General features: G+C 61.1%; 55 protein-coding genes (1 of these 55 only partly in view). 23 read left to right on the top strand and 32 right to left on the bottom strand.

Annotated elements, in window-relative coordinates:
- The 4 genes in view from tauD to tauA are tightly spaced (at most 10 nt apart) and all read right to left on the bottom strand, a layout consistent with a single transcriptional unit that may run on beyond the window.
- Positions 1-276 carry the start of a taurine dioxygenase gene (gene tauD / locus B3229_RS04115; protein ID WP_286868890.1) on the bottom strand. It extends 564 nt beyond the left edge of the window, so only the first 276 of its 840 coding nucleotides appear in the window; its start codon is at positions 274-276; its stop codon lies off the left edge, out of view.
- The gene (gene tauC / locus B3229_RS04110; protein ID WP_084886155.1) at positions 273-1,100 is read right to left on the bottom strand and encodes a taurine ABC transporter permease TauC; all 828 of its coding nucleotides are present in this window, start codon (positions 1,098-1,100) and stop codon (positions 273-275) included. Before tauC ends, tauD begins: the two co-directional genes overlap by 4 nt.
- A complete protein-coding gene (gene tauB / locus B3229_RS04105) occupies positions 1,097-1,864 on the bottom strand; it encodes a taurine ABC transporter ATP-binding subunit (RefSeq protein ID WP_048784962.1) in 768 nt (255 codons plus the stop codon). The genes tauC and tauB overlap by 4 nt, the downstream gene beginning before the upstream one ends.
- A gap of 10 nt (positions 1,865-1,874) precedes the next feature.
- Complete coding sequence (tauA, locus tag B3229_RS04100) at positions 1,875-2,855, bottom strand: taurine ABC transporter substrate-binding protein (RefSeq protein WP_193390094.1); 981 nt, start codon at positions 2,853-2,855, stop codon at positions 1,875-1,877.
- 237 nt (positions 2,856-3,092) lie between these two features.
- On the opposite strand from tauA, the gene B3229_RS04095 reads away from it, so the two are divergent.
- Complete coding sequence (locus tag B3229_RS04095) at positions 3,093-4,073, top strand: LacI family DNA-binding transcriptional regulator (RefSeq protein WP_048784966.1); 981 nt, start codon at positions 3,093-3,095, stop codon at positions 4,071-4,073.
- Position 4,074: 1 nt separating this feature from the next.
- On the opposite strand, the gene B3229_RS04090 is transcribed toward B3229_RS04095, so the two are convergent.
- Entirely contained in the window at positions 4,075-4,677 is a 603-nt protein-coding gene (locus B3229_RS04090; RefSeq protein ID WP_048784967.1) for a LysE family translocator, read from the bottom strand.
- 57 nt (positions 4,678-4,734) lie between these two features.
- On the opposite strand from B3229_RS04090, the gene B3229_RS04085 reads away from it, so the two are divergent.
- From B3229_RS04085 to B3229_RS04075, 3 genes are all read left to right on the top strand, one after another.
- A complete protein-coding gene (locus B3229_RS04085; protein ID WP_376747159.1) occupies positions 4,735-5,751 on the top strand; it encodes a hydrolase in 1,017 nt (338 codons plus the stop codon).
- Positions 5,748-5,966 carry a YheU family protein gene (locus B3229_RS04080; protein ID WP_033753035.1) on the top strand — a complete coding sequence of 73 codons (219 nt, stop codon included), beginning with the start codon at positions 5,748-5,750 and terminating at the stop codon, positions 5,964-5,966. The genes B3229_RS04085 and B3229_RS04080 overlap by 4 nt, the downstream gene beginning before the upstream one ends.
- Before the next feature lie 61 nt (positions 5,967-6,027).
- Positions 6,028-6,897, top strand: a complete 870-nt coding sequence (locus B3229_RS04075; protein ID WP_048784971.1) for a phosphoribulokinase — start codon at positions 6,028-6,030, stop codon at positions 6,895-6,897.
- Positions 6,898-7,065: 168 nt separating this feature from the next.
- Here B3229_RS04075 and B3229_RS04070 read toward each other — a convergent pair whose 3' ends face one another.
- Positions 7,066-7,470 (bottom strand): OsmC family protein, encoded by a 405-nt coding sequence (locus B3229_RS04070; RefSeq protein WP_033753042.1) that lies wholly within the window; start codon positions 7,468-7,470, stop codon positions 7,066-7,068.
- 300 nt (positions 7,471-7,770) lie between these two features.
- Between B3229_RS04070 and crp the strand changes: the two genes are divergently transcribed.
- Positions 7,771-8,403, top strand: coding sequence for a cAMP-activated global transcriptional regulator CRP (crp, locus tag B3229_RS04065; protein WP_000242758.1), 633 nt, complete (start codon positions 7,771-7,773; stop codon positions 8,401-8,403).
- Between the two features lie 58 nt (positions 8,404-8,461).
- Positions 8,462-10,537 carry a YccS/YhfK family putative transporter gene (locus tag B3229_RS04060; RefSeq protein ID WP_048784774.1) on the top strand — a complete coding sequence of 692 codons (2,076 nt, stop codon included), beginning with the start codon at positions 8,462-8,464 and terminating at the stop codon, positions 10,535-10,537.
- Here B3229_RS04060 and argD read toward each other — a convergent pair whose 3' ends face one another.
- The 5 genes from argD to ppiA all read right to left on the bottom strand — a co-directional run bounded on the left by argD (position 10,538) and on the right by ppiA (position 13,913).
- Positions 10,538-11,758: a bifunctional acetylornithine/succinyldiaminopimelate transaminase gene (argD, locus tag B3229_RS04055; RefSeq protein ID WP_286868879.1), complete on the bottom strand. Its 1,221-nt coding sequence runs from the start codon at positions 11,756-11,758 to the stop codon at positions 10,538-10,540.
- Positions 11,759-11,846: 88 nt separating this feature from the next.
- On the bottom strand, positions 11,847-12,422 hold the full coding sequence (locus B3229_RS04050; RefSeq protein ID WP_286868877.1) for an aminodeoxychorismate synthase component II: 576 nt from the start codon (positions 12,420-12,422) through the stop codon (positions 11,847-11,849).
- Between the two features lie 41 nt (positions 12,423-12,463).
- A complete protein-coding gene (locus B3229_RS04045; protein ID WP_286868875.1) occupies positions 12,464-13,060 on the bottom strand; it encodes a putative adenosine monophosphate-protein transferase Fic in 597 nt (198 codons plus the stop codon).
- Positions 13,047-13,229 (bottom strand): YhfG family protein, encoded by a 183-nt coding sequence (locus tag B3229_RS04040; RefSeq protein ID WP_033753059.1) that lies wholly within the window; start codon positions 13,227-13,229, stop codon positions 13,047-13,049. The genes B3229_RS04045 and B3229_RS04040 overlap by 14 nt, the downstream gene beginning before the upstream one ends.
- A gap of 111 nt (positions 13,230-13,340) precedes the next feature.
- Positions 13,341-13,913, bottom strand: a complete 573-nt coding sequence (ppiA, locus tag B3229_RS04035) for a peptidylprolyl isomerase A (RefSeq protein WP_286868873.1) — start codon at positions 13,911-13,913, stop codon at positions 13,341-13,343.
- 262 nt (positions 13,914-14,175) lie between these two features.
- Between ppiA and tsgA the strand changes: the two genes are divergently transcribed.
- The 4 genes from tsgA to cysG all read left to right on the top strand — a co-directional run bounded on the left by tsgA (position 14,176) and on the right by cysG (position 19,880).
- Positions 14,176-15,354, top strand: a complete 1,179-nt coding sequence (tsgA, locus tag B3229_RS04030; protein ID WP_048781618.1) for an MFS transporter TsgA — start codon at positions 14,176-14,178, stop codon at positions 15,352-15,354.
- A gap of 211 nt (positions 15,355-15,565) precedes the next feature.
- A complete protein-coding gene (gene nirB, locus B3229_RS04025; RefSeq protein WP_286868871.1) occupies positions 15,566-18,106 on the top strand; it encodes a nitrite reductase large subunit NirB in 2,541 nt (846 codons plus the stop codon).
- Entirely contained in the window at positions 18,103-18,429 is a 327-nt protein-coding gene (nirD, locus tag B3229_RS04020; protein ID WP_048781623.1) for a nitrite reductase small subunit NirD, read from the top strand. Before nirB ends, nirD begins: the two co-directional genes overlap by 4 nt.
- Positions 18,430-18,515: 86 nt before the next feature.
- Entirely contained in the window at positions 18,516-19,880 is a 1,365-nt protein-coding gene (gene cysG / locus B3229_RS04015; protein WP_286868869.1) for a siroheme synthase CysG, read from the top strand.
- A 74-nt stretch (positions 19,881-19,954) separates the two neighbouring features.
- Here the strand turns inward: cysG and trpS are convergent, their stop codons facing one another.
- From trpS to pilM, 12 genes are all read right to left on the bottom strand, one after another.
- Entirely contained in the window at positions 19,955-20,959 is a 1,005-nt protein-coding gene (gene trpS / locus B3229_RS04010; RefSeq protein WP_033753076.1) for a tryptophan--tRNA ligase, read from the bottom strand.
- A 13-nt stretch (positions 20,960-20,972) separates the two neighbouring features.
- Positions 20,973-21,653 carry a phosphoglycolate phosphatase gene (locus B3229_RS04005; protein WP_048781629.1) on the bottom strand — a complete coding sequence of 227 codons (681 nt, stop codon included), beginning with the start codon at positions 21,651-21,653 and terminating at the stop codon, positions 20,973-20,975.
- A complete protein-coding gene (rpe, locus tag B3229_RS04000; RefSeq protein ID WP_286868866.1) occupies positions 21,637-22,320 on the bottom strand; it encodes a ribulose-phosphate 3-epimerase in 684 nt (227 codons plus the stop codon). The genes B3229_RS04005 and rpe overlap by 17 nt, the downstream gene beginning before the upstream one ends.
- Positions 22,321-22,386: 66 nt before the next feature.
- Positions 22,387-23,199 carry an adenine-specific DNA-methyltransferase gene (gene dam / locus B3229_RS03995; protein ID WP_033753524.1) on the bottom strand — a complete coding sequence of 271 codons (813 nt, stop codon included), beginning with the start codon at positions 23,197-23,199 and terminating at the stop codon, positions 22,387-22,389.
- A 94-nt stretch (positions 23,200-23,293) separates the two neighbouring features.
- Positions 23,294-24,337 carry an SPOR domain-containing protein gene (locus B3229_RS03990; protein WP_286868864.1) on the bottom strand — a complete coding sequence of 348 codons (1,044 nt, stop codon included), beginning with the start codon at positions 24,335-24,337 and terminating at the stop codon, positions 23,294-23,296.
- A gap of 72 nt (positions 24,338-24,409) precedes the next feature.
- A complete protein-coding gene (gene aroB, locus B3229_RS03985) occupies positions 24,410-25,498 on the bottom strand; it encodes a 3-dehydroquinate synthase (RefSeq protein ID WP_033753088.1) in 1,089 nt (362 codons plus the stop codon).
- Positions 25,499-25,536: 38 nt separating this feature from the next.
- Positions 25,537-26,058 carry a shikimate kinase AroK gene (gene aroK, locus B3229_RS03980; protein ID WP_033753090.1) on the bottom strand — a complete coding sequence of 174 codons (522 nt, stop codon included), beginning with the start codon at positions 26,056-26,058 and terminating at the stop codon, positions 25,537-25,539.
- Between the two features lie 361 nt (positions 26,059-26,419).
- The gene (gene hofQ / locus B3229_RS03975; RefSeq protein ID WP_286868862.1) at positions 26,420-27,703 is read right to left on the bottom strand and encodes a DNA uptake porin HofQ; all 1,284 of its coding nucleotides are present in this window, start codon (positions 27,701-27,703) and stop codon (positions 26,420-26,422) included.
- Positions 27,642-28,028, bottom strand: a complete 387-nt coding sequence (locus tag B3229_RS03970; protein ID WP_286868860.1) for a HofP DNA utilization family protein — start codon at positions 28,026-28,028, stop codon at positions 27,642-27,644. Before B3229_RS03970 ends, hofQ begins: the two co-directional genes overlap by 62 nt.
- The gene (locus B3229_RS03965; RefSeq protein WP_286868857.1) at positions 28,018-28,512 is read right to left on the bottom strand and encodes a hypothetical protein; all 495 of its coding nucleotides are present in this window, start codon (positions 28,510-28,512) and stop codon (positions 28,018-28,020) included. The genes B3229_RS03970 and B3229_RS03965 overlap by 11 nt, the downstream gene beginning before the upstream one ends.
- Positions 28,505-29,047, bottom strand: a complete 543-nt coding sequence (locus tag B3229_RS03960; RefSeq protein WP_286868855.1) for a PilN domain-containing protein — start codon at positions 29,045-29,047, stop codon at positions 28,505-28,507. The genes B3229_RS03965 and B3229_RS03960 overlap by 8 nt, the downstream gene beginning before the upstream one ends.
- Complete coding sequence (gene pilM / locus B3229_RS03955; protein WP_286868852.1) at positions 29,047-29,862, bottom strand: pilus assembly protein PilM; 816 nt, start codon at positions 29,860-29,862, stop codon at positions 29,047-29,049. Before pilM ends, B3229_RS03960 begins: the two co-directional genes overlap by 1 nt.
- Before the next feature lie 117 nt (positions 29,863-29,979).
- Here pilM and mrcA point away from each other — a divergent pair, with 117 nt between their 5' ends.
- Complete coding sequence (gene mrcA, locus B3229_RS03950; RefSeq protein WP_048781642.1) at positions 29,980-32,529, top strand: peptidoglycan glycosyltransferase/peptidoglycan DD-transpeptidase MrcA; 2,550 nt, start codon at positions 29,980-29,982, stop codon at positions 32,527-32,529.
- Between the two features lie 138 nt (positions 32,530-32,667).
- On the opposite strand, the gene nudE is transcribed toward mrcA, so the two are convergent.
- Positions 32,668-33,234, bottom strand: coding sequence for an ADP compounds hydrolase NudE (gene nudE, locus B3229_RS03945; RefSeq protein WP_286868849.1), 567 nt, complete (start codon positions 33,232-33,234; stop codon positions 32,668-32,670).
- A 392-nt stretch (positions 33,235-33,626) separates the two neighbouring features.
- Between nudE and B3229_RS03940 the strand changes: the two genes are divergently transcribed.
- From B3229_RS03940 to pckA, 5 genes are all read left to right on the top strand, one after another.
- Positions 33,627-35,762 (top strand): intracellular growth attenuator family protein, encoded by a 2,136-nt coding sequence (locus B3229_RS03940; protein WP_286868847.1) that lies wholly within the window; start codon positions 33,627-33,629, stop codon positions 35,760-35,762.
- A 98-nt stretch (positions 35,763-35,860) separates the two neighbouring features.
- Positions 35,861-36,523, top strand: coding sequence for a GMP/IMP nucleotidase (gene yrfG / locus B3229_RS03935; RefSeq protein WP_033792598.1), 663 nt, complete (start codon positions 35,861-35,863; stop codon positions 36,521-36,523).
- 12 nt (positions 36,524-36,535) lie between these two features.
- On the top strand, positions 36,536-36,943 hold the full coding sequence (hslR, locus tag B3229_RS03930) for a ribosome-associated heat shock protein Hsp15 (protein ID WP_048781646.1): 408 nt from the start codon (positions 36,536-36,538) through the stop codon (positions 36,941-36,943).
- 19 nt (positions 36,944-36,962) lie between these two features.
- Positions 36,963-37,835 (top strand): Hsp33 family molecular chaperone HslO, encoded by an 873-nt coding sequence (gene hslO, locus B3229_RS03925; RefSeq protein WP_286868843.1) that lies wholly within the window; start codon positions 36,963-36,965, stop codon positions 37,833-37,835.
- Between the two features lie 279 nt (positions 37,836-38,114).
- Entirely contained in the window at positions 38,115-39,734 is a 1,620-nt protein-coding gene (gene pckA / locus B3229_RS03920; protein WP_286868842.1) for a phosphoenolpyruvate carboxykinase (ATP), read from the top strand.
- 37 nt (positions 39,735-39,771) lie between these two features.
- On the opposite strand, the gene envZ is transcribed toward pckA, so the two are convergent.
- Both envZ and ompR read right to left on the bottom strand, forming a co-directional pair.
- On the bottom strand, positions 39,772-41,130 hold the full coding sequence (gene envZ / locus B3229_RS03915; protein WP_033753116.1) for a two-component system sensor histidine kinase EnvZ: 1,359 nt from the start codon (positions 41,128-41,130) through the stop codon (positions 39,772-39,774).
- Positions 41,127-41,846, bottom strand: a complete 720-nt coding sequence (gene ompR / locus B3229_RS03910; protein ID WP_001157751.1) for a two-component system response regulator OmpR — start codon at positions 41,844-41,846, stop codon at positions 41,127-41,129. The genes envZ and ompR overlap by 4 nt, the downstream gene beginning before the upstream one ends.
- 531 nt (positions 41,847-42,377) lie before the next feature.
- On the opposite strand from ompR, the gene yjbE reads away from it, so the two are divergent.
- The 4 genes from yjbE (at position 42,378) to B3229_RS03890 (ending at position 47,502) form a co-directional block, all read left to right on the top strand.
- Positions 42,378-42,617, top strand: coding sequence for an exopolysaccharide production protein YjbE (gene yjbE / locus B3229_RS03905; RefSeq protein ID WP_033753126.1), 240 nt, complete (start codon positions 42,378-42,380; stop codon positions 42,615-42,617).
- A 154-nt stretch (positions 42,618-42,771) separates the two neighbouring features.
- Complete coding sequence (greB, locus tag B3229_RS03900) at positions 42,772-43,248, top strand: transcription elongation factor GreB (RefSeq protein WP_048781651.1); 477 nt, start codon at positions 42,772-42,774, stop codon at positions 43,246-43,248.
- Positions 43,249-43,348: 100 nt separating this feature from the next.
- On the top strand, positions 43,349-45,676 hold the full coding sequence (locus B3229_RS03895; protein WP_286868835.1) for a Tex family protein: 2,328 nt from the start codon (positions 43,349-43,351) through the stop codon (positions 45,674-45,676).
- Positions 45,677-45,810: 134 nt separating this feature from the next.
- On the top strand, positions 45,811-47,502 hold the full coding sequence (locus B3229_RS03890) for an alpha-amylase family glycosyl hydrolase (protein WP_286868832.1): 1,692 nt from the start codon (positions 45,811-45,813) through the stop codon (positions 47,500-47,502).
- Here the strand turns inward: B3229_RS03890 and B3229_RS03885 are convergent, their stop codons facing one another.
- Both B3229_RS03885 and bioH read right to left on the bottom strand, forming a co-directional pair.
- Positions 47,503-47,772 (bottom strand): YdgH/BhsA/McbA-like domain containing protein, encoded by a 270-nt coding sequence (locus B3229_RS03885; protein ID WP_033753138.1) that lies wholly within the window; start codon positions 47,770-47,772, stop codon positions 47,503-47,505.
- 169 nt (positions 47,773-47,941) lie between these two features.
- A complete protein-coding gene (gene bioH / locus B3229_RS03880; protein WP_286868829.1) occupies positions 47,942-48,718 on the bottom strand; it encodes a pimeloyl-ACP methyl ester esterase BioH in 777 nt (258 codons plus the stop codon).
- Between the two features lie 36 nt (positions 48,719-48,754).
- Between bioH and gntX the strand changes: the two genes are divergently transcribed.
- Both gntX and nfuA read left to right on the top strand, forming a co-directional pair.
- Positions 48,755-49,435: a DNA utilization protein GntX gene (gntX, locus tag B3229_RS03875; RefSeq protein ID WP_286868826.1), complete on the top strand. Its 681-nt coding sequence runs from the start codon at positions 48,755-48,757 to the stop codon at positions 49,433-49,435.
- 58 nt (positions 49,436-49,493) lie between these two features.
- Positions 49,494-50,069, top strand: coding sequence for a Fe-S biogenesis protein NfuA (nfuA, locus tag B3229_RS03870; RefSeq protein ID WP_033753146.1), 576 nt, complete (start codon positions 49,494-49,496; stop codon positions 50,067-50,069).
- 42 nt (positions 50,070-50,111) lie between these two features.
- On the opposite strand, the gene malQ is transcribed toward nfuA, so the two are convergent.
- The 4 genes from malQ to glpE form a co-directional block, all read right to left on the bottom strand.
- Positions 50,112-52,184: a 4-alpha-glucanotransferase gene (gene malQ / locus B3229_RS03865; protein WP_286868823.1), complete on the bottom strand. Its 2,073-nt coding sequence runs from the start codon at positions 52,182-52,184 to the stop codon at positions 50,112-50,114.
- A gap of 211 nt (positions 52,185-52,395) precedes the next feature.
- Complete coding sequence (locus tag B3229_RS03860) at positions 52,396-53,154, bottom strand: DeoR/GlpR family transcriptional regulator (protein ID WP_033753150.1); 759 nt, start codon at positions 53,152-53,154, stop codon at positions 52,396-52,398.
- Positions 53,155-53,186: 32 nt separating this feature from the next.
- Positions 53,187-54,011 (bottom strand): rhomboid family intramembrane serine protease GlpG, encoded by an 825-nt coding sequence (gene glpG / locus B3229_RS03855; RefSeq protein WP_286868911.1) that lies wholly within the window; start codon positions 54,009-54,011, stop codon positions 53,187-53,189.
- Between the two features lie 33 nt (positions 54,012-54,044).
- Positions 54,045-54,371 carry a thiosulfate sulfurtransferase GlpE gene (glpE, locus tag B3229_RS03850; RefSeq protein WP_033753152.1) on the bottom strand — a complete coding sequence of 109 codons (327 nt, stop codon included), beginning with the start codon at positions 54,369-54,371 and terminating at the stop codon, positions 54,045-54,047.
- A 227-nt stretch (positions 54,372-54,598) separates the two neighbouring features.
- Between glpE and glpD the strand changes: the two genes are divergently transcribed.
- Entirely contained in the window at positions 54,599-56,107 is a 1,509-nt protein-coding gene (gene glpD, locus B3229_RS03845) for a glycerol-3-phosphate dehydrogenase (protein WP_048785944.1), read from the top strand.
- The last annotated feature ends 218 nt before the right edge of the window (positions 56,108-56,325 follow it).

Here is a 56,325-nt window from a genome sequence, read left to right as displayed (position 1 = left end):
CGGATTATCCTGATGGGTATCCAGCACGATAATCTCCTCTACGCCTTCGGCATGCGGATAAACCGGATGGATATGCAGGTCGCCGAAGCGCGCCGCCAGCGCGCGCTGCTGGTGCGGCGTAACCGGCTGGTCGCGCAGAAACAGCACCTGATGGCGCAGCAGCGCGTGATAGAGCTGTTCAAACTGGGCGTCGCTGAGCGGCCGGGTTAAATCGAGATTCGCCACCTGCGCGCCAATGTAAGGGCCGAGCGCGGTAATGTTTAGCTTTTCGTTCATGATTGTTCTCCATTCCAGGGCGTCAGACGACGCTGCAGGGCGCGCAGCCCGAGTTCTAAGGTAAAGGCAATCAGCGCGATAACCGCGATGCCCGCCAGCACGACGTCAGTCGCCAGAAATTCGCCGGCGGACTGCACCATAAAGCCGAGCCCGCGCGTCGCGGCGATCAGCTCCGCCGCCACCAGCGTCGACCAGCCGACGCCAAGGCCGATGCGCAGACCGGTCAGGATCTCCGGCAGCGCGCCAGGCAGGATCACCCAGCGCAGCAGCTGCCAGCGGCTGGCGCCCAGCGACTGCGCGGCGCGGATGCGCACCTGCTGCGTATTGCGCACGCCCGCCAGAGTCGAGAGCGTGACCGGCGCAAAAATTGCCAGATAGATCAACAGGATTTTGGAGGTCTCGCCGATGCCGAACCAGATCACCATCAGCGGCAGATAGGCGAGCGGCGGCACGGGACGGTAGAGCTCAATCAACGGGTCGAGCAGGCCGCGCACCGCCGGGCTCAGGCCCATCGCGATGCCGACCGGAATACCGATGGCCGCTGCGGCGAACAGGGCGACCAGCATGCGCGTCAGGCTGGCGGCGAGATGCTGCCACAGCGTGGCGTCCATAAAGCCCTGCGGGCTGGCGATCAGCAGCAGCTTGCTCAGCACCTGCTGCGGCGCTGGCAGAAACAGCGGGCTAATCAGCCCCAGCGCCGTAATGCTCCACCAGATCAGCAGCAGCAGCGCCAGGCTCAGCAGGCTCAGGCTGAACGAACGGGAAAAAGGCCAGCGCAGGCGGCGACGCGCCGCCGTGGTTTTGTCGTTGATCACCGCGCTCATGCAAAGGCCTCCCGCTGCTCGAACACCCGGCTCAGCACATATTCGCGCTGCGCAATAAAGGCGGGATCGGATTTGATGGCGCGGCAGGGTTCGCCAGCGGCGAAGCGCTGACCGAAGTTAAGCTTCAGGCGCTCCACGATGCGGCCCGGCCCTGGCGAAAGCAGCAGCAGCTCGCTGGCGAGAAACACCGCCTCTTCGATATCGTGCGTGATAAGAAAAATTTGCTTGCCGCTGTCGCGCCACAGGGTCAGCAGCAGGGTCTGCATTTGCTCGCGGGTAAAGGCGTCCAGCGCGCCGAAAGGCTCGTCGAGCAGCAGCAGCTGCGGATCCGCCGCCAGCGCGCGGGCGATGCCGACGCGCTGGCGCTGGCCGCCGGAGAGCTGCCAGATGGGACGGTTCTCCGCCCCTTCCAGCCCCACCTTCTTAATCAGCCGCCGTGCGATAGCGTTGCGCTCGCCGCGCGCCATTCCTGCAAGCTGCAAACCGAACGCGACATTGTCCAGCACGTTGCGCCACGGCAGCAGCCCTTCATGCTGAAACACCACGCCGCGTTCCGCGCCCGGCCCGCTGATGGTTTTCCCCTCCAGCGTGATGCTGCCGGACTCGACCGGCAAAAAGCCGGCGATCAGGTTCAGCAGCGTGGTTTTGCCGCAGCCCGACGGGCCGAGCGCCACCAGCAGTTCGCCTTTGTCCAGCTGCAGGTTGATATCCTGCAGCGCGGGTCGTCCGTCATAACGCGCGTTGAGATGAGCGATGCGCAGCATGGGGTTCTCCTTACTGTTTCGCCAGCGGCTCAACAAAGCGGGTGGTGACGAAGTCGCTGTAGTCGGCGTTCGCCTGCGGCACTTTGCCCTGCTCTTTCAGGAAATGCGCCGTATCGACGATGGCTTTATTTACCGGCTTGCCCAGCTGTTCTACCTGCTGCTGCGCCGTGAGATAGGTATTGCCCTTCACCAGATCCGGCACCTGCGCCTCCGGCACGCCGCTCAGGCGCGAAAGCTTGCTCAGGTTATCCGGCTGCTTGAGCCACCCGTCGGGGTTATCGATATAGGGTTTCTGCGCTTCGAGGGCGCTGCGGGCGAAGGCGGTCACTACCTCAGGATGCGCTTTCGCGAAATCTTTGCGCACCACCCAGACGTCGAGCGTCGGCGATCCCCACTGCCCAACCTGGGAAGAATCGGTCAGCACCTTGCCGTCTTTCTCCAGCTGGTTGACGGCGGGCGCCCAGACGTAGGCACCGTCGATATCTCCGCGCTGCCAGGCGGCGATAATCGCGGGCGGCTGCAGGTTCACCAGCTGCACCTCGGTCGGCTTGATGCCCCAGTGCTTCAGCGCCGCCAGCAGGCTGTAGTGGGTGGTGGAAATAAAGGGCACGGCGATGCGCTTGCCGATCAGATCTTTCGGGCCGCTAATGCTTTTCTTCACTACCAGCGCCTCGGAGTTGCCGAGCTGGGACGCCAGTAAAAAGGCCTCGATCGGCAGCTGCTGCGTGGCGGCCACCGCCAGCGGGCTGGAGCCGATATTGCCGATCTGCACGTCGCCCGACGCCAGCGCGCGCAGCACGCCCGCTCCGCTGTCGAACTTACGCCAGTCGACGGTCGCGCCGCTCTCTTTGGCGAAGGTGTTGTCCGCCTGCGCGACTTTGGCCGGTTCGGCGGAGGTCTGATACGCCACCGTCACGTTGACGGCCTGCGCCTGAAAGACCAGCAGCGAAAGCGCTGCGGCCAGAATCGTTAAGGGTCTTTTTACTGCCATGATGTCGCACTCCGCCGGGATCTGATGATGGGCGCAGTGTCGCCAGCGACGATGATTTCATAAAGGAATTAAAAATTATTCTTAATAAACAGATGTTCTTAGATCATGATCGGCAAAGCTGATGCGAAATCTGGCAATGGACACCCCACTATTCAGACAAAATGGCAGGCGCTCACATTGCCGCTGTGCTATTGATAAGGCTCTACGGTAAACCGACGAAAAAAGGGTTGCGGCAACATGTCCATCGAGAAGGTCGCGCTGCTGGCGGGCGTATCAAAAGCAACGGTATCCCGCGTGCTTAACGATCATCCAGGGGTGAAAGCAGATACGCGCGATCGGGTGCTGGCGGCGATCTCCGCCAGCGACTATCAGCCTAATCTGCTGGCGCGCCAGCTGCGCACCGCCCAGAGCCATATGCTGCTGGTGCTGATCTCTGATATCACGAATCCTTTCTGCTCGCGCGTGGTGCAGGGCATCGAAGCGGAAGCAGAGGCGCAGGGCTACCATATTCTGCTCTGCAACTCCGCCTCGCAGCTGCGGCGAGAATCCGCCTATCTCGGCCTGCTGACCGGCAAAGTGGTGGATGGCGTCATCACTATGGATGCGGCGTCGGCGTTGCAGGATATCGCCGCTCTTATCGGCGACGCGCCCTGGGTGCAGTGCGCGGAATACGATCCCGCTATACCGGCCTCTTCCGTCGCTATCGACAATCGCGACGCGGCGCAGGAGACGGTGCGCTATCTGGCGGGCAAAGGCCGCCGCCGTATCGGGCTGGTGAACAGCGATATGCGCTACCTCTATTCACACCAGCGGGAGGCGGGCTATCGCGCAGGGCTGGATCAGCTGGCGCTGTCGTGGCGTGGCGTGGCTTATGCAGAGGAGATTTCATGCGAGGCGGGCAGCCAGGCGCTGCGCCAGCTTTTGCAGCAGCCCGAACCGCCGGATGCGGTGCTCGCGGTATCGGACGTGCTGGCGGTGGGCGTGGTGCACGCCGCGCGTGAGGCGGGCCTGCGCGTGCCGGAGGATCTCGCCGTCGTCGGCTTTGACGGCATTCCCTTCACCAGCAGCCTCAACCCGCCGCTCACCACCGTCGAGCAGCCGATGTATCAGCTGGGCGCGCGCAGCGTGCAGCTTTTACTGCAGCGCATTCGCCGTCCGGCGTCGCCCGTCGTGCGCGAAGTGCTGCCGTGGAGGCGCGTTGAGCGCGCCTCCAGCTAGCTCAGCGCCAAATCAGCAGCACGCAGGCGGCGGTCAGCAGGCCCATCGCCAGGTTAAAAATCGTCCAGGCGCGGCGGCTGCGTAGAATGCGGCCGATCATCGCGCCGAAGCCGATCCAGATAATGCCCGCCACCAGGTTAACCAGGAACATGCCGAAGCTAATGGCCGTCACCGAGTGCAGATAGGCGGAGCCGGCAAGGCTGAAGCTGGCGATCGCGCCCAGCGCCATCAGCCAGGCTTTCGGATTGATCAGCTGCAGCAGTCCGCCCTGCCAGAACGGCATCGGTTTCGGCGGCGCGTCGCCGGTTTCCAGCTCTTCATAGGCGGCGGTGGCGATTTTCCACGCCAGCCAGAGCAGATAGAGACTACCGGCAATCTTCAGAAAGAGGTGCAGCGCGGGATAGAGCAGGATCAGGCTGCCGACGCCGAACGCCACCATTAGCAGCATCAGCTGCATACCGATCATAATGCCGATCATAAGCGGCACAGTACGCCAGAAGCCGAAATTGGCGCCGGACGCGGTGAGTAACATATTATTAGGGCCTGGCGTGATAGCAGCGACCCAGAGAAAACCTAACATTGAGAAAAACAGGCTCAGTTCCATGAACGGGTGCTCCTCACCCCAGACTCACAACAAACCTAACGAAGCTAACAGTGTGATATGGATCCGACAAGTGCTGGCGACATGAATTTTACTCCTGACGCAGCGGCGAGCTTTATGCCGCCGCGCGCCCTGCGCAATCCGCATCTGCAGACGGTGCTGCCGCGTCTGGTGCGCCGTCGTCTGCTGCTGCGTCCGCACTGGCAGCGCCTCGACCTGCCGGACGGCGACTTCGTCGATCTCGCCTGGAGCGAAGATCCGCAGCTGGCGAGCCATAAGCCGCGCGTGGTGCTGTTTCACGGTCTGGAGGGCAACTTCCACAGCCCTTACGCTCACGGGCTGATGCACGCCTGCCAGCGTCAGGGCTGGCTTGGCGTGGTGATGCACTTTCGCGGCTGCGGCGGCGAGCCGAATCGCCTGCATCGCATCTATCACTCCGGCGAAACCGAAGACGCCGCCTTTTTTCTGCGCTGGCTGAAAACGCGCTGGGGCGATGTGCCGACCGCTGCGGTCGGCGTCTCGCTGGGCGGCAATATGCTGGGCTGCCTGCTCGGCAGGCTGGGCGACGCCGCGCCGCTCGACGCCGGCGTCATCGTCTCGGCGCCGCTGCTGCTGGAGCCGTGCAGCCTGAAGCTGGAACAGGGCTTTTCGCGCTTTTATCAGCGCTATCTGCTCGACCAGCTAAAAAAGAACGCCGAGCGCAAGCTCCTCGCCTGGCCGGGAACGCTGCCGGTGGATCTGCCGCAGCTCAGGGCGCTGCGTCGCCTGCGCGACTTCGACGACGCCATTACCGCCCGCGCCCACGGCTTTCTTGACGCGGGCGACTACTACCGTCGCGCCAGCGCCATGCCGCTGCTGAAAAATGTGCGTAAGCCCTTGCTGATCATTCACGCGAAAGACGATCCTTTTATGACTGACGAGGTGATCCCGCAGCCGGATCGGCTCTCAGCCAGTACCACCTATCAACTCACGCCGCATGGCGGACACGTTGGCTTTGTCGGCGGCACGCTGCGTCAACCGCAGATGTGGCTCGAGCAGCGTGTGCCGCAGTGGCTTACACAGTGGCTATCATCATGATTATTCCCTGGCAACAGCTCGATCCCGATACCCTTACCAACCTGATCGAAGCCTTTGTGCTGCGTGAAGGCACCGACTATGGCGAGCAGGAGCGCAGCCTGGCGCAAAAGGTGGCCGACGTGCGCCGCCAGCTGGAGCGCGGCGACGTGGTGCTGGTCTGGTCGGAACTGCATGAAACCATCAATATCATGCCGCGCAGCGAATTCCGCGGCTGATGCGTCGAGGCGCTTTTCGTGTTAACAATGCTCATCGCCCGACTTCACAGGGAGCTTTTCCATGTCAGCACGACACCCGATTATTGCGGTAACCGGCTCCAGCGGCGCCGGCACCACCACCACCAGCCTGGCGTTTCGGAAAATTTTCCAGCAGCTCAGTCTGCACGCCGCCGAGCTGGAAGGCGACAGCTTCCACCGCTATACGCGGCCGGAAATGGATATGGCTATCCGCAAGGCGCGCGATTTAGGGCGCCACGTCAGCTATTTCGGCCCGGAAGCCAACGACTTCGGCCTGCTGGAGCAGACCTTTATCGACTACGGCAATGCGGGCAAAGGCCAGTCGCGCAAATATCTGCACACCTACGACGAAGCGGTGCCCTGGAACCAGGTGCCGGGCACCTTTACGCCGTGGCAGCCGCTGCCGGAAAATACCGACGTGCTGTTTTACGAGGGGCTGCATGGCGGCGTCGTCACGCAGCAGCATAACGTGGCGGAGAAGGTCGATCTGCTGGTGGGCGTGGTGCCGATCGTCAACCTGGAGTGGATCCAGAAGCTGGTGCGCGACACCGGCGAGCGCGGCCACTCGCGCGAGGCGGTGATGGACTCGGTGGTGCGCTCGATGGAGGATTACATCAACTTCATCACGCCGCAGTTCTCGCGCACCCACATTAACTTCCAGCGCGTTCCGACCGTCGATACCTCGAACCCGTTCGCCGCGCGCGAAATTCCGTCGCTGGACGAGAGCTTCGTGGTCATTCACTTTCGCGGGCTGGAGAATATCGACTTTCCCTATCTGCTGGCGATGCTGCAGGGCTCATTTATTTCGCACATCAATACGCTGGTGGTGCCGGGCGGCAAGATGGGGCTGGCGATGGAGCTGATTATGGCGCCGCTGGTGCAGCGGCTGATGGAAGGCAAACAGATCGCCTGACCAAACAATGAGTAGACGGCTCATAAGCGTAAAACGCGGGCGAGATGGGCAGAAGAGCAAAGCGTCCCGCGACAGGGATGTCGCGGGCCGAGCGAGCATGGATGCCTTGAGCGACTTTGCGATCGGCCCCTCTCACCCGCGTGAGCACCTTGCCAAAAAGTTTATGTTTTACAGCGCGACCACTTCATAGCTATGGGTCATCTCTACGCCTTTGCCCAGCATTAACGCCACCGAACAGTACTTCTCCGCCGAGAGATCCACCGCGCGCGCGACCGCTTTATCGCTCAGCGCCTTGCCGGTGACCACGAAATGCAGATTAATATGGGTAAACAGGCGCGGCGCCTCTTCGCGACGCTCCGAGGTCAGCTTCACCTCGCAGTCCACCACATCGTTGCGGCCTTTTTGCAAAATAGAGACCACGTCGATGGCGCTACAGCCGCCCGCAGCCATCAGCACCATCTCCATCGGACTGGGCGCTTTATCGCCGGAGTTGCCGTCCATCAGGATCTGATGTCCCGACGCCGACTCGCCGAGAAAGGTTAATCCTTCGACCCACTTCACTCTTGCCTGCATGTTTCCACCTCGAGAATAGCCCGTTTGCCGCCAGAGTACGCGTTCACCTGGCAAACAGCAATCCAGAGTAATCCCCCCTTTGCTGAAGCGAGACAACAGAAGACAGTCGGCAAAAGCTGTGCTACAAACAGTGCTGAAAATAGTTCGTTCTGTTAGGGACGAAGACGGGACACATCAAGCGCCTGGCGCAAAATAAGGCCCGAATAATCTCCTTTAGGGGAAACGCTTGAAGCTTTCATCGCCTGGCAGGGACTAATTCCCCCGCGTTTTGGGCACGATTACAACAGAGGATAATAGCGAATGGTTCTCGGCAAACCGCAAACAGACCCTACACTCGAATGGTTCCTGTCCCATTGCCATATTCACAAATATCCATCCAAAAGTACGCTGATTCATCAGGGTGAGAAGGCTGAAACCCTCTACTACATCGTGAAAGGTTCCGTTGCGGTGCTGATCAAAGATGAAGAGGGCAAAGAGATGATCCTCTCTTACCTGAATCAGGGTGATTTTATCGGCGAGCTTGGCCTGTTTGAAGAAGGTCAGGAGCGTAGCGCCTGGGTACGCGCGAAAACCGCGTGCGAAGTAGCGGAAATTTCCTATAAGAAATTCCGTCAGCTCATCCAGGTGAATCCGGATATTTTAATGCGTCTCTCTTCGCAGATGGCGCGCCGTCTGCAGGTTACATCGGAAAAAGTGGGCAATTTAGCTTTCCTCGACGTGACCGGACGTATTGCACAAACCCTGCTTAACCTGGCGAAGCAGCCAGACGCCATGACGCATCCCGACGGCATGCAAATCAAAATTACTCGTCAGGAAATTGGCCAAATCGTTGGTTGCTCGCGCGAAACCGTGGGCCGCATTTTGAAAATGTTGGAAGACCAGAATCTGATTTCCGCACACGGCAAAACCATTGTCGTTTACGGCACCCGCTGATTTCCTCTCACTCACGGCGTGATGTCACCGTCACGCCGTTACTGCTTTTAGTGAAGTGATGTGGCGCCGAATCATCTATCACCCCGAAGTTAACTATGCCCTGCGGCAGACGCTGGTGCTCTGCATTCCGGTAGCGCTCGGCTGGCTGTTCGGCGATCTGCAAAAAGGCCTGCTCTTCTCTCTGGTTCCCGCCTGCTGCAACGTCGCGGGTCTGGATACGCCCCATAAGCGCTTCTTCAAACGTCTCATCGTCGGCGGCTCGCTGTTTGCGCTCGGCAGCTTTCTGATCCAGCTATTAACCCTGAAAGGGGTGCCGCTGCCTGCCGTGCTCTTTGTCCTGCCGCTGCTGCTGGGCGTCACCGGCGAAATCAGCCCGCTGCACGGCCGCCTGCTCTCCGGCACGCTGGTGGCGGCCATCTTCACGCTGAGCCTGATCGGCCGCATGCCGATCTACGTGCCGCCGCTGCTCTATATCGGCGGCACGCTCTGGTACGGACTCTTTAACTGGTTCTGGTTCTGGCTGTGGAAAGAGCAGCCGATGCGCGAAACCCTGAGCCTGATCTACCGCGAGCTGGCGGACTACTGCGACGCGAAATATACCCTGCTGACCCAGCTTACCGACCCGGAAAAAGCGCTGCCGCCGCTGCTGGCGCGCCAGCAGAAAGCGGTCGATCTGATCAACACCTGCTATCAGCAGATGCATATGCTCTCTGCCAGCCGCGACAACAGCCACAAGCGGCTGACGCGCGCGTTTCAGGTGGCGCTCGACCTGCAGGAGCATATCTCCGTCAGCCTGCATCAGCCGGAAGAGGTGCAGAAGCTGGTGGAGCGCAGCCATGCGGAAGCGGTGATCCGCTGGAACGCCAAAATCATCTCGGCGCGGCTGCGCGCGCTGGCCGACGCCATTCTCTACCATCAGTTGCCGAGTCGTTTCGATATGGAGAAGCCGCTCGGCGCGCTGGAGAAAATCGCCCGTCAGCATCCCGATAATCCGGTGGGCCACTTCTGCTACTACCACTTCAGCCGCATCGCGCGCGTGCTGCGCACGCAAAAACCGCTCTACCAGCGCGACCTGATGACCGATCGCCAGCGCCGACTGCCGCTGCTGCCCGCGCTGCGCAGCTATCTGTCGCTAAAGTCCGCCGCGCTGCGCACCGCGGCGCGCTTCGCCGTGATGCTGATGTTCGGCAGCGCGCTGGCGATGCTGTTCGATATTCCCAAGCCCTACTGGATCCTGATGACCATTATGTTCGTCAGCCAGAACGGTTACAGCGCCACGCGAGTGCGCATCCAGCACCGGGCGCTGGGCACCTTCGCCGGTCTGGTGATCGCCGCCGCCTCGCTGCGCTTCGCGGTGCCGGAATCGCTGGTGCTGCTGTTTATGCTGGTGGTGACGCTGGTGAGCTATCTGGTGACGCGTAAATATTACGGCTGGTCGATGATTGGCTTTACCGTGACGGCGGTCTACTCGCTGCAGCTGCTGTCGCTGAACGGCGCGCAGTTTTTACTGCCGCGCCTGATGGACACGCTGATGGGCTGCCTGATCGCCTTCGGCGGCATGCTGTGGCTGTGGCCGCAGTGGCAGAGCGGGCTGCTGCGTCAAAACGCCCACGACGCGCTGGAAACCTATCAGGACGCGCTGCGGCTGCTGCTGGGGCCGGAGCAGGAGGCGAAGAAGCTGGCCTGGCAGCGTATGCAGGTCAATCAGGCGCACAACGCGCTCTTCAACTCGCTCAATCAGGCGATGCAGGAGCCGGGCTTCAACGCCCAGTACCTGAAAGATATGCGCCTGTGGGTGACGCACAGCCAGTTTATCGTCGAGCATATCAACGCCATGACTATCCTCGCCCGCGAGCACACCATGCTGACGCCGGACCTGGCGCAGCGCTATCTGCAGTCGTGCGAAGTTGCGCTGCAGCGCTGCCAGCAGCGGCTGGAGTATGACGGACCGGGATCGCAGACTAACGTGATGGCGGGCGTAGAGAACCTGGATGAAGGGCCGACGACGATTCTGGAGCAGCATGTGAAACGTATTCTGGAGCATCTTAACGTGATGCATACCATCTCGTCGCTGGCGTGGAGCCAGCGGCCGCACCATGGTCGCTGGCTAATCAGACATTTGCGGAAAGGATAGTCAGGCGGTCAGCGCGCGTTCTACCGCACGGGCGAAGCGCGCCATGCCCTCTTCGATATCGGCGGGCTCAATCACCAGCGACGGCGCAAAGCGGATCACGTCGGTGCCCGCCACCAGCACCATCACCCCTTCCGCCGCTGCGGCGTTAAGAATGTCGCGCGCCTTACCGGCGTGCTGCGGCTTCAGCGCCGCGCCGATCAGCAGCCCTTTGCCGCGGATCTCTGAGAAGAGATCGCGCTTCGCGTCGAGCGCCTTCAGTGCCGCGACGAACTGCTCGCGACGCGCCTGAACGCCTTCCAGCACCTCCGGCGTATTGATCACGTCCAGCGCCGCTTCCGCGACCGCGCAGGCGAGCGGGTTGCCGCCATAGGTGGTGCCGTGTACGCCCGGCGACATAGTTGAGGCGATATCCTCAGTCGTCAGCATGGCGCTGACCGGGAAGCCGCCGCCCAGCGCTTTGGCGGTGGTGAGGATATCCGGCGTCACGCCGTAGTGCTCATAGGCGAACAGCTTACCGCTGCGTCCCATGCCGCTCTGCACCTCGTCCAGCACCAGCAGCGCCTGATGCTTATCGCACAGCGCGCGCAGACCCTGCATAAACTCTGCCGTCGCGGGCATCACGCCGCCCTCGCCCTGAATCGGCTCGACCACGATGGCGCAGGTATGGTCGTCGATAACCGCTTTTACCGCCTCGAGATCGTTAAAGGGAACGTGCACGATATCCGCCGGTTTCGGCCCGAAGCCGTCGGAGTATTTCGGCTGGCCGCCGACGGAAACGGTAAACAGCGTGCGCCCGTGAAACGCGTTGTGGAAGGCGATGATTTTACTTTTGAACGGGCTGTGGCGCTGGCAGGCGTAGTAGCGCGCCAGCTTGAAAGCGGCCTCGTTCGCTTCCGCGCCGGAGTTGGCGAAGAAGACGCGATCGGCGAAGGTGGCGTCGATAAGCTTGCTCGCAAGGCGCAGCGCCGGCTCGTTGGTAAAGACGTTGCTCAGATGCCACAGGGTTTCGCCCTGGGTTTTCAGCGCCTCGACCAGCGCCGGATGACAGTGGCCCAGCGCCGTGACGGCGATGCCGCCGGAGAAGTCGATATACTCTTTGCCCTGCTGATCCCAGACGCGGCTGCCCTTGCCTTTGACCGGCACGAACTGCGCAGGTGCATAAACAGGCAAAATGACGTTATCGAACGTTTCCCGCGTTACCGCAATTTTCTCCGCTGCCATCGACGACCACCTTTGATTATTTATTGAGCCACAGTGAAATAATAGTCATAAAATATGCATAATAAATCAACCGAAGGCAAACATAACTTCAGGTTTCAAGAAAATTACGCAGCAGCTGGTGCCCCTGCTCGCTCAGAATGCTTTCCGGATGAAACTGCACCCCTTCCAGCGCCATTTCCCGGTGGCGAAAGCCCATCATCTCATCCGGTTCGCCCTCTTTCAGGCTCCAGGCGGTGATCTCGAACGCGTCGGGCAGTGAGTCCCATGCCACGATCAGAGAGTGGTAGCGCGTAACGGTCAGGGGATGGTTGAGGTTGCGGAACACGCCGCGCTGGTTATGGGCGATAGCGGAGGTTTTGCCGTGCATCGCCTGGCGGGCGCGCACTATTTTTGCGCCGTAAGCCTGGGCGATTGCCTGGTGGCCCAGGCAGACGCCGAGCACCGGAATGCGCCCGGCAAAGTGGCGGATCGCCGCCATCGAAATACCTGACTCGTCGGGCGTACAGGGCCCTGGCGAAATCACCAGATGCGACAGCGGCAGCGCCGCCATCTCTTCCAGCGTGATAGCGTCGTTGCGTACTACGCGTACCTGCGCGCCAAGCTCGCAGAAGTACTGATAAAGATTCCAGGTAAAGGAATCATAGTTGTCGATTAGCAGCAGCATAGTCCGTCCTGACTGAGAAAACCGCCGCTATTCTACGCGTTTTACAAGCTGGCGCGACTCACGACGCGAGCAAAGACCGCCTCCAGCGGCGCCAGATCGCCGTCCGCGCCCGCCTGGCAGGCCTCGCGCCACTGCGCTGGCTCGACCTTCTGCCAGTCGAGAAAATAGCCGGCGTGCAGCGCCAACTGCTCGAAGAAGATGCGCTGGGCGCGCCCGTTGCCTGCGCGGAACGGATGCAGCATCGCGATTTCGCAGTAGTAGTGCGCGATGCGCGCCGCGAAATCCGCCTCTTCCAGATTGCGCAGTCCCTCTTCCTCTTCCAGCGCGTCCATCAGCGTATTGCCCTCTTTTTCGATGTACTCGAAGTGGCAAAACGGCGTGTCGTCGCGCCAGATATCAATGGTGCGCAGCTCGCCCGCCCAGACGTAGAGATCCTGGAACAGCGTGCGGTGAATATGGCGCAGGAAAGGCAGGCCGATGGTGGCTGGCCCCAGCTCCAGGGTGGCGAGGCGCGCGGCGCTGAACGCCAGTTCCGCCTTGCGCAATTGAGCGGCGTCGTGGATATCCAGACGGTTTTTCAGCACATCGTCGTTCTGCCACAGATAGGGATCGCGGGCAACGCTGCTATTCGGCGCCATACTGCCTCCTCAGCGAATCGAGTCGCGCTTCGGCCGCGTCAGCCTGTTCGTAAGCGCTGGCAGGCTCCGCCAGGGTTAAGCCGTCCAGCCGACAGCTGGCCTGATAGCTGGCGACGCGTCGCTGCTGCCAGAGCGTATTTTTCTGTTTCTCGGTGAGTTTGTTTGCCATGCCGCCTCCTGCTCAGGGTTGTCCACACTCTCGAAGCTGAGTATAGGAGCAAATTTTCCCTTTGCCGGAGACGGGCAAGGCGAGGCCGCCAGAGGATGGCGGCGCTGAAGGTCAGGGCAGGACTTTGGCGGAAAGGATAACTACCGGTTTTACCGGCACATTTTGATAAGGGCCGACATCCTTGGTTGGGACCTGGGCGATTTTATCGGCCACGTCCATTCCTTTCACAATTTTACCAAATACCGCGTAGCCGAAGTCGCGCTGGCCGTGGTCAAGGAAGGCGTTATCGGCGACATTCAGAAAGAACTGGCTGGTGGCGCTGTCTTTATCGGCGGTGCGCGCCATAGAGATGGTGCCGCGCAGGTTGCGCAGACCGTTGTCCGCTTCGTTCTTGATCGGCGCGTTGGTCTGTTTCTGCTGCATGTCAGCGGTAAAGCCGCCGCCCTGCACCATAAAGCCCGGGATCACGCGATGAAAAATGGTGTTGTTGTAAAAACCGCTGTTAACGTAGTCGACGAAGTTTTTCACCGAAACCGGCGCTTTTTGATTATTCAGTTCAAGTTCGATATTACCGGCGGACGTGGTGAACAGGACGTGCGTATCGCCTTTGGCAGCCAGCGCCGAGACGGAAACGGAGGAGAGCGCAAACAGGGCGACCGCCGCTGTAAGAGTACGTTTAAGCATGAATGAGTCCTTACCTTGGAGAGCAGCTTTTAACGACACTGATTGTAAAGAGCATAAAATACAAGAGCCAGCGTTTTACCGTTATTTACGCACGGGTTGCTCAAGCCAGCAGAATCGCCCGCGCAAACGTTTTCGTGATATAAATCACATTATGAATGAAATATGAAAACTGATTTTCAGTCTTTATTTATTAAGATCACAGTTCCGTTTACACTTTCTGACAGTTTTACGCCGCCCTCTCTGGTTTCCACAGGTTCAAAACATGACAAATCGTAATCGTATCGGGCTTACCTGGATAAGCTTTTTCTCGTACGCGCTGACCGGCGCGCTGGTGATCGTCACCGGCATGGTCATGGGCGACATCGCGAAGGATTTCCAGCTGCCGATTGAAAGCATGGGAAATACCTTTACCTTCCTGAACGCCGGCATTCTGGTCTCGGTGTTCCTGAACGCCTGGCTGATGGTTATCGTGCCGCTGAAGCGCCAGCTGATTTTCGGCTTTATTCTGATGGTGCTGGCGGTGCTGGGCCTGATGACCAGCCGCGATCTCTCTGTCTTCTCGCTGTGCATGTTCGTGCTGGGCGTGGTCAGCGGCATCACCATGTCGATCGGCACTTTCCTGATCACCCATCTGTATGAAGGCCGTCAGCGCGGTTCGCGCTTGCTGTTTACCGACTCCTTCTTCAGCATGGCCGGCACGCTGTTTCCGGTGCTGGCCGGCATCCTGCTGGCGCGCGCGCTGCCGTGGTACTGGGTCTACGTCTGCATCGGGATTATCTACGTCGCCATTTTCGTTCTGACGCTGTGCGTCGAGTTTCCGGTGCTGCGCAAGCCGGAAAACAGCCCGACGGTGGAGAAAGAGAAATGGGGCGTCGGCGTGCTGTTTCTCGCCGTGGCCGCACTCTGCTACATCCTCGGCCAGCTCGGCTTTATCTCCTGGGTGCCGGAGTACGCCACCAAAACCATGGGCATGGATATCGCCAGCGCGGGCCAGCTGGTCGGCAACTTCTGGACCGCCTATATGGTCGGCATGTGGGTCTTTAGCTTCCTGCTGCGCTTCTTCGATCTGCAACGCATCCTGATGGTGCTGGCCGGTCTGGCGACGCTGCTGATGTACTGGTTCGTCAGCACCACAGACGCCAGCATGCTGCGCTGGGTGATTATGATTCTGGGCTTCAGCTCCAGCGCCATCTACACCACCATCATTACGCTCGGCTCGCTGCAGACCAAAGTCTCCTCGCCGAAGCTGGTGAACTTTATTCTCACCTGCGGCACGGTCGGCACCATGCTGACCTTCGTGGTGACCAGCCCGATCGTGAAGCAAGGCGGCGTCCATGCCGCGCTGCTGACGGCGAACGGTCTCTACGCCGTGGTGTTCGTGATGTGCGTGCTGCTGGGCTTTGTCACCCGACACCGCCAGCACGGCCACGTGATGCACTGATGAAACAGGGCGGCGCAGGCCGCCCTCTTCTTTCCCTGCCCTGAAATGTGATCCAGCTCTTTTTTTCAGTAAATCGAACAACTTACAAAAAGTACTTCATAAACAGCGATATACCTCAAAATAGGTATACAGAAAGGCGCTTGATGTATATCAATATGAGCTAAAAACGGCGCGCTATTGTAGCCTCAATTCCCGCAATTTTGAGGCAAGCATGAGCAAGCACAATGTCGTCGTTATCGGTAACGGCATGGTTGGGCATCGCTTTATTGAGGAGCTGATCGACAAAGCCGAACCCGGCCAGTTTTCATTAACCGTCTTCTGTGAAGAGCCCCGCGTCGCCTATGACCGCGTTCACCTTTCCGCCTACTTCTCTCACCATACCGCCGAAGAACTCTCTCTGGTTCGCGAAGGCTACTATGAAAAACATCAGGTTAATCTGCTGCTGGGCGAGCGCGCCATCACCATCAACCGCGAAGAGAAGCTGATCCACTCCAATACCGGCCGCGCGGTGAGTTACGACACGCTGATTTTCGCCACTGGCTCTTACCCCTGGATCCCGCCGATCAAAGGCGCGGAAGGCGCCGACTGCTTCGTCTATCGCACCATCGAAGATCTCAACGCCATTGAAGCCTGCGCGCGCCGTAGCAAACGCGGCGCGGTAATCGGCGGCGGCCTGCTCGGCCTGGAAGCCGCTGGCGCGCTGAAAAACCTGGGCGTGGAAACCCACGTGATCGAGTTCGCGCCGGTATTGATGGCGGAGCAGCTCGACGTCCAGGGCGGCGAGCAGCTGCGTCGTAAAATCGAAGAGATGGGCGTGCAGGTGCACACCAGCAAAAATACCCGTCAGATCGTGCACCACGCCGCGGGCGGCAAAACGCTGGAGTTCGCCGACGGCAGCGCGCTCGACGTGGACTTTATCGTCTTCTCCACCGGCATTCGTCCGCAGGACAAGCTGGCGAAGCAGTGCGGTCTGGCGCTCGGTCAGCGTGGCGGCATCGCCGTGGACGACCGCTGCCGTACCAGCGATCCGGCGATTTACGCCATCGGCGAGTGCGCCGCCTGGCAGGACCGCGTCTTCGGCCTGGTGGCGCCGGGCTATAAAATGGCGCAGGTGGCGAGCGACGCCTTAACCGGCCGCGACAGCGCCTTCCAGGGCGCCGACATGAGCGCCAAACTCAAGCTGCTCGGCGTCGACGTCGGCGGCATCGGCGACGCGCGCGGCCGTACGCCGCGCGCGCGCAGCTACGTCTGGCTGGATGAGAGCCGCTCGGTCTACAAACGCCTGATCGTCAGCGAAGATGGCAAAACTCTGCTCGGCGCGGTGCTGGTGGGCGATACCAGCGACTACGGCAATCTGCTGCAGCTGGTGCTCAACGCCATTCCGCTGCCCGAAAATCCAGAAGGGCTGATCCTGCCCGCCGGCAGCGGCGAAAAACCGGTAATGGGCGTCGATTCGCTGCCGGATAGCGCGCAGATCTGCTCCTGCTTCGACGTCAGCAAAGGCGACATCATCAAGGCGGTCCAGGGCGGCTGCCATACCGTCGCCGCGCTGAAGAGCGAAACCCGCGCCGGTACCGGCTGCGGCGGCTGCATTCCGCTGGTGACGCAGGTGCTGAACGCCGAGCTGAGCCGTCAGGGCATCGAGGTCAACAATCATCTCTGCGCTCACTTCCCCTACTCGCGTCAGGAGCTCTATCACCTGATCCGCGTCGAGGAGATTAAAACCTTCGACGCGCTGCTGGCGAAATACGGCACCGGCTACGGCTGCGAAGTCTGCAAACCCACGGTGGCGTCGCTGCTGGCGTCGTGCTGGAACGATTTCGTGCTGGCGCCGCAGCATACGCCGCTGCAGGACAGCAACGATCTCTTCCTCGGCAATATTCAGAAAGACGGCACCTACTCCGTAATCCCGCGCTCGCCCGGCGGCGAAATCACGCCGCAGGGACTGAAGGTGATTGGCGAGATTGCCGAACGCTACAATCTCTACACCAAAATCACCGGCTCGCAGCGCATCGGCCTGTTCGGCGCGCAGAAAGACGACCTGCCCGCTATCTGGTCACAGCTTATCGCCGCGGGCTTTGAAACCGGCCAGGCCTACGCCAAAGCGCTGCGCATGGCGAAAACCTGCGTCGGCAGCGCCTGGTGTCGCTACGGCGTCGGCGACAGCCTCGGCTTCGGCATTGCGCTGGAGAATCGCTACAAAGGCATCCGCACGCCGCACAAAATGAAGTTTGGCGTCTCGGGCTGCACGCGCGAATGCGCCGAGGCGCAAGGCAAAGACGTCGGTATTATCGCCACGGAAAAAGGCTGGAACCTCTACGTCTGCGGCAACGGCGGCATGAAGCCGCGCCACGCCGATCTGCTGGCGGCCGACCTCGATAGCGATACGCTGATCGCCTACCTTGACCGCTTTATGATGTTCTACATCCGCACCGGCGATCGGCTGCAGCGTACCTCGCTGTGGCTGGAGAGTCTGGAAGGCGGCATCGACTACCTGCGCAGCGTGATCGTCGACGACAAGCTGGGCATCAACAGCAAGCTGGAGGCGGAGCTAGGCGAGCTGCGCGCCCGCGTGCGCTGCGAGTGGAAAGAGGCGGTGGACGATCCCGCGCAGCAGGCGCGCTTCGCCCACTTTATCAACGCGCCGCTGCGCGATCCCAACGTGCAGATGGTGGCCGAACGCAGTCAGCATCGTCCCGCACGGCCGGAAGAGCGCATCGCCGTCACCCTGATCGAGGAGAGCGAAGTATGAGCCAGTGGACGCCCGTCTGCGATCTGCAGCAAATCCTGCCCGCTACCGGCGTATGCGCGCTGGTGAATAACCAGCAGATCGCTATTTTCCGGCCGCGCGACGATAGCGAGCTGTTTGCCATCAGCAATATCGATCCCTTCGCCCAGGCCAGCGTGCTGTCGCGCGGCATTATCGCCGAGCATGAAGGCTGCCTCTGGGTGGCCAGTCCGCTGAAGAAACAGCGTTTCCGCCTCAGCGACGGCCACTGTATGGAGGATGCGTCGCGCTCTGTCGCCGCTTATCCCGTTCGCGTCAACGCGGGCAAGGTCGAGGTTTGCGCCTGATCTCCTCCTCGCCCTGATGCTATGCTACGCCGCCGACGCCCCGCGCGTCGGCGGCCTGCCCTCTCTTCTCGCTTTCAGGATGCGCTATGGACTATTTTCCCCTTTTTTGTCGCCTGCAGGGCAAGCGCTGTTTGCTGGTAGGCGGCGGCGATGTCGCCGAGCGCAAAGCGCGGCTGCTGCTGGCCGCCGGCGCCGATCTGCATGTCGGCGCGCTGCGCTTTTCCCCTGCGTTCCAGCAGTGGGCCGATCGCGGCGAGCTGGCGTTGATTTCGGGCGCGTTCGAGGACGCCTGGCTGGATGAGTGCTGGCTGGTGGTCGCCGCCACCGATGACGACGCGGTGAATCAGCAGGTCGCGCAGGCCGCCGAAGCGCGCCGTATCTTCTGTAATCTGGTGGACGCGCCGGAGCAGGCCAGCGCCATTATGCCGTCGATTATCGATCGTTCGCCGCTGATGGTCGCGGTCTCTTCCGGCGGCCGCGCGCCGGTGCTGGCCCGCCTGCTGCGCGAAAAAATCGAGGCGATGCTGCCGCAGCATCTCGGCCAGCTGGCGTCGCTGGCGGGCACGCTGCGCGCGCGCGTTAAACAGCGTTTCGCCTCAATGGCGCAGCGACGCTTTTTCTGGGAGCGCTTTTTCACCAGCGATCGGCTGGCGCAGACGCTGGCCAACGGCGACGGCGCGCGCGCGGCGCAGCTGGTCGACGAACTGTTCAGCGAGGCGCTGCCCGCTCAGGGCGAGGTGACGCTGGTGGGCGCTGGACCGGGCGATGCCGGGCTGCTGACGCTGAAAGGGCTGCAGCAGATCCAGCAGGCGGACGTGATTGTCTATGACCGGCTGGTCTCTGAGGAGATACTTAGCCTGGTGCGCCGCGACGCGGAGCGCATTTTCGTCGGCAAGCGCGCCGGACACCACTGTGTGCCGCAGGAGCAGATTAATCAGCTGCTGCTGGAGCAGGCGCAGCGCGGCAGGCGCGTCGTGCGGCTGAAAGGCGGCGATCCCTTTATTTTTGGCCGCGGCGGCGAGGAGCTGGAGGCGCTAGCAGCACATCATATTCCGTTCAGCGTGGTACCAGGCGTCACGGCGGCGTCGGGCTGTTCGGCCTACAGCGGCATTCCGCTGACGCATCGCGATCATGCCCAGAGCGTGCGGCTGGTGACCGGCCATCTGCAGCAGAAGAATAAACTGGAGTGGGAGAAGCTGGCCGCCGAACAGCAGACGCTGGTGTTCTATATGGGGCTGTCGCAGGCGCCGCATATTCAGCAGCAGCTGATGCGTCACGGCATGCGCGGGGATATGCCGGCGGCGCTGATTGAGAACGGCACCAGCACGCGACAGCGCGTGGTGACCGGCACGCTGGATCGGCTCAGCGAGCTGGCGCAGCAGGTAGAGAGCCCGTCGCTGATAATTATCGGCAGCGTGGTGTCGCTGCGCGATCGCCTGCGCTGGTTTTAGGCCGGCTGCGGAAATCAGAAATAAAAACGGCGGGTGCAAACCCGCCGTTCATGCCAGTCACTTAAGCTCCCGTTTCAGGGCGCGGCGACAAAGCCGATCGCTTCGTACACCTTCTTCAGCGTCTCCTGCGCGCGCTCACGCGCTTTCTGCGCGCCGTCGCGCATCACCTGCTCCAGAAAAGCTTCGTCGTTGCGATAGCGGTTATAGCGCTCCTGCAGCTCGGTGAGCATGCCCGATACCGCATCCGCCACCGCCCCTTTCAGGTGGCCATACATCTTGCCTTCGAACTCCGCTTCCAGCTCGGCGATGGTTTTGCCGGTAACGCCAGAAAGAATATCCAGCAGGTTCGAGACGCCCGCTTTCTCTTTGACGTCGTAACGCACTACCGGCGGCTCTTCGGAGTCGGTCACGGCGCGTTTGATCTTCTTCACCACCGACTTCGGATCTTCCAGCAGGCCGATAACGTTATTGCGGTTATCGTCTGATTTTGACATCTTGCGCGTCGGCTCCAGCAGCGACATCACGCGCGCGCCTGATTTCGGAATAAACGGCTCAGGCACGCGGAAAATATCGCCGTAGAGCGCGTTGAAGCGCTGCGCGATATCGCGGCTTAGCTCAAGGTGCTGCTTCTGATCTTCGCCTACCGGCACCTGATTGGTCTGGTAGAGCAGAATATCCGCCGCCATCAGCACCGGATAATCGAACAGGCCCGCGTTGATGTTCTCTTCGTAGCGCGCCGACTTATCCTTGAACTGCGTCATGCGGCTCAGCTCGCCGAAATAGGCGTAACAGTTCAGCACCCAGCTCAGCTGAGCGTGTTCCGGCACGTGCGACTGCACGAAGATAGTGCTCTTGCTGGGATCGATGCCGCAGGCGAGATAGAGCGCCAGCGTATCCAGCGTCGCCTTGCGCAGCGCCGCCGGATCCTGACGAACGGTGATAGCGTGCAGATCGACGATGCAGTAAATGCAGTGGAAATCATCCTGCATCTGCACCCACTGACGCAGCGCACCCATATAGTTGCCAATGGTAAGTTCGCCGGACGGCTGTGCGCCGCTGAAAACAATGGGTTTGCTCATACTTGTGTCCTGATTAGTGCAGCCCGAGAAGGGGCAAAAGTTCATCAAAAGAGTCGAGAGTCAGGTCAGGCTTGCTGTCGGCGATCGGCTCGCCGTAGTTGTAGCCATAGGTCATGGCGACGTTCGGCACGCCAGCGGCCTGCGCCGCCTGAATATCGTTGCGTGAATCGCCGACGAACAGCAGCTGGCTCGGCAGCACGCCAAAGCGGCCCAGCACCAGAAAAATCGCGGCCGGATGCGGTTTTTTTACGATAACGTCATCACCGCCGATGATCAGCGTAAACGCCTCGGCGATACCGAGGGAGGCCAGCAGCGGCGCGACGAACGGCGTCGGCTTATTGGTGACGATCGCCAGCGGCAGCCCTTTGGCATGCAGCGCCAGCAGCGTCTCTTTCACCTGCGGAAACAGCGTGCTGCCGGCGTCGACCGTCGCGGCGTAGTGTTTGTCGAACAGGGCGCGCGCGTCGCGCTGCTCGTCGGGCTGCGGCTCGCGGCCCAGCGCCCAGGTCAGCGCGCGCGACATCATCACGTCCGCGCCGTTGCCGATCCAGGTTGAGGCGCGCTCCACGCCCGCCGGCGGCAGCTGCAAATCAGCCAGCGCCAGGTCGATCGCCTGCGACAGGCCGGGTGCGCTGTGCACCAGCGTTCCGTCGAGGTCGAACGCCAGCGCGCGAATATCAGTGAAATGAGCCATTAACCTTCTCCAGTTCGTGACGCATTTCATCAATCACTTTCTTGTAGTCGGGATGGCCGAAAATCGCCGAACCGGCGACGAACATATCGGCACCGGCGGCGGCGATCTGCGCGATATTGTCGATTTTGACGCCGCCGTCCACTTCCAGACGAATGTTGTAGCCGCCGTGATCGATGCGCCTGCGCGCTTCGCGCAGCTTATCGAGCGTGCCGGGAATAAAGGACTGGCCGCCGAAGCCCGGATTGACCGACATGATCAGGATCACGTCGAGCTTATCCATCACATAATCGAGATAGCTCAGCGGCGTCGCCGGGTTAAACACCAGGCCCGCTTTGCAGCCGTGCTCTTTGATCAGCTGCAGCGTACGGTCGACGTGCTCGCTCGCTTCGGGATGAAAAGTGATATAGCTGGCGCCTGCTTTGGCGAAGTCCGGGATCAGCGCATCGACCGGCTTAACCATCAGATGCACGTCAATCGGCGCGGTAATGCCGTAGTCGCGCAGCGCTTTCAGCACCATCGGCCCCATCGTCAGATTGGGAACATAGTGATTGTCCATCACGTCGAAATGCACCACGTCGCCGCCGGCGGCTAACGCTTTTGCGGTATCTTCACCCAGGCGGGCAAAGTCCGCCGACAGGATTGAAGCGGCCAGCAAATATTGTTTCATCCGATTCTCCCAATGTTGTGCGCCAGCCTTGCGGCTGACGTAATGCCTGGTCGCGGACGAAACAGACTAGCAGTAAAGTGCCAGCAGTTCGTCGACCTGTGTGCGACCCGTTATGCTTCGGCTGATAGAACGCCGCGCTTTCACCACATGTAATACTGCATCCTGATACCAGAGACGCGTCAGAGCGGTATCGTGATTAGAGATCAGAACCGGTATGCGGCTCTCGAGCGCCAGCCGCGACGCCAGCTCCGCCAGATGCTGCTGCTCACGCATACTAAAGCTGTTGGTGTGGTAGGCCGTAAAATTGGCCGTCGCCGACAGCGGCGCGTAGGGCGGATCGCAATAGACCACTGAACCCGCCTGCGCATTGGTCAGGGTAACATCGTACGATTCGCAGACAAAGGTCGCCTTTTGCGCGCGCTCGGCGAACCACAGCAGTTCCGCTTCTGGAAAATAGGGTTTGCGGTAGCGGCCGAAGGGCACGTTGAACTCGCCGCGCAGATTGTAGCGGCACAGGCCGTTATAGCCGTGACGGTTAAGATAGAGAAACAGCAGCGCGCGCTCGTAGGCGTCGCGGCTGGCGTTAAAGGCGATGCGGCGCTGGTAGTAGCACTCCGACGTATTGCCTTCCGGCGAGAAAAGTCGACGCGCATCCTCGATAAATGCCGCGCTGCGGTGCTTAACGATGTTGTAGAGATTGATCAGGTCGCTGTTGATATCCGCCAGATGGTAGCGCTCATAGTCGGTGTTGAGAAACACCGAACCCGCGCCGACAAAAGGCTCAATCAGGCAGTCGCCTTGCGGCAGATGGCGACGGATATCCTCCATCAGGGGATATTTGCCTCCTGCCCATTTCAGGAAAGCGCGATTTTTCTTCATGCTGTCGTGGTTATACATCTTATTGTGGAGCTGTGGCGGACCGACAGCAGAACGGCGCTTATCAACGGGGCCGGCTTAACCGGCCCCACATAGTTTACTGGCTGGCTTCTTTCTTAACCTGACTTACGGGCTTCACCCAGGGATTCTGCGCGCGAACTTCTGCAGGCAGCGAGGCGACGGCGCGTCGGGCATCCGCCGAGGTGGCGTAAGAGCCGCTCACCAGCACGTACCACGGCTGGCCGTTACGGGTGGTTTTATAGACATGATAGCCGCTGAGATTCTGTTTCTTCGCCCAGGCGTTCAGGCTCTCTGCGCGTGAGGCGCCGCTCAGCTGCAGCGTGTAGTTGCCGCCTGGCACCGATTTCGCTGCCGCGCCGTTGCCGGTCGCGCTGCTGGCTGCCGTGCTGCTGCCGCCTGTCGCGCCGTTAAGAGCAGGACGCGCTGGCGTGGTATGGGTACGGCTTTCGCTGGCCGTCGGACGGCTGGCGGTCGAAGATTTATGTGCCGGTTCGCGTGACGCATGCGTCTGCGCAGCGGGACGCTGCGTAGTCGGACGCGTCGCCGCAGGCGCGCTAATGCTGCCGTTGCCGGCACTGCCGCTGACGGTTGCCGGCGCGGTCGGCAGCGAACTGCCGCCCTGTGCGGCGCTATCGACCTGCTGCTGCTGATTGGTCAGCGCGCTGTTGAGATCGCCTGGCAGGGTAACGCGCTGCTGGCTGGCTGGCGCTTCTACCGGCGCCGCCTGGGTCGGCGTAGAGGAGACCGGCGGCATAGAGACGTCGCGCGTCGTAGAGCCGTCAGCCGGCGCGCTATTCGCGGCCGCGCCTTCCGTCGGTGCCGTCTGGCCGCCGCTCATCGGCGTCGAGCCGGAAAGATCGATGCTTTTCTCGCCGCCGTTGCCGCCGGATGCCGGCGCGTTAGCCACGTCTTTGCCTGCCGCCGGCTTGCTCTCGTCCGGGCCTTTCAGCGCCGATCCAATGCCGAGCACCAACAGCAGCAGCACCAGAATGCCGATACCCATCATCATATGCTGGCGCGAAACCGGCACTTTAGGGGCGGAAGCCGTCTTACGCGGGCGCGAGGGACGGCGGTCGCTGGCGTCAGGTTTTAACTCGTCTTCCGGTTTAAACTCATCCATTTTGCCTCCTCCGTAAAGCGGCATTCGGCCATGCGCACCCCGCGCGCCGCGTCACCACTTAACTGCTTATATTCAGGGTTTCTGACAGTCGTTAATTGCAGCCAGCACCATATCATGCGCTACGCCGCCGCGCACTTCGGAGCGGCCTAACGCCAGCGGCAGCACCAGCCGCAGCTCGCCCGCCAGCACCTTTTTGTCGCGCAGCATATGCGGCAGATATGCTTCCGCCTTCATGCTTTCCGGGCCGTGCACGGGCAGACCCGCGCGCTGCAGCAGCGCGATAATCCGCTGCGTGTCGGCCTCGCTGAACTGGCCCAGACGCTGCGCCGTGCGCGCCGCCATGACCATGCCCGCCGCGACGGCTTCGCCGTGCAGCCAGTTGCCGTAGCCCATATGCGCTTCAATAGCGTGGCCGAAGGTGTGGCCCAGATTCAGCAGCGCGCGCTGGCCGTGTTCATGTTCGTCGGCCGCCACCACGTCCGCCTTAAGCTCGCAGCAGCGTCGAATGCACCAGGCGGTCGCCTGTTCATCCAGCGCCAGCAGCGCATCGAGATTTTGCTCCAGCCAGCTAAAGAACTCGCCGTCCAGAATAATGCCGTATTTGATCACTTCCGCCAGGCCTGAAGCGAGCTCGCGCGGCGGCAGCGTGCGCAAACAGTCGGTATCGATCACCACCGAGGCAGGCTGGTAAAAGGCGCCGATCATGTTTTTGCCTAACGGATGGTTCACGGCCGTTTTGCCGCCGACCGAAGAGTCGACCTGCGACAGCAGCGTGGTGGGCACCTGAATAAAGCGCACGCCGCGCTGATAGCTGGCGGCCGCAAAGCCGGTAAGATCGCCGATCACGCCGCCGCCCAGCGCAATAAGCGTGGTGTCGCGGCCGTGCGGCTTTTGTAGCAACGCGGTAAAGACGTCATCCATCACGGCCAGCGTTTTGTACTGCTCGCCGTCGGGTAGAATCACCTGGTCCACTTTAACGCCAGCGGCCGTCAGCAGCGCCGAGAGCTTATCAAGATAGAGCGGCTCCAGCGTCTGATTGGTGACCAGCATTGCATTATCGCCCGCTTTCAGCGGCCAAAAAGAAGCCGGATCCTTGAACAGTCCGGCGGCAATGGTGATGGGATAGCTACGCTCTCCCAGTGAGACGGTGATCTTCTCCATGATGCTCGATACCTGTTACTGAGCCTTTCGGCATTAGATCAGTTTTTTTCCAACATGTGGATAATCTGGTTGGCCACCACTTTCGCACTTTGATCGTCAGTACGAATGGTGACATCCGCGATCTCTTCATAGAGCGGGTTGCGCTCGCCCGCCAGCGCTTCAAGCACTTCACGCGGCGGCGAATCAACCTGCAGCAGCGGACGCTTTTTATCGCGTTGCGTGCGTGCCAGCTGTTTCTCGATGGTGGTTTCAAGATACACCACGACACCACGGGCGGAGAGACGATTGCGTGTTTCCCGAGATTTGACGGAACCGCCGCCGGTCGCCAGGACAATGCCCTGCTTTTCGGTCAGCTCGTTAATGATTTTTTCTTCGCGGTCACGAAATCCAGCTTCGCCCTCGACGTCAAATACCCAGCCCACATCCGCTCCGGTACGTCGCTCAATTTCCTGATCGGAATCGAAAAATTCCATATTGAGTTGCTGAGCTAACTGACGACCAATAGTGCTTTTGCCGGCACCCATCGGCCCAACCAGAAAGATATTGCGTTTCTCTGCCATTTTGTCGGTATTACTAAGAATTCGTTGATGATACCCCGCGTTCAGCGATATCGCTGGCGGGACAGGAACTGAGACCTCATGAGCGTTAGCAAGAGTCAGACGAAAAATTATCTCAACACTCAAGGGCGTTTGGCAACCGAATAAATCGCCCTCCGGCATTCCCCTTGCGGGGCCGGTGTGCGATATGCGAAACGATGCGCATTAGCGCTGCGCTTTTTACGCGCCGCCTACAGAAGAGATATCTGACCCTGACGGATACGCGCCGTCGGGACGGTTACAGCGTTCTAAAAATCGCTAAACCTTGTAAGCTAATTCCTGTCCTGCGTCAACGCAGTTGGCACTGGGGAGCGCATTTTCCGGTTTATCCGGCGGTAAGCGCTGCTTCCCTGACCAATCGCGGCGTAATGAAGATGACCAGCTCGCGTTTTTTATTTTCCGCGGTCTGATGGCGAAACAGCGATCCCAGCAGCGGAATATGGCCCAGCACCGGCACGCGACTTTCGCCCTGGCTGCGCTGCTGCTGAAAAATGCCGCCCAGCGCCAGGGTTTCGCCATCTTTCAGCGTAACCTGGGTTTCAATCTCCTGCTTATCAATGGAGAGAACGCTGCCGTCGCCGCTCTGCACCGCGCGGCCCGGCACGTTCTGGCTGATGCGAATTTTCAGCTGGATGCGCCCGTTGCTCAGCACGTTGGGCGTGACCTCCATGCCCAGCACCGCCTCTTTAAATTCGATAGTGGTCGCGCCGCTGTTGCCCGCCGACACCTCGTAGGGTATCTCGCTGCCCTGTTTAATCATCGCCTTCTGCTGATGCGAGGTGAAAAGACGCGGGCTGGCGATAATCTCGACCTGGTTTTCCTGCTCCAGCGCGCTGAGCTCCAGATCGAGCAGCCGACCGCCGACCCGCGCCAGCGTCACACCTGCGGTGATCCCCGGCGAACTCGCCGCCAGCGGGATCGCCAGCCGGGGATTGCGCAGCGCGTCGGTCACCGCCTCCGCGCCAGCCGACAGGTTCCAGCTCACGCCGAGCTCCCGCAGCCTCTCCTCGCTGATGGTGACGATATGCGCCGCCAGCTCTACCTGTTCGAGCGGCACATCAAGCGCCCGCAGCCAGCGTTCGGCAGCGCTGAGCGCCGTCGGCGTATCGCGCAGCAGCAGCGCGTTAGCGCGCGCGTCGAGGGTTACGCTGCCGCGCGGCGTCATCAGCGCCTGGCGCTCGCCCTGAAAGCTGCGGTAGACCTCTGTCGCGCTGGCGTAGCGCAGCGTGACGGTGCGCAGCGCCAGCGGCTCCTGCTGCGCGCTGACCGCCTGCGCCTGCTGCTCTTTTAGCTGGCGCCAGCTGTCGGGGTAAACCAGCAGCACGTTCTCCTCTTCCACGACGGTAAGCTCAGCCAGCCGCGTCACCAGCGACAGCGCCTGCCGCCAGGGCACGTCGTCGAGACGCAGCGACAGCCTGCCCTCCACGCCTGGCGCGATTAACAGGTTCACCTGCTGATAATCCGCCAGCGCCTGCAGAATGCGCTCGACCGGCGCGTCGTCGAAGTTGAGGCTGAGCCGCTGGCCGTGTTCGCCGTCGCTGAAATCGTCAGTGGCCTGGACGGGCGTGAGCCAAAGACTCGTCAGCAGTAAAAGTGTCATCCTGAACATAGGCGCTTCCTTTGAGAGAAAGAGTGACGAATTGCGGCGCACAGCCGCAGCCTGCGGTGAGCGTCAGGCTGCGAGGCGTCATAGCGCTCAGCCGCCAGCCCGGCAGCGGAAGGCGATCTGCCGCCGCGATTTTAACGACACCCCCCTGTGGCGACGTCAGCCAGGCGCGCAGGCGCGGCGCACGTCCCAGCATGCCCTGCAGCCGCCAGCCGGTTAGCGCGGCTGGCGGCTCGCACCAGCTCTCCGACGGCGGCTGAAACGGATCGCGCGGCGCGGCATAAAGCGTGGCCGCCGTCAGCCAGAGAAGCAGCCATTTAGCGCGCATCGTCGCTCTCCAGCCAGAGTTTCACCTGCACCTTTCCCTGCCGCGCCTCCAGCAGAAAACGCGTTGGAAAGGGCGTGGTAGTGCGCGCCAGCTCGGCGAACAGCGGCAGAAACTGCTCCCACGCCAGCAGCAGCGTCAGGGCGCGCGGCTCTGTTTCGGGCTGCCACGCCTGCAGCTGGCTGCCGCGCGCCGTCAGAATAGCGTCGAGCGGCGCGGCGCGGGACGACGCCTCAGACTGGCGCGCACTATCGGCCAGCTGCGCGCGCAGCAACGCCTCGACAGGGAGCGCATTGAGCTGCGCCAGCTGCTGCCGGTACGCCTGCTCAAGCCGGGCGATATCGGCGCGTAGCGCCTGCTGCGCTAACTGTTGCGGCCGCAAAAACAGCAGCCAGAGCGCCAGCGCCGCCGTGGCGAAGCACGCCGCTACTATGCCGATCTGTCGGCGCAGCGGCAGATGCAGCCCGCGCTCCAGCGCGCTATTCATCCGCGATCTCCTCAAGATGCGCGCGCAGCGTAAAGCGGTAGACGCCGTCCGGCTGAAGCTCGACGTTGCCCTGCCGCACCGCAGCGAAGAGCGCGGCCTCGTCGAGACGGCGCCGCAGTTCGCCTATCGCCCGCATCTCCTGCGCGCGTCCCTCGATACGCAGCTGCGTCGGCATCTTCTCTACGCGCTCCAGCCAGACCCGCTGCGGCATAAGCGCTGGCAGCGCCTGCCAGAATCGGTGCCAGCGCATCAGATCGTCGGCGTGACGCCGCGCGCGCCGCCACGTCGCCTGCTGCGCCGCCAGCTGCTGCTGCAGCTCGCGCCGCTGGCTAATCCGCTGAGCGATTGCCGTCAGCGCGTGGCGCGCCTCGCTCTGGGCGCTGAGCAGATGCTGGCTGACGCGGTCGAGACGCCATAGCGCCAGGGCCGCCGTCAGCACCAGCGCTAGCAGCAGCGTCGCCGTCAGCCCCAGCACGGCGCGCCGCTGTCGGCGCAGACGCGCGTGCCGCCACGGCAGCATATTCACCGCGATCATCAGCTATCCTCTGGACGCAGCGCCAGTCCGGCGGCGATGCAAAACGCCGCTTCCTGCTGGGGCAGCGGCGGCTGGCGATAAGCGAACAGGCTGAACGGCGAAAAAGAGAAGAAGGCGTCGGGCAGCAGATCGGGCGACGGCGCGCAGCCGTACAGCGTGCTGGCCTGAGGGAAACAGCGCTGCCTCACTTCCTCGGGCGCGGTCTCCAGGCTGGCGCTGCCGACCACGCTCTCGCTGGCGCGGCTATACCAGAGCCAATGCGCGTCGTGACCGATCAGCAGCGCGGCGTCGTCTTTCAGGCCTGCGGCGCGCGCCGCCAGCGCCAGCGCATGGGTCGTGAGTTCAAAAACCGCCGGCCGCAGCGCGCTCTGCCGCAGCGGCGTCAGCCACTGGGCAATGACTTCCTGTCGAGCGGCGGTAACGTAAAGCTGGCGGCCCGCCTCGCTGGCGCGATAGTCGAGCGCCAGCGCTTCCGGCTCGACCGGGAAAAGCCGCTGCGCCGCCGCCGTCACGTAACGTCCCAGCGCAGGCTCCTGCAGACGCTGGCTCGGCAGCGCCAGCGGCCGCTGCAGCACCAGCTGCGCAGGCAGTCCGACGCGAAGGGAATAGCGCTGCGGCAGCTGCTGTTGCAGCATGCGCAGCGCCGCCTGTAATTCAGGCGAAGATTGCAGCACGCCGTTTCTTAACGTATCTTGCGGCAGCCCTTGCTGCCACCAGCGGCACAGCTGCCAGCCGCCGCGCCGGCGCTGTATAGCGAGAGCGCAGAGCTGCGTATTCTGAATATCCAGTCCGACTTGCCATGTCTGAAAAGCCATGCGCGCGATCTCCTTATCTACAGGGGTAAAAGGACATATCAAAGCGTCTGGCTTGCCTTTATACTACCGCGCGGTTGTTTATAAACTGCTCAAACGACAACAGATGGGAAACTCCAGGTGAAGTTCGTAAAGTATTTATTAATCCTTGCAGTGTGTTGCATCTTGCTGGGAGCTGGCTCGATTTATGGTTTGTACAAATATATAGAGCCGCAGCTGCCCGACGTTAACACGCTGAAAGATGTGCGCCTGCAGACGCCCATGCAGGTGTACAGCGCGGATGGCGAACTGATCGCCCAGTACGGCGAGAAGCGCCGTATTCCGCTGACGCTGCAGCAGATGCCGCCAGAGCTGATCAAAGCCTTTATCGCCACGGAAGACAGCCGCTTCTACGAGCATCACGGCGTCGATCCGGTGGGTATTTTCCGCGCCGCCAGCATCGCGCTGATGTCCGGCCATGCTTCACAGGGCGCGAGCACCATTACGCAGCAGCTGGCGCGTAACTTCTTCCTGAGCCCTGAGCGTACGCTGATGCGCAAAATCAAGGAGGCGTTTCTCGCCATTCGCATTGAGCAGCTGCTGAATAAAGATGAGATCCTCGAGCTCTATCTGAACAAGATCTATCTCGGCTATCGCGCCTATGGCGTCGGCGCCGCCGCGCAGGTGTACTTCGGCAAGCCGGTAGACCAGCTTTCGTTGAGCGAAATGGCGATGATCGCCGGTCTGCCCAAAGCGCCCTCTACCTTTAACCCGCTCTACTCCCACAGCCGCGCGCTGGCGCGTCGCAATGTGGTGCTGTCGCGCATGCTGGATCAGGGCTACATCACGCAGCAGCAGTATGATGAAGCGCGCAGCGCGCCGCTGGAAGCGAGCTATCACGGCCCGGAAATCGCCTTCTCGTCGCCTTATCTGAGCGAAATGGCGCGCCAGGAGATGGTGAAGCGCTACGGCGACGGCGCCTATAACGACGGCTACAAGGTCTATACCACCGTGACGCGTCGCCTGCAGCAGGCGGCGCAGGAGGCGGTGCGCAATAATGTGCTGGCCTATGATATGCGTCACGGCTACCGCGGGCCGACCAGCGTGCTGTGGAAAGTGGGCGAACCCGCCTGGAGCCAGGAGCAGATCCTGAAAGCGCTGAAGCCGCTGCCGGCTTACGGGCCCCTGTTGCCTGCCGTTGTCACGCAGGCCAGCAGCGACGAGGCGACCGCGATGCTGAAAGACGGCACCAGCGTTTCGCTGGGCCTTGCTGGCGTGCGCTGGGCGCGCGCGTTCAAGTCGGATACCGTGCAGGGCCCAACGCCGAGAAGCGTGACGCAGGTGGTGCAGACGGGTCAGCAGATTTGGGTGCGTAAGGTCGATAACAGCTGGTGGCTGGCGCAGGTGCCGGACGTCAACTCCGCGCTGGTGTCGCTCGATCCGCAAACCGGCGCGGTGCGCGCGCTGGTCGGCGGCTTCGACTTTAATCAAAGCATGTTCAACCGCGCCACCCAGGCGCTGCGTCAGGTCGGCTCCAACATTAAGCCGTTCCTCTATACCGCAGCGATGGATCGCGGTCTGACGCTGGCCTCTATCCTGAATGACGTGCCAATTTCGCGCTGGGATGCGGGCGCGGGCGCCGACTGGCGGCCGAAAAACTCGCCGCCTACCTATGACGGTCCGATTCGTCTGCGTCAGGGATTAGGTCAGTCGAAAAACGTCGTGATGGTGCGCGCCATGCGTGCCATGGGCGTCGATTACGCGGCGGAATATCTGCAGCGCTTCGGCTTCCCGGCGCAGAATATCGTGCATACCGAATCGCTGGCGCTCGGCGCCGCGTCGTTTACGCCGATGCAGGTAGCGCGCGGCTACTCGGTGATGGCGAACGGCGGCTTCCTGGTCGACCCGTACTTCATCAGCAAGATCGAGAACGAGCAAGGCGGCGTTATTTTCGAAGCGAAACCGCGCATCGCCTGCCCGCAATGCAATCTGCCGGTGATCTATGGCGAAACCCGCAAGGCGCTGGCGCTGAATGAGGAGAGCGTAGAAAACGTCGCGACCTCCGATCAGAACCAGAACCAGCCAGCGCCGCAGCCGGCGCTGGAGCAGGTTCCCGCTCAGCCGCAGCCGGATGGTCAGCAGTATGCGCCGCATGTGATCAACACGCCGCTGTCGTTCCTGATCAAAAGCGCGCTCAACTCCAATATCTTTGGCGAACCGGGCTGGATGGGCACAGGCTGGCGCGCATCACGCGATCTGAAGCGCAACGATATCGGCGGTAAAACCGGCACCACCAACAGTTCGAAGGACGCCTGGTTCTCTGGTTACGGTCCTGGCGTAGTGACCTCGGTGTGGATCGGCTTTGACGACGCGCGCCGCGCTTTAGGCCGCAGCACGCTGTCGGGCGCGATTCCAGACCAGATTTCCGGTTATGAAGGCGGCGCGAAAAGCGCGCAGCCGGCGTGGGATGACTATATGAAGAGCGCGCTGGACGGCGTGCCGGAGCAGCCGCTGACGCCGCCGGACGGCATCGTCACAGTGACCATCGACCGCAGCACCGGCAAGCTGGCCAACGGCGGCGGCAATACGCGCCAGGAGTATTTCATCAACGGCACGCAGCCGACGGAATACTCGGTGCATGACGTCGGCACCACCATTATGGATAACGGCGAGAGCCACGAGCTGTTTTAAGCCCTGCCGTAAGTAGCAAAAAAGGCCGACATCGCTGTCGGCCTTTTTATTTTGGAATGTGCTAACGCGGGTGAGATGGCCCGATCGCAAAGACGCAAAAAGCGGCATCCCTGCCAGTTTCAGGCAATGTCGTACCCGTTAGTAACTCAGTCGCCCCTGCTGCACCAGCCACTCGCGCACCAGGAAGAGCGCGCTGACGTTGCGCGCCTCGCGGAAATCGGGCTCCTGCAGCAGCGCCAGCAGATCCTCCAGCGGCCAGCGATGCTCGATGAGCGGCTCCGGCTCGTCGCCCTCCAGCCGTTCAGGATAAAGCCCTTCCGCCACCACGATATTCATCTTGCTGGAGAAATAGGAAGGCGCCATCGTCAGCTTGCTGAGAAACTCCAGCTTCTCCGCGCCGAAGCCGACCTCTTCTTTCAGTTCGCGGTTCGCCGCCTCGAAGACGGTCTCGCCGGGATCGATCAATCCCTTAGGGAAGCCCAGCTCATAGCTCTCCAGCCCAACCGCGTACTCCTGAATCAGCACCACCTCATTGTCGATAATCGGGACAATCATCACCGCTTCACGCTCGGAGGGCTTCATGCGCTCGTAAACGCGGCGCGCGCCGTTGCTAAAAGCGAGATCGACTGATTCAACGGTGAACAGCCGCGAGCGCGCCACGGTTTCCACTTTGAGGATGTCGGGTTTCTTTAACGGGTTCTTCATATCAGCCTCAGACGTTCAACGCCGCGCGGTGCGGTAAAAAAATTAGCTTACCTGACCACAGGCATTTGTGCGACAGCGAGTTTAGCCTCGGCCCCAGACGCCGCGCCCAGTTGGGCGTTCTCGAACGCGGCTGCGCCAGTTAACGCTTTTGCAATAAGTCAACGTCACGCGGTAAAATTCAGAAAAGACCGATGTTTAATTCAGATTCTGCCGGTTAACATTCGGACAAGGCATGCTGCATTAACTTCTAATTTAATGATTTTGCGCGTTATTTCCTCTGGCATTTAGCTTGTCAGAATAGTTTATTCCCGCCAAAATTGTCTTAAATAACAGTTCTATCTGGGAGCATTAGTCCAAAGTGAAGGCAGGATTTTGGCTGCATTGAACAACGCATGAGCACAATCCTTATTGTATTGGTCATAGTGCTGGTCTGCTCAGGTCTGGCAGGTATCGGCTTTTGGTACGCTATGCGGCATCGTCCGCCATTGGCGAAACCGCTGCCCTTTATCAGCCCGCCCTGCCGCAAACTCACCGACGACGAACGTCGCGCGGTGGAAAAATACGTCGCCTCGCTTGCGAAGCAGTCGCGTCCCGCCGTACCCGGTGAAAAACATCCCCTTTTCGACAATCTGACGCTCACCGCGCAGAGCAACAACGTTTACCCCGTCACACGCGCCATTACCCGCTATGGCCTGTCGACCGACGATGCCCACAAGTGGCGCTACTACCTTGACGAAGTGGAAGTGCATCTGCCGCCGCACTGGGAACAGTATATAACCGATGAGAACTACGTTGAGCTGATCCGCACCCAGACGATTCCGCTGGTGATCTCGCTTAATGGCCACTCGCTGGTCAACTACGGCACCGATCAGCCGTCGCTGCCGGCGCTGGTGCGTCCCGGCTCGACCAACGCCTCGATACGCAAAGAAGAGAGCGAAAACGTCGAGCTGCTGCAGGTGCGCAAAGAGACGCTGGAAGAGTATCAGCTGACGCGGCCGGACGGCACGCGCGAGGCGGTGACCATCACCTTCGCCTTTCTGCTCTTTTTTATCAGCCTGCTGGTGCCCGCCGCGCTGATGGGCTGGCTGGCGCTGCTGGGCTGCGCCATGATCGGCGCCAGCGTCTGGTCGCTGTTTCACATTCCCGCGCAAAAGCGCATGCGCGACATACACTGCCTGCGCGGCGCGCCCAAGCGCTGGGGCCTGTTCGGCGAGTCGAATCAGGAGCAGAGCAACATCACGCTGGGCATTATCGACCTCGCCTACCCGCCGCACTGGCTGCCCTATGTGGCGCACGATCTCGGCCAGACCACCGATGTCGAGATCTACCTGAACCGTCAGGTAGTGCGTCAGGGCCGCTTTTTATCGCTGCAGGACGAAGTGCGCAACTTCCCTATCCAGCGCTGGCGCAAAAACGTGGTACTGGCCTGCGGCTCGCTGCTGGTGATGGCGCTGCTGATTAGCTGGATCCCGCTCAGTATGCCGATCAAGCTCAGCCTGGCCTGGATCAAGGGCACCGAAAGCCTGGAAGTGAACGACGTAGATAAGCTGGCGGCGCAGTCGCTGCACGTCGGCGATATTTTAAAAGTTAACGGCACCGGCATGTGCTCCGTTCCCGATAACTATCAGAGCAACCGCAGCTACGCCTATATGCCGTTCGACTGTTCGGCCGTCTACTGGAATAACGCCTCGCCGCTGCCCCAGCCGCAGTCCGATATCATCGATAAAGCCTCGGCGCTGCTGGAGGCGACCACGCGCCAGCTGCATCCGGAAACCAATACCGATCCCAAGCTCAACCCGCAGCTCGCCTCGGCGATTCAGAAATCGGGCATGATTCTGCTGGACGATTTCGCCGACCTGGTGCTGAAAACGCAGGATCTCTGTAGCCAGCAGCAGGACTGCGTGCGGCTGAAGAACGCGCTGGTGAATCTCGGCAACGCCAAAGACTGGGATACGCTGGTGCGCCGCGCTGATTCCGGGCAGCTGAACGGTATGAACGTGCTGCTGCGGCCGGTAAGCGCCGAAGCGCTGGAAAACCTGGTCAATACCGCCACCTCCAGCTTCTTCTTCCGCGAGACGCGCCGCGCCGCCGAAAACCTTAACAGCCCGCCGCCAGGCGGATTCCTTATCGTCAGCGACGAAGGCCGCCAGCTGGTGAATCAGCCGCAGCCGACGGTCTCGCTGTTCGATCTCGATGCGCCGTCGCAGTGGCGCGAGCTGCAGCGCCTCTCCGGCATGCTGCTGCATACGCCGTTCAGCGCCAGCGGCATTATCACCAGCCTGTCGGTGGACGCCAACGGCACGCGCCATATCGCGCTGCACAACGAGCCAGATGCGATGGCGATGTGGCGCTACCTCGGCACCACGCTGCTGCTGGCGGTTCTGCTGGCCTGCGCGCTGGTTAACGCCCTGCTGGCGCTGCGCCGCATTCATCGCAACCGTCAGCGCATGGCAAATATCCAGCAGTACTACGACAAGTGCTTCAACCATAATCTCAGCACCATGCAGAGCGTGCGCTCGATGTTCTGACGCCGCGGCGCCGCCCGGCCAGTTCCGCCGGCGCCCTGCCCTTTCCCGCCTCTTTCTGTGCTACCCTGTCGCCCGCTTTTTATCGGAGAACCTGCCTGATGACGCTGAACTGGGCGCAAATCGATACCGTGCTGCTCGATATGGACGGCACGCTGCTGGACCTGGCGTTCGACCGCCATTTTTGGCTGGAGCATGTGCCGCTAACGCTGAGCGAAACGCGCGGCATTACACTGGCGGAAGCCGAGGCGCTGATCGCCGGAAAGTACCAGGCAGTGGCGCATACGCTAAACTGGTATTGTCTGGACTACTGGGCGGCGGAGCTGGCGCTGGATATTCGCGCCATGACCTATGCGAAGCGGAGCCTGGCGGCGATGCGCGAAGATACGGTGCCCTTTTTGCAGGCGCTGCGTCGGGCAGGAAAACGCACCATTCTGCTGACCAACGCTCATCCTTATAACCTGGATATCAAACTGGCGCAGACCGGCCTTGCGCCGCACCTTGATTTATTACTTTCCACCCATACCTTTGGGTATCCGAAAGAGGACCCGCGCTTGTGGCAGGCGGTGGAGCAGCATACCGGATTTGATCGTCCGCGAACGCTGTTTATTGATGACAACGAGACCATTCTCGACGCAGCCAAAAGCTGGGGCATCGGCTGGTGTTTAGGCGTCAGCAACCCCGACTCCGGGCGTCCCGATCAGGTCTTCCAGCGTCACGCGGCGGTCCGCGACTATCGCACCCTGTGCAGCGCGCTGGCGTAAACGGGAGCAGCAATGAAAGAGAAAAGCAGCGAAGGCGTGCGCCTCGATAAATGGCTCTGGGCGGCGCGCTTCTACAAAACGCGCTCGCTGGCGCGCGACATGATTGAAGGCGGCAAAGTGCACTATAACGGCCAGCGCAGCAAGCCGAGCAAGCTGGTCGAGCTGGAGGCGGAGCTGACGCTGCGCCAGGGCAACGACGAGCGCACCGTGATCGTCACCGCGCTGAGCGATAAGCGCGGTCCGGCCGAAGCGGCGCAGCAGCTCTACAGCGAAACCGCCGCCAGTATTGAAAAACGGGAAAAGGTGGCGCTGGCGCGTAAAATGAACGCGCTCACCATGCCGCATCCCGATCGCCGCCCCGATAAAAAAGAGCGCCGCGATTTGATGAAATTTAAATTAACGGGCGACGACCAGGCCTAGCCCCAACGAGAGAAAATTTATGTCCGTACAAGATCAACTGCATCGTTACCTGTTTGAGAATGTGGCCGTGCGCGGCGAGCTGGTGAATGTCAGCCACACCTGGCAGGAAATCATCAAAAACCATGACTATCCGGCCCCGGTGCAGACGCTGCTCGGCGAGCTGCTGGTCGCGACCAGCCTGCTGACCGCCACGCTGAAATTCGACGGCGACATCACGGTGCAGCTGCAGAGCGACGGCCCGCTCTCGCTGGCGGTCATCAACGGCAATAACCGCCAGGAGCTGCGCGGCGTAGCGCGCGTGAAGGGCGAAATTCCAGCGGACGCCACCCTGAAAAGCATGGTCGGCACCGGCTATCTGGCGATCACCATTTCGCCGGAAAAAGGCGAGCGCTATCAGGGTGTGGTAGGCCTGGAAGGCGAGACGCTGGCCGCCTGTCTGGAAGACTATTTTATGCGCTCCGAGCAGCTGCCGACCCGCCTGTTTATTCGCACCAATGAAAAAGGCGCCGCAGGTATTCTGCTGCAGGTGCTGCCGGCGCAGGATACCCAGACCGAAGACTTTAACCACCTGGCGACGCTGACCGAAACCGTGAAGAGCGAAGAGCTGATCGACCTGCCGGCGACCGACGTCCTGTGGCGCCTCTATCATCAGGAAGAGGCGACGGTATTCGATCCGCAGCCGGTGAGCTTTAAGTGCACCTGCTCGCGCGAACGCTGCGGCGAAGTGCTGAAAACCCTGCCTCAGCACGAAGTCGACGAGATTATCGAAGAGGATGGCCAGGTCGACATGCACTGCGACTATTGCGGCACGCACTACGTCTACGACGCGGTCGACATTGCGGCGATCCGCAAAGGCGGCGCGGAAGGCGAAAACAGCGACAGCATCCACTGATTTATCCCCGGGCGGCTTTGCCGCCCTTTCCCCTCCCCGCTATATCCCCTTAATTTACAAAGTAAAATAACCCAATTGCGCGAACTTTAGTTTCAAAAGCGGCTCTTTTTGCTGCTTAACGCGCCCTGGTTCGCATTTCTGACGGACAACGCTTTTCCCACAGGCTCAGAAGAGTACACTGCGCGCGATCGTGCATCCGCCCAGCAGCAGGGGAGCGGCGTGCGCGGCACTTATAACTATTCGCCTGTGCAGTACCAAAACGATTTAAGGAGCAGTCACATGCGCGTTACCGGCCTGACCTCGCAAGATCTTGCCGCTTTGGGCATCGAGGGCACCACCGAAGTGGTCCACAACCCCGATTTCGATACGCTGTTTACCGAAGAACTCCGTCCCGAGCTGGAAGGTTATGCGCGCGGCACCCTGACGCAAAGCGGCGCAGTGGCGGTCGATACCGGCATTTTTACCGGTCGCTCGCCTAAGGATAAATATATCGTCCGTGACGACACCACCCGCGACACGCTGTGGTGGAACGATCAAGGAACAGGCAAAAACGACAACCAGCCGCTGTCGCAGGAGACCTGGCAGCAGCTGAAGGCCTGCGTGACCGAACAGCTTTCCGGCAAGCGTCTGTTTGTGGTCGACGCGTTCTGCGGCGCCAATGCCGATTCACGCCTCAGCGTGCGCTTCGTCACCGAAGTGGCCTGGCAGGCGCATTTCGTCAAAAACATGTTTATTCAGCCGAGCGAAAGCGAGCTGGCCGCCTTTAAACCTGACTTTGTGGTGCTGAACGGGGCGAAATGCACCAACCCCAACTGGCAGGCGCAGGGGCTACACTCGGAAAACTTCGTGGCGTTCAACCTGACCGAAGGGATGCAGCTGATCGGCGGCACCTGGTACGGCGGCGAGATGAAGAAAGGGCTGTTCGCGGTGATGAACTATCTGCTGCCGCTGCGCGGCATCGCCTCGATGCACTGCTCGGCCAACGTCGGCAAAGCGGGCGACGTCGCGGTATTCTTCGGTCTGTCCGGCACCGGCAAAACCACGCTTTCCACCGATCCGGAACGCCAGCTGATTGGCGACGACGAGCACGGCTGGGACGACGACGGCGTTTTCAACTTTGAAGGCGGCTGCTACGCCAAGACCATCAAACTCTCTGAGCAGGCGGAGCCGGAAATCTATCGCGCTATCCGCCGCAATGCGCTGCTGGAGAACGTCGTGGTGCGCGAAGATGGCAGCGTCGATTATGACGACGACAGCAAGACCGAGAACACCCGCGTCTCCTACCCGATCGATCATATCGACAATATCGTGCGTCCGGTGTCGAAAGCGGGCCACGCGAAGAAAGTGATTTTCCTGACCGCCGACGCTTTCGGCGTGCTGCCGCCGGTGTCGCGCCTGACGCCTGAGCAGACGCAGTATCACTTCCTCTCCGGCTTTACCGCCAAGCTGGCGGGCACCGAGCGCGGCGTGACCGCGCCGACGCCTACCTTCTCAGCCTGCTTCGGCGCCGCGTTCCTGACGCTGCATCCGACCCAGTATGCCGAGGTGCTGGTGAAGCGCATGCAGGCCGCGGGCGCGCAGGCGTACCTGGTCAATACCGGCTGGAACGGCAGCGGCAAACGCATTTCGCTGAAGGATACGCGCGCCATTATCAACGCGATTCTGGCTGGCGAACTGGACGACGCCGAAACCGAGACGCTGCCGGTGTTCAACCTGCAGGTGCCGAAAGCGCTGGGTCAGCTCGACGCCGCCACGCTCGATCCGCGCAGCAGCTGGGATAGCGAGGAGAAGTGGCTGGAAGCGGCGCGCGATCTGGCGCAGCGCTTCATCACCAACTTCGAGAAGTATACCGACAACGCGGCGGGCGCCGCGCTGGTTAAAGCCGGTCCGGTACTGTAAGCCTTCGGGCGCGGCGATCGCCGCGCCCGCTTGCTGCTCAGCTCTGCGCCGCGCCGTTGCTGCTCGGCGCACTCTGCTCCGTTAGCGGCAGCCAGGCGCGAATGCGCAACCCGCCGCGCTCGCTCTCGCCAATTTCCAGCGATCCCTGATGCGCATCGATAATGCGCTGCACAATCGCCAGCCCAAGGCCGGTGCCGCTGGTGCTGCGCGCGCTGTCGCCGCGTACAAAGGGCTGTAGCAGGTGCGTCAGCTGTTCCGGCTTGATGCCTGGACCGTCATCCTCAACCTGAAACCACGCGCGATGCAGTTCACGACCGCTGCTTACTTTGATCCAGCCGTTGCCGTAGCGCGCCGCGTTCACCACCAGGTTCGCCACCGCGCGCTTGATCGACAGCGGGTTGATATCCAGCATCAGCTCTTCCGGCATCACGGCGTTCTCAATCTCGCGCTCGTAGCCGCTTTCCGCCGCCACCACTTCGCCCAGCACGCTGTTGAGATCGGCGCGCTCGGTCTGGATCTCCTGGCCGGTGCGCAGATAGTCGATGAACTGCTCGATAATGGCGTTGCACTCTTCGATATCTTTATTGATCGACTCGGCGAGATAGCCATCCTCCTCGCCCATCATCTCGGTAGCGAGACGAATGCGCGTCAGCGGCGTGCGCAGATCGTGGCTGACGCCCGCCATCAACAGCGTGCGGTCGTCCGCCAGCTGCTTAACGCCGGAGGCCATCTGGTTAAAGGCGCGCGTCACCGAACGCACCTCCGAGGCGCCATACTCGCGCAGCGGCGGCGGAATAATGCCCTTACCGACCTGCAGCGCCGCGTGCTCCAGATCCACCAGCGGCCGGTTCTGAATGCGGATAAACAGCCAGGCGCCGCCAATCGCCAGCAGCATAATCGCCAGCGTGTAGCGGAACAGCGGTGAGAAGTCGCCCTGATGAATTTCGGTTAGCGGCACGCGCACCCAGATGTCAGGCGACAGCCAGGTTTTCAGCCACACCACCGGCGAGTTTTTATTGACCTCGACGCGCACGTCGGTCGGCCCACCAAGCTGCTGGCCCATCTGCTCGCTCAGGAATTCATAGTGCTGCGCCCAGCGCAACCCGCTCTCTTCAGCTGCCGCGTTGGTATACAGCGAAATCCCCAGCTCGCGGTAGATCTCGCGGCGAAACGCGGGCGGCACTTCCAGCTGCGTGCCGTCTTCCAGCTGCAGCCGGTCGGTCATCAACATGCGCACTTCATACGCCAGCACCTTGTTGAACTGCTGCAGGCTGGGAAGAATGGCGAAGTTGAGCACCACCAGATAGGTCGTCACCAGGCTGACGAACAGCAGGGTCACGATCAACAGCAGGGTGCGGGCAAACGAGCTGCGAGGCGAGAAGCGCAGTCGCCTCATGCTTTAGAACCGTCCGGCACGAATACGTAGCCCAGGCCCCAGACCGTCTGGATATAGCGCGGATGCGCCGGATCTTCTTCCACCATGCGGCGCAGGCGCGAGATCTGCACGTCGATGGAACGCTCCATCGCGCTGTATTCGCGTCCGCGCGCCAGGTTCATCAGCTTGTCGCGCGACAGCGGTTCGCGCGGATGGCTGACCAGCGCCTTCAGCACCGCGAACTCGCCGCTGGTGAGCGGCATCGGCTCATCTTCGCGGAACATTTCGCGCGTGCCGAGATTCAGCTTGAACTTGCCGAATGCGATTACCGCCTCTTCCTGCGAAGGGGCGCCCGGTAGCTCGTTGGCCTGACGACGCAGCACGGCGCGAATGCGCGCCAGCAGCTCGCGCGGGTTGAACGGCTTCGGAATATAGTCGTCGGCGCCGATCTCCAGCCCAACGATACGATCGACCTCTTCGCCTTTCGCCGTCACCATAATGATCGGCATCGGGTTGCTCTGGCTGCGCAGACGACGGCAAATCGACAGGCCGTCTTCGCCCGGCAGCATCAGATCCAGCACCATCAGATGAAAGGATTCACGGGTCAGCAGACGATCCATCTGCTCGGCGTTGGCGACGCTGCGCACCTGAAAGCCCTGCTCGGTGAGATAGCGTTCCAGCAGCGCACGCAAACGCATATCGTCATCAACGACCAGAATTTTGTAGTTCTCTTGCATTTTCTACTCCCAAAGGCGCCATTGCCTGAGCCGATATTGTTAAAAAAAGTTGTCTGTCTGTGACAGTCATTAATGGTTTATATTCTAGCCGAAATTGTTACAAAGCATATTAAACAGGAGCTTATCTTTAATTTTATCGCTGCCTTCCGGGCAAAATCACATTCTTAAGCGGCGTTTGTCACCGTTACGGCAAATCTGAAAGTCGGGCGTTTTTTCTCGCCATCGGCGGCCGCAAAATCGCGCCCTGGATTAATCAAACTTGCAGATCAACCAGTTAACGCGCAATTTGACTTTAGCGCCATTCGTCGCCTGACGTAGCGGCCGCGATTCCAGTCAACTCAGCTGGCCGACAGCATAAAATATCAGCCTTTACGCGCCGTGCCGCAGGCTTCTCTCGGATTTGCGCCATTTTTACCGTGATTCAGACCACTCAAAAATAAAGCCCGATAAATCAATTAGTAAAGCTATCTTTCCGCCTTATGTGAATTGCACCACACTGCTTCCACTCGCTTCACTACAGGGAAAGCAATAATGAAAAAAACGTTGTTAGTGCTGGGTGCGCTGGCCACCCTCGTTCTGAATCCGGCTTTAGCGGCGACCGCAACCGGCGAGGCCGCCGGCGCGCAGGCGTCGACCACCGCGCAGGGCAACTCTAACGCTATCGGCGTCGGCGCCGTAGCTGCGCTGCTCGGCGTGGCGCTGGCGACCGCTGGCGGCGGCGACAAAGGCACCTCCTCTTCAACCACCACCTCAACCGTGGCGGGAAAATAACGATTTAAGCCGTTTTCTCTTTTTGAACCTGCCCCTTTCGCCACCGGGGAACGACACAAAGGGTTTTCACCGTTGAAAACCTGTTCCCCGACTCTTTTTTGCCGCGCCTGCTTTGCTTTACACTGCCTGCTTTTCCGCTTCTGAGTCGCTACGCATGAAAACCCGACTGATCACCCGTGAAGGCTTTGACAAGCTGAAGGCCGAGCTCGACTATCTCTGGCGCGAAGAGCGTCCCGAGGTGACGAAGAAAGTGACCTGGGCCGCCAGCCTCGGCGATCGCAGCGAAAACGCCGACTACCAGTACAACAAAAAACGCCTGCGCGAAATCGATCGCCGCGTACGTTATCTGACAAAAAGCCTCGAGTCGCTGCGCATCGTCGACTATTCGCCGCAGCAGGACGGCAAAGTCTTCTTCGGCGCCTGGGTAGAGGTAGAGAATGACGAGGGCGAGGTCAAACGTTTCCGCATCGTCGGCTACGACGAGATTTTCGGCCGCAAAGACTACATCTCTATCGACTCGCCGATGGCGCGCGCGCTGCTGAAAAAAGAGCCGGGCGACGCCGTGACGGTAGAGACGCCGCTGGGTCCCGCGCTCTGGTACGTCAACGAGATCTCCTATCCGGACGCCTGATTCAGAATATCGCTGAAAGCCGGCCCCATCGCTGGCAATTTCACTTTTCAGTCCGTATAACTGTCCCCTGTTTTTTAACCCTGTAAGCAAGACAGAATCGATGATGAAAGATCTCAGCCACATTATTGCCAGTGAGCTGCAGGCGCGTGCGGAGCAAGTTGAAGCCGCCGTGCGTCTGCTGGACGAAGGGAACACCGTGCCGTTTATCGCACGCTATCGTAAAGAGGTGACCGGCGGTCTGGACGACACCCAACTGCGCCAGCTGGAGACGCGTCTCGGCTACCTGCGCGAACTGGAAGATCGCCGCCAGTCGATTCTGAAGTCCATTAACGATCAGGGCAAACTCACCGACGAACTCGCCAGCGCCATTAACGCCACGCTGAACAAAACCGAACTCGAAGACCTCTACCTGCCCTATAAAGTCAAGCGCCGCACCCGCGGCCAGATCGCCATTGAAGCCGGTCTGGAGCCGCTGGCCGAGAGCCTGTGGCAGGACGCGTCGCAGGATCCCGAACAGCTGGCCGCGCAGTATGTCGATGCCGATAAAGGCGTCGCCGACGTGCGCGCCGCGCTGGACGGCGCACGCTATATCCTGATGGAGCGCTTCGCCGAAGACGCCGCGCTGCTGGCGAAGGTGCGCGACTACCTGTGGAAAAACGCACATCTGGTGTCGCGCGTGGTGGAAGGCAAAGAGCAGGAAGGGGCTAAATTCCGCGACTACTTCGATCATCACGAAGCGCTGCACAGCGTGCCGTCGCACCGCGCGCTGGCGATGCTGCGCGGCCGTAACGAAGGCGTGCTGCAGCTCTCCCTGAACGCCGATCCACAGTTCGACGAGCCGCCGCGCGAAAGCTACGGCGAAACGCTGATCGCCGAGCATCTTAACCTGCGCCTCAACGGCGCGCCCGCCGACGCCTGGCGCAAGGCGGTGGTGAGCTGGACCTGGCGCATCAAGGTGATGCTGCATCTGGAGACGGAGCTGATGGGCACGGTGCGCGAGCGCGCCGAAGACGAAGCGATCAACGTGTTCGCCCGCAACCTGCACGATCTGCTGATGGCGGCGCCGGCGGGCATGCGCGCTACGATGGGCCTCGATCCCGGCCTGCGTACCGGCGTGAAGGTCGCGGTAGTGGACGCCACCGGCAAGCTGGTCGCGACCGATACCATCTATCCGCATACCGGCCAGGCGGCCAAAGCCGCTACCGTGGTCGCCGCGCTCTGCGCGAAACATCAGGTTGAGCTGGTGGCGATCGGCAACGGCACCGCCTCGCGCGAGACAGAGCGCTTCTTCCTGGAAGTACAGAAACAGTATCCGCACGTTACCGCACAGAAAGTGATCGTCAGCGAAGCGGGCGCTTCGGTCTATTCCGCCTCGGAGCTGGCGGCGCTGGAGTTTCCGAACCTCGACGTCTCGCTGCGCGGCGCGGTCTCTATCGCGCGACGCCTGCAGGATCCGCTGGCGGAGCTGGTGAAAATCGATCCGAAATCGATCGGCGTCGGCCAGTATCAGCATGACGTCAGTCAGAGCCAGCTGGCGAAGAAGCTGGACGCGGTGGTGGAAGACTGCGTCAACGCGGTCGGCGTCGATCTCAATACCGCCTCGGTGCCGCTGCTGACGCGCGTCGCCGGTCTGACGCGCATGATGGCGCAGAATATCGTGAGCTGGCGTGACGAAAACGGCCGCTTCCAGAATCGCCAGCAGCTGCTCAAGGTGAGCCGTCTCGGCCCCAAAGCCTTTGAACAGTGCGCGGGCTTCCTGCGCATCAACCACGGCGACAACCCGCTCGACGCCTCGACGGTGCACCCGGAAGCCTACCCGGTGGTGGAGCGTATCCTGGCGGCGACCGAGCAGGCGTTACAGGATCTGATGGGCAACCCTACCAGCCTGCGCAACGTTAAGGCGGTCGACTTTACCGACGAGCGCTTCGGTCTGCCGACCGTCACCGACATTATCAAAGAGCTGGAAAAACCGGGCCGCGACCCGCGCCCTGAGTTTAAAACCGCGCAGTTCGCCGAAGGGGTCGAAACCCTTAACGATCTGCTGCCGGGCATGGTGCTGGAAGGCGCGGTGACCAACGTCACCAACTTCGGCGCCTTTGTCGATATCGGCGTGCATCAGGATGGCCTGGTGCATATCTCCTCGCTCTCGGACAAATTTGTCGAGGATCCGCATCAGGTGGTGAAAGCGGGCGATATCGTGAAGGTGAAAGTGCTGGAGGTCGATCTGCCGCGCAAACGTATCGCGCTCACCATGCGTCTGGATGAGCAGCCAGGCGACAGCAGCGCGCGCAGCAGCGCCCGCAGCGCGCCGCGCGACGGTACGCGTCCGGCCGGCGGCGCGAAGCCGCGCGCGCGTCAGAACAGCCAGCCCGCAGGCAACAGCGCGATGGGCGATGCGCTGGCGGCGGCGTTCGGCAAAAAACGCTAAACCCTGCACGCGCCCGACTTATTCTGGGTCGGGCGCGCGTAACCTCCTCTGTAAAGTTGAAAATCCCTCTCTTAACGCTACGCTGAAAACACGCCTGCATAAAAAACAACCCGGGACGTGGCACCCAATTCGCGATGGAAACGATCACAGCGCTGCTCGATAAAATCTATGCCGATACCTTTCCTCAGGCGGCGCGTGAGCGCCTGCTGAGCCATATCGCCGCCGCGCGCGACGCGACTAAGCTGCCGCGCAAGGCGCACTGGGACGAACAGGACGTGGTGCTGATCACCTACGCCGATCAGTTCCGCGAAGCGGAGGTGCCGACGCTGCAAAGCTTCTCCCGCTTTTACCAGCAGCATCTGCAGTCCACCTTTCCGCTGGTGCATCTGCTGCCCTTTTTCCCCTACTCCTCCGACGACGGCTTTTCCGTCATCGATTACCATCAGGTCAACCCGCTGTGCGGCGACTGGCCGGATGTCGGCAGGCTGCATCAGGAAACGCGCCTGATGTTCGACTTCGTCTGCAACCACATGTCGGCGCACAGCGCCTGGTTTAAACACTATCTGGCGCTCGATCCCGGCTGGGACGACTTCTTTATCAGCATGCCGCCCGCCACCGATCTCAGCGGCGTAACGCGGCCGCGCACCTCGCCGCTGCTGACGCCGTTCGAGATGGCGAACGGCGAAATGCGCTTTATCTGGACCACCTTCAGCGCCGATCAGATCGATCTTAACTTCGGCAATCCCGAGGTGCTGATCCGCATGGTGGAGGTGCTGCTCGACTACCTGCAAAAAGGGGCGGACTATGTGCGCCTCGACGCCGTCGGCTATATGTGGAAAACGCCCGGCACGCGCTGCATCCATCTGGAAAAAACCCATTTGCTGGTGAAGTTGTTCCGCGCCATTGCCGACCTGGTCGCGCCCGGCACGGTGATCATCACGGAAACCAACGTGCCGCATAAAGACAACGTCAGCTACTTCGGCGACGGGCATGACGAAGCGCAGATGGTCTATCAGTTTTCCCTGCCGCCGCTGGTGCTGCACGCCATCCATTCCGGCTCCGGACGCGCGCTGCGCCAGTGGGCGGGCGCGCTGGAGCCCGGCAAAGGCGGCACCACCTTCTTTAACTTTCTCGCGTCGCACGACGGCATCGGGCTTAATCCGGCGCGCGGCATTCTCTCCGAGGTGGAGATTGTGGCGTTGGTGCGCGACCTGGCGCTGGAGGGCGCGTTGGTCTCCTATAAAAACAATCCCGACGGCACCACCAGCCCCTATGAGATCAACGTCACCTATCTCGACGCCCTGAATCATCAGAACGACGACGACGATACGCGCCTGCGCCGTTTCCTGCTGGCGCACGCGATTCTGCTGGCCTTCCCCGGCGTGCCCGCTATCTATATTCAGAGCATCCTCGGCTCGCGCAACGACTACGAGGGCGTAAAAGCCGCAGGTCACAATCGCGCCATCAACCGCCAGAAGTTCGACCTGAAGATGATTGAAGCGGCGCTGGCGGACGGCGACAGCCTGCGCCATGCCATCTATACCCGTCTCAGTCGGCTCATCCAGCTGCGCACGCGCCAGCCCGCTTTTCATCCCGATAATCCGATGAGGCTCTACGACAGCGACAACGCGCTACTGGTGCTGAGGCGTCACGATCCGCAGCAGGAAGATGGCGGCCTGCTGTGCGTGTTTAATCTGAGCGCAAAAACGGTGGAGGCGAAGCTGCCAGAGGCGCGGCTTTTTCAGGATGTGATCACAGAGAGGAAAATTGATGGCACCCAGCCACTTACGCTGGATGCCTGGCAGTTTGTCTGGCTGCGTAGCTGATTACTTGTAGACTTCCGCGGTGGCGCTGAATTTACCGTGTTCACGGCCCGCGATCACCAGGAAGTATTTTCCTCCTTTTTCATCAGCCTGTTTAGAAAGTTCGCGTTTGGCGTCCATTGGCGAGGTGGTTTCCGCCGTGGTGTTCACCGTACCGATCTTCTGAAGATTCATTTTTTTCACTTCTTCTTTGGTCACTTCCTTGGCCGCAACCGCCGAAAACGACACTGCGCCCATTACCATTGAAGCTACAACCCATTTCATCACCTTCATTACAGTACCCCTCATTCATTTCCGTTATGTGAGATGTAAGCAGACGCCGGATGCGTCAGGCGAGATGGAACGGCATCATCCTCTCCCTGGATAATTCACATCATTAAGCGGCCATGCCTACCCGAAAAGTATTGTCGCTGATGAGAAAATTGCCAGCTTAGCGGCCGGTTTAACGGCAAAACTCCTGTCTGAAATCAAGAATATGCTGGCAGAAGGCGTCCGGGTGCGAAATAAAGGGCGCGTGCGCGGCTTTTTCCATCACTATGGAAGGCGAAGCGGGCAGCGCGGCGTCGAGCAATGAGGCGATACGACGCGGTACCAGACCGTCCAGCGCGCCATAGAGACGTAAAAACGGCATTTCGATGCGCGGCAGCCGATCGCGCAGATCGACCTCGCGCAGGATTGCCAGCCCACTATCCAGCACCACCACCGGCGGTATCGGCTGCGCCAGCACCACCTCTTTTAAGCGGCGCGCATCCTGCCGCGCGCTGTCGGTGCCCAGCGTCTGCAGCGCCAGGAAGCGCTCGACGGTGCGCTGGAAATCGCTGTTAAGCTGCGCGCGAAAGGTCGCCAGGGTCTCCGGCTTGATGCCTGGCCACTCCTCGCCAGCGGTAAAACAGGGCGAAGAGGCGACGCTGATCACTCCCGCTATCTGCTGCGGCGCGCGCAGCGCCAGTTCGGTCGCCACCAGCCCGCCCAGCGACCAGCCCAGCAGCAGCGCGCGCGGCGGTAAATGCGGCAGCAGCCGCTGCGCCATCTCCGCCAGCGAAAGCGCGCCGAACGCCTGACTGCGGCCATAGCCCGGCAGATCGACCAGGTGCAGGCGAAAATGGGGGCTGAGTCGCGGCACGATGCTTTGCCACACCTCGGCGTTCAGGCCCCATCCGTGCAGCAGCACAAGATCCACATTCCCTTCTCCGCAGGTGCGCCAGTAAAGCGAGGTCATCAGTTACTATCCCGTAAAAAGGTTAAGGAGGCCGCTATGCTACCAATGCCCACCCTCTGTTGGCTATGCCAGCTGCCGCTGCGCGTCGCGGCGCATGGATTATGCAGCGTCTGCCTGCGCGCCCTGCCGCCGCTGCCGATCCTCTGTCCGCGCTGCGGCCTGCCGGCCGGATCTCCCCGCGTCGCCTGCGGCCGCTGTCTGCGTTCGCCGCCCGCCTGGCAGGCGCTGGTCTGCGTCAGCGGCTATCAGCCGCCGCTGCGCCGCTGGGTGCATCAGCTGAAGTTTTGCCGCATAACCGCACTCAGGGTGATGCTGGCGCGTCTGCTTTTGCTAAGCTGGCTAAACGCTCACCGCACACGCGGGCTGATGCGCCCGGATTTGCTGCTGTGCGTGCCGCTGCATAAAAGCCGCGCCTGCCGACGCGGCTACAATCAGGCGGCGCTGCTGGCGCAGCCGCTGGCGCGCTGGCTGGGCTGCGAATTTCGCGACGGCGTCCGCCGCAGGCGGCGCGGCGCGCTGCAGCACCGACTGCGCGCCTCACAGCGTCGCGGCAACGTGCGCGGCGCCTTCCGCCTTGAAATCGCCGTGCGCGGGCGCCATATCGCGCTAATAGATGATGTGGTGACAACGGGTCATACCGTGGGAGAGATCAGCCGCATTTTGCTGGCGCATGGCGCGGCCAGCGTACAAATCTGGTGCCTGTGCCGTACCTTGTAGAGCGTCGGTGATGGGCGTATTATAACCAACTAAATTAGTCAACTATTGAGCAATTGCCATGATCCGAATTACAGACTCTGCCCAGGAGCACTTCTCTAAACTGCTATCAAAACAGGAAGATGGCACCCAGATTCGCGTATTCGTCATTAACCCGGGTACGCCAACCGCCGAGTGCGGCGTCTCTTACTGCCCGCCAGACGCGGTAGAAGCGACCGACACGGAGCTGAAGTTCGAGAAGCTTTCAGCCTACGTTGACGAACTGAGCGCGCCCTACCTCGAAGACGCTGAAATCGACTTCGTCACCGACAATCTCGGTTCGCAGCTGACGCTGAAAGCGCCGAACGCCAAAATGCGTAAAGTCTCTGACGACGCGCCGCTGGCGGAGCGCGTCGAGTATCTGCTGCAGGCGCAGATCAACCCGCAGCTGGCCGGTCACGGCGGTCGCGTGTCGCTGATGGAGATTACCGACGACGGTTTCGCCATCCTGCAGTTCGGCGGCGGCTGTAACGGCTGCTCGATGATCGACGTCACCCTGAAAGACGGCATCGAGAAAGAGCTGCTGGCCGCTTTCCCGGACCTGAAAGGCGTGCGCGATCTCACCGAGCACCAGCGCGGCGAACACTCCTACTACTAATCGCCCTGCGCGCGACAGTCAGCGACTGTCGCGCGCCGTTCGCTACTCCCCTTTGCGCGTCTGACTCACCGCCTTCAATAGCTTCGTCACCGCTTTATCCGTAAAGATCGTCTCCAGCGGCTGCGCCAGCTTGCGTCGCCAGTTGGGATATTGATCGACGGTGCCGGGCACGTTCACCGGCGTAGTCATCCCTATCCAGTCTTCAGGCTGCAGCCCCAGCAGCGCGCTGCCGGTCGCGGCGAGAAACTTATGCATCGCCAGATTAAGCGCGGGCGTCATCGCCAGCTTGTCCGCCTGACGCGCGCTGCGCGCCGGCATCGCGCCCGCCTGATGCAGCGCATCCAGCAGCGCCTGTTTCTGTTTCGCTCGCTGTTCATGCAGCGACTGCAGCACCTCTTTGCCGGGATAGAGCTTGAGCTTTTCTCCCAGCGCGAAATCGCCCGCGTTCCAGAAGCCGGTTAGCGTCGGCAGATCGTGCGTGCTGGCGCTGGCGATCGACTGACGCGGATAGTCGCCGGGCAGGCGATAGCTGCCGTCGCGCTGCTGCTCGAACCACATCACCTTCCATGAGAAAACGCCGCTGGCGCGCAGCAGGCCGACGATTTCCGGCGGTACCGTGCCGAGATCTTCGCCGATAACCATGCAGCGATGCCGCTGGCTCTCCAGCGCCAGAATGCCCAGCAGATCATGCACCGGATAGCTGACGTAGGCGCCTTTATCGGCGGTCTCCCCTTTCGGCACCCACCATAGCCGCAGCAGCGCCATCACGTGATCGATGCGCAGCGCGCCGCAGTCACGCATATTGGCGCGCAGCATGTCGATAAAAGGCTGATAGCCACGCGCGCGCATCACGTGCGGATCCATCGGCGGCAGGCCCCAGTTCTGTCCCAGCGGTCCGAGGCGATCCGGCGGCGCGCCGACCGACGCTTCCAGCCGATAGAGCTCAGGATCGTGCCAGGTCTCCGCGCTGCCCTCCGCCACGCCTACCGCCAGATCGCGATAGAGCCCCACCGTCATCTTCAGCGCCTGGCTGCGCGCCCAGCACTCGGCGAACTGGTTTTGCGCCAGCCACTGCAGCCACTGCCAGAAGGCGATCTCCTCTTCGTGGGTTTCGCACCAGCGCTGTACCTCAGGCGACTGGCTGTTGCGCCAGCTTTCCGGCCAGGCCGGCCAACCCCAGGCGTCCGCATCTTCGGCGCGGCGCTCCGCCTGCAGGCCATCGTAGGCCGCCTGATAGCGCAGGCTGTCACCGCCGTCGCTTACAAACGCGGCGAACGCCTGCCGCTGCGCGTCATCTTCCGCGCGCAGGCTGAACTGCGCCCAGGCGTGACGCAGCGCGGCAAGCTTCAGCGCCATCACCGTGGCGTAATCGACAAATTCGCTCTCGCGCGCTTTTGCCAGCGCGCGCTGGGTTTTCGCCGCTTTCCACCACTTTTGCGCCGCCGCGCTCTGCTGGAAATCCTCCAGCTGCGCCACGCTGATATAGATAATGTTCAGCCAACGGCGCGACGAGGGGCTGTAAGGGCTGGCAAAATCGGGCGTCGCGGGGTAGAGCGCGTGCAGCGGATTAAGCCCGACAAAGTCGCCGCCCTGCTGCGACACCTGCTCCAGAAGCTGCTGCAGATCGCCGAAATCGCCGATGCCCCAGTTATCGGCGGAGCGCACGGTATAGAGCTGCACCAGCGCCCCCCAGCGCTTCTCGCCATTGCGCAGCGGTGCCGGCAGCCAGCAGCGGCGCGGCGTCAGGATAATGCGCGTCTGCCACTCTTTCTTGCCCTTGCTCAGCGTCAGCTGGTGATAGCCATGTCCGAGCGGCGAAGGCAGCATAAAAGGCTGGCCTGCCTCCAGTTCGCCGCTAAACTCGCGGCCCTTTTCGCTGTGCAGCCGCCACTGATAGCGGCCGCGCCCTTCCGGATTAAGCTGGCGCGCCGCGCCGCCGCTAAAAACCTGCACCGGCGGCAGCGGCGCGCCCTTCTCTTTTTGAGCATCGCCCATTACCGCGAGCAGCGCCGTTTTGGTTTCGTCGCCGATCGCTTCCGGTTCGCCTTTGGCGTTGGTATAGGTCAGGGAGATTCCGGCGGCGACTGCCGCGCGATCCAGTGCGCTCTCTTTCATGCTGTCCCCTTAGCGTCTTGATCCAAAGCCGTTGAGTTGCGGTGTGATGAACGTCTGCGCACAGGCAAACTGAGCATTAAGTAAAGACGGCAGTGGGGAAAAAATCGACAGGAAACAAAGAAAAAGGCTGGCTGGCAAGGAAAGAGGCGAGCGATACAGCCCAGGTTAAGGCGATAACGCTCGCGACAGCTCAGGGACTAAAGCTGCTTAATCAGCAGAGTTCGAGTTGCACCTCATGCTGCTCGATCACCTTCATAATGCTGGCGGGCGGCTGCTTGTCGGTATAAAGCTGGTCGATCAGCCCCATATTGCCGAGATTCACCATCGCGTTGCGGCCGAATTTCGAATGGTCGACCACCAGCATCACGCAGCGTGAGTTTTCGATAATGGCGCGCTTGGTGCGCACCTCGTGGTAGTCGAACTCCAGCAGCGACCCGTCCATATCGATGCCGCTAATGCCGAGAATGCCGTAATCGAGGCGGAACTGAGAGATAAAGTCGAGCGTCGCTTCGCCCATAATGCCGCCGTCGCGCGTGCGCACCTCGCCGCCTGCAATAATCAGCCGAAAATCGGGCTTGCACATCAGCAGCGTCGCCACGTTGATATTGTTGGTCACCACGCGCAGATTTTTATGATTCAGCAGCGCATAGGCCACCGCTTCTGGCGTGGTGCCGATATCGATAAATAAGGTCGCGCCGTCTGGAATTTCGCTGGCGACGCGTTCGGCGATGCGCGCTTTCTCCGCCGACCACATCATCTTACGTTCCTGCCAGGCGGTATTTTCAGAGCTGGAAGGCAGCGCCGCGCCGCCGTGATGACGCTGAATTTTATTCTGATCGGCGAGGTCGTTGAGATCGCGGCGGATGGTTTGCGGGCTTACCTCAAAATGTTCTACCAGCTCTTCGGTACTGACATATCCCTGACGCCGGACCAGATCGATAATGGCGTCATGACGTTGCGTCTGCTTCACATTACTCTCCTGTTTTCTTTTCTTATCCGGCGCTAACGGCGCCGCACTGCACGGGTATCGACAAACGCCATCGCCAGCCCGACCAGCAGACCGGCGACGTGAGCGCCGTTGGCGATAGCGAGCCCGAACGCGCCATACCAGCCGATTACCAGCCACACGATAGCAAAACCAATCAGTCCGCGTTCCAGATAGACGCCGCTCTCAGGGTCGCGCTCGCCGCGCAGCCAGCAGTAGCCCATCAGCGCATAGACCACGCCCGACATACCGCCGAACCAGATGCCGCTAAATTTCGCCTGTACGAAGCCGCTGAGCAGCGCCGAGATCAGCATAATCACAAACAGCTTGCCGCTGCCGAGACGCTTCTCCACCGCGCCGCCGAGATACCACCACCACATCAGGTTAAACAGGATATGCAGCAGCGAAAAGTGCAGCAGCGCATGGCTGAACCAGCGCCATACCTGGAGATACTGGCCTGGGCCGTCCGGCCAGCTTAGCCACAGCAGCACCGTCTGATCGCCAAAAATCTGCATCAGGATAAACACCGCGATACAGGCAAAAAGCACGGTCATGGTGAGCGGACCGGCGCGATCGCGAATATTGCCCCACAGGTTGCTGCGCTCGTAGCGCAGGCCGCTTTTGGTGTCGCCGGTATGCCAGCTTGCGGCCTGATAGCGAGGATGGTCCGGCTGGCGCACGAACTGCTGAAGTTCGTTTTCGACCATTTCAAGTCGGCTCTCGTCATCGAGCAGAATAACGTAATGACCATCCTGTTCGATGCGCAGCGCGACGCCGCGCGTCGCCATATAGTCGACGAACGCCTGCGCCATGCGCGGGTTATTAAACTGGGTAATGCGCACCATTAATCACTCTCCTTGTTCATCGGGCGCGGCTCACTCGCCGCCGGCGACAACCTGGGTCGGAAACGCGGCGCGCCAGGCGTCGAAGCCGCCGTCGATACTGTAGGCGGCGCTAAAGCCCTGGCTCAGCAGATATTGCGCGGCGCCTTTGCTGCTGTTGCCGTGGTAGCACATCACCAGCACCGGCAGCTCGCGGCTGGCGCTGGCCAGAAAGGCGTTAAGGTTGCCGTTGCTGAGGTGCAGCGCGTTTTCCGCATGGCCGAGCGCGAAGCTCTGCGGATCGCGAATATCGACCAGCTGCGCGCCTTGCGCCAGATGCTCGCTGGCCTGCTGAACGTTAATGCATTCGAAGGTTTCCATGATTCTCTCGTTAAGACGACACAATTACCGCCTAGTGTAACCCGATAAGCAGCCCCAATAACCTGACAAAGCGTCCGGGTTTGTATTTATTTCTCAACAAGAATGTTAGCTATATCACGCAAAAATGTTTTTACCGCGTTAAACACTGGCATCAATGTTGGTTTGCGATTATGATTATGCTCGAAAACGAACATTAATGAACTATTCCGAACATCGGAGGAGATGACGTGGAAACCAAAGACCTGATCGTGATCGGCGGCGGCATCAACGGTGCCGGCATTGCAGCAGACGCTGCAGGACGCGGCCTGTCAGTGCTGATGCTGGAGGCGCGGGACCTGGCTTGCGCGACCTCTTCCGCCAGTTCAAAGCTGATTCACGGCGGCCTGCGCTACCTCGAACACTATGAATTCCGTCTGGTCAGCGAAGCGCTGGCCGAGCGCGAGGTGCTGCTGAAGATGGCGCCGCATATCGCTTTCCCGATGCGCTTCCGCCTGCCGCACCGTCCGCATCTGCGCCCGGCATGGATGATTCGCGCTGGCCTGTTTTTATACGATCACCTGGGCAAGCGCACCAGCCTGCCGGGCAGTAAGAGCCTGCGTTTTGGCGCGGATTCGGCCCTCAAGCCGGAAATCACGCGCGGATTCGAATATTCCGACTGCTGGGTAGACGATGCCCGTCTGGTGGTACTGAACGCGCAGGAAGTAGTGAAGCGCGGCGGCGACGTCCGCACCCGCACCCGCGTGACGCGCGCCTGGCGCGAAAGCGGCCTGTGGATGGTGGAAGCGGAAGATGTCGACAGCGGCAAAACTTATACCTGGCGCGCCAAAGCGCTGGTGAACGCGGCAGGTCCGTGGGTAAAACAGCTGTTTGACGACGGCCTGAAGCTGAAATCCCCGTACGGCATCCGCCTGATTAAAGGCAGCCATATCGTGGTGCCGCGCGTGCATAACGAGAAGCAGTCCTACATCCTGCAGAACGAAGACAACCGTATCGTGTTCGTTATTCCCTGGATGGATGACTTCTCGATTATCGGCACCACCGACGTCGAGTACAAAGGCGATCCGAAGAACGTCAAAATCGACGACAGCGAAATCGACTACCTGCTTAAAATTTACAACAGCCAATTTAAAAAGCCGCTGGTGCGTGACGATGTGGTCTGGAGCTACTCTGGCGTGCGTCCACTATGCGACGACGAGTCCGATTCGCCGCAGGCGATTACCCGCGACTATACGCTGGACGTGCGCGACGACAACGGCCAGGCGCCGCTGCTGTCGGTGTTTGGCGGCAAGCTGACCACCTACCGTAAGCTGGCGGAGCATGCGCTGGAGAAGCTGACGAAGTATTTCCCCAATGCTGGTCCGGCATGGACGAAAAACTGCGTGCTGCCGGGCGGCGATATCGCCGGTACGCGTGAAGATTACGCCGCCAGCCTGCGTCGTCGTTATCCGTTTATCACCGAAGGTATGGCGCGTCACTTCGCCCGCACCTACGGCAGCAGCACCGAGACGCTGCTCGACGGCGCGACGCGCCTTGAGGATCTGGGCGAAAACTTCGGTCACGACTTTTATGAAGCCGAGCTGCGCTATCTGGTGCAGAACGAGTGGGTGCGCGAGCTGGATGACGCGATCTGGCGCCGCACCAAGCAAGGGATGTGGCTGAACGAAGCGCAGCAGGCGCGCGTGGCGGAGTGGCTGGCGACGCACAGCCAGAAGCCTAGCCTGTCGCTGGCGAGCTAAATAAGATCAACGGGGCTTCGGCCCCGTTTTTTTTGCCTGGTGCGCAGGCGGGCGCTGAGCGGGTTCTGCCCGCCAGGCGGCTTAAGTCTGCTACGCGAACAGGCTCTGAGCGGGTTTCGCCCGCCAGCGAGTTGGCCTGCTGTGCAGGCGGGACTGAGCGGGTTCCGCCCGCCAGGCGGCAGGGAGTTTCAGCCGCTCCGCTGCTGGCGTGCGTGTTA

The sequence above is a fragment of the Pantoea sp. UBA5035 genome, assembly GCF_002415245.1.
GTDB classification, from domain to species: domain Bacteria; phylum Pseudomonadota; class Gammaproteobacteria; order Enterobacterales; family Enterobacteriaceae; genus Pantoea; species Pantoea septica.
This window is presented reverse-complemented; position numbering and strand designations above follow the sequence as displayed.

Bases quoted from the DNA above. Each gene is read 5' to 3' on its own strand.
- yjbE (WP_033753126.1), top strand. From the start codon at position 42,378: ATGAAAAAAACGTTGTTAGTGCTGGGTGCGCTGGCCACCCTCGTTCTG.
- aroK (WP_033753090.1), bottom strand. From the start codon at position 26,058: ATGGCAGAGAAACGCAATATCTTTCTGGTTGGGCCGATGGGTGCCGGC.
- B3229_RS04070 (WP_033753042.1), bottom strand. From the start codon at position 7,470: ATGCAGGCAAGAGTGAAGTGGGTCGAAGGATTAACCTTTCTCGGCGAG.
- nirB (WP_286868871.1), top strand. From the start codon at position 15,566: ATGAGCAAGCACAATGTCGTCGTTATCGGTAACGGCATGGTTGGGCAT.
- nirD (WP_048781623.1), top strand. From the start codon at position 18,103: ATGAGCCAGTGGACGCCCGTCTGCGATCTGCAGCAAATCCTGCCCGCT.
- tsgA (WP_048781618.1), top strand. From the start codon at position 14,176: ATGACAAATCGTAATCGTATCGGGCTTACCTGGATAAGCTTTTTCTCG.
- pckA (WP_286868842.1), top strand. From the start codon at position 38,115: ATGCGCGTTACCGGCCTGACCTCGCAAGATCTTGCCGCTTTGGGCATC.
- B3229_RS04095 (WP_048784966.1), top strand. From the start codon at position 3,093: ATGTCCATCGAGAAGGTCGCGCTGCTGGCGGGCGTATCAAAAGCAACG.
- dam (WP_033753524.1), bottom strand. From the start codon at position 23,199: ATGAAGAAAAATCGCGCTTTCCTGAAATGGGCAGGAGGCAAATATCCC.
- hslO (WP_286868843.1), top strand. From the start codon at position 36,963: ATGTCCGTACAAGATCAACTGCATCGTTACCTGTTTGAGAATGTGGCC.
- B3229_RS03895 (WP_286868835.1), top strand. From the start codon at position 43,349: ATGATGAAAGATCTCAGCCACATTATTGCCAGTGAGCTGCAGGCGCGT.
- B3229_RS03885 (WP_033753138.1), bottom strand. From the start codon at position 47,772: ATGAAGGTGATGAAATGGGTTGTAGCTTCAATGGTAATGGGCGCAGTG.
- tauB (WP_048784962.1), bottom strand. From the start codon at position 1,864: ATGCTGCGCATCGCTCATCTCAACGCGCGTTATGACGGACGACCCGCG.
- cysG (WP_286868869.1), top strand. From the start codon at position 18,516: ATGGACTATTTTCCCCTTTTTTGTCGCCTGCAGGGCAAGCGCTGTTTG.
- B3229_RS04075 (WP_048784971.1), top strand. From the start codon at position 6,028: ATGTCAGCACGACACCCGATTATTGCGGTAACCGGCTCCAGCGGCGCC.
- B3229_RS04090 (WP_048784967.1), bottom strand. From the start codon at position 4,677: ATGGAACTGAGCCTGTTTTTCTCAATGTTAGGTTTTCTCTGGGTCGCT.
- nfuA (WP_033753146.1), top strand. From the start codon at position 49,494: ATGATCCGAATTACAGACTCTGCCCAGGAGCACTTCTCTAAACTGCTA.
- B3229_RS03965 (WP_286868857.1), bottom strand. From the start codon at position 28,512: ATGAATAGCGCGCTGGAGCGCGGGCTGCATCTGCCGCTGCGCCGACAG.
- tauA (WP_193390094.1), bottom strand. From the start codon at position 2,855: ATGGCAGTAAAAAGACCCTTAACGATTCTGGCCGCAGCGCTTTCGCTG.
- B3229_RS03890 (WP_286868832.1), top strand. From the start codon at position 45,811: ATGGAAACGATCACAGCGCTGCTCGATAAAATCTATGCCGATACCTTT.
- yrfG (WP_033792598.1), top strand. From the start codon at position 35,861: ATGACGCTGAACTGGGCGCAAATCGATACCGTGCTGCTCGATATGGAC.
- tauC (WP_084886155.1), bottom strand. From the start codon at position 1,100: ATGAGCGCGGTGATCAACGACAAAACCACGGCGGCGCGTCGCCGCCTG.
- B3229_RS04060 (WP_048784774.1), top strand. From the start codon at position 8,462: ATGTGGCGCCGAATCATCTATCACCCCGAAGTTAACTATGCCCTGCGG.
- rpe (WP_286868866.1), bottom strand. From the start codon at position 22,320: ATGAAACAATATTTGCTGGCCGCTTCAATCCTGTCGGCGGACTTTGCC.
- hslR (WP_048781646.1), top strand. From the start codon at position 36,536: ATGAAAGAGAAAAGCAGCGAAGGCGTGCGCCTCGATAAATGGCTCTGG.
- B3229_RS04005 (WP_048781629.1), bottom strand. From the start codon at position 21,653: ATGGCTCATTTCACTGATATTCGCGCGCTGGCGTTCGACCTCGACGGA.
- B3229_RS03970 (WP_286868860.1), bottom strand. From the start codon at position 28,028: ATGCGCGCTAAATGGCTGCTTCTCTGGCTGACGGCGGCCACGCTTTAT.
- trpS (WP_033753076.1), bottom strand. From the start codon at position 20,959: ATGAGCAAACCCATTGTTTTCAGCGGCGCACAGCCGTCCGGCGAACTT.
- aroB (WP_033753088.1), bottom strand. From the start codon at position 25,498: ATGGAGAAGATCACCGTCTCACTGGGAGAGCGTAGCTATCCCATCACC.
- malQ (WP_286868823.1), bottom strand. From the start codon at position 52,184: ATGAAAGAGAGCGCACTGGATCGCGCGGCAGTCGCCGCCGGAATCTCC.
- nudE (WP_286868849.1), bottom strand. From the start codon at position 33,234: ATGAAGAACCCGTTAAAGAAACCCGACATCCTCAAAGTGGAAACCGTG.
- hofQ (WP_286868862.1), bottom strand. From the start codon at position 27,703: ATGTTCAGGATGACACTTTTACTGCTGACGAGTCTTTGGCTCACGCCC.
- B3229_RS03960 (WP_286868855.1), bottom strand. From the start codon at position 29,047: ATGATCGCGGTGAATATGCTGCCGTGGCGGCACGCGCGTCTGCGCCGA.
- argD (WP_286868879.1), bottom strand. From the start codon at position 11,758: ATGGCAGCGGAGAAAATTGCGGTAACGCGGGAAACGTTCGATAACGTC.
- crp (WP_000242758.1), top strand. From the start codon at position 7,771: ATGGTTCTCGGCAAACCGCAAACAGACCCTACACTCGAATGGTTCCTG.
- B3229_RS03990 (WP_286868864.1), bottom strand. From the start codon at position 24,337: ATGGATGAGTTTAAACCGGAAGACGAGTTAAAACCTGACGCCAGCGAC.
- B3229_RS04085 (WP_376747159.1), top strand. From the start codon at position 4,735: ATGGATCCGACAAGTGCTGGCGACATGAATTTTACTCCTGACGCAGCG.
- bioH (WP_286868829.1), bottom strand. From the start codon at position 48,718: ATGACCTCGCTTTACTGGCGCACCTGCGGAGAAGGGAATGTGGATCTT.
- greB (WP_048781651.1), top strand. From the start codon at position 42,772: ATGAAAACCCGACTGATCACCCGTGAAGGCTTTGACAAGCTGAAGGCC.
- B3229_RS03940 (WP_286868847.1), top strand. From the start codon at position 33,627: ATGAGCACAATCCTTATTGTATTGGTCATAGTGCTGGTCTGCTCAGGT.
- B3229_RS04040 (WP_033753059.1), bottom strand. From the start codon at position 13,229: ATGGCAAACAAACTCACCGAGAAACAGAAAAATACGCTCTGGCAGCAG.
- ppiA (WP_286868873.1), bottom strand. From the start codon at position 13,913: ATGCTTAAACGTACTCTTACAGCGGCGGTCGCCCTGTTTGCGCTCTCC.
- B3229_RS04045 (WP_286868875.1), bottom strand. From the start codon at position 13,060: ATGGCGCCGAATAGCAGCGTTGCCCGCGATCCCTATCTGTGGCAGAAC.
- ompR (WP_001157751.1), bottom strand. From the start codon at position 41,846: ATGCAAGAGAACTACAAAATTCTGGTCGTTGATGACGATATGCGTTTG.
- pilM (WP_286868852.1), bottom strand. From the start codon at position 29,862: ATGGCTTTTCAGACATGGCAAGTCGGACTGGATATTCAGAATACGCAG.
- B3229_RS04050 (WP_286868877.1), bottom strand. From the start codon at position 12,422: ATGCTGCTGCTAATCGACAACTATGATTCCTTTACCTGGAATCTTTAT.
- glpE (WP_033753152.1), bottom strand. From the start codon at position 54,371: ATGGAAACCTTCGAATGCATTAACGTTCAGCAGGCCAGCGAGCATCTG.
- gntX (WP_286868826.1), top strand. From the start codon at position 48,755: ATGCTACCAATGCCCACCCTCTGTTGGCTATGCCAGCTGCCGCTGCGC.
- envZ (WP_033753116.1), bottom strand. From the start codon at position 41,130: ATGAGGCGACTGCGCTTCTCGCCTCGCAGCTCGTTTGCCCGCACCCTG.
- B3229_RS04080 (WP_033753035.1), top strand. From the start codon at position 5,748: ATGATTATTCCCTGGCAACAGCTCGATCCCGATACCCTTACCAACCTG.